The sequence below is a fragment of the Candidatus Legionella polyplacis genome (assembly GCF_037013735.1).
In the GTDB taxonomy this organism is placed as follows: Bacteria; Pseudomonadota; Gammaproteobacteria; order Legionellales; family Legionellaceae; genus Legionella_E; species Legionella_E polyplacis_A.
This window is the reverse complement of sequence record NZ_CP135136.1, coordinates 57,672-115,342: the sequence shown is the minus strand read 5'-3', so window position 1 is coordinate 115,342 and position 57,671 is coordinate 57,672. Positions and strand designations below refer to the sequence as shown.

Below are 57,671 nucleotides of genomic sequence, written 5' to 3'. Positions count from 1 at the left end.
AATCATTTCATAATACTATTTCTTTAAGAGAAAATTTAAATGATGTGAAAAAGAAGATATTTTCTATGCCAACTGATCCTAATCGTATAAAAAGATATATCCCTGGAAATCCAGGAAATTGTTCTGTATGGCAATTACATAGTATTTATTCAACAGATTCTTTAAAGGAATGGATAAAATCTGGGTGTTGTTCTGCTAAATTTGGATGTGTTGATTGTAAAAAAATGATTGTTGATTCTATTAAAAAGGAATTATTTATAATTCAAGAGAAGATTCAATTTTATCAATCAAAAATAAATTTAATTAAAAATATTGTAATAGAACATACTGAAATAGCAAAAAAAGAAGCTAGAAAAACATTGGATGAAATAAAAATAATAATGGGTTTAGATTATTGATTTTATTTAATAAGATATTGATATTGGATGTTTAACATTAAAATTTATTATTTTATATAAATATGTATGAATGGTTTTTGAAAATTTAAAAATGTTAATTAAAATAATGTTCTATTTTAATAGTAAAAAGTATTGGTAAATATGGTCAATAAATTTAGGAATGGTACTGATTTTTCTAATCAAGCTAGACAGTGGTGGGATAAAAATGGTCCTTGTCATATACTTCATTGTATTAATCCTGTGCGTATTGAGTTTATTTGTAAGTTTTGCTCTCTATTTAAGAAAGAGGTTTTAGATGTTGGTTGCGGTGGAGGTATTTTATCAGAATCTATGGCGATGTTAGGAGCAAATGTTACTGGATTGGATATTGAAAATTCCCTTATTAATATAGCAAAATGTCATGCTATTAAAGAAAGTCTTGTTATAGATTATTATTGTATGCCTATTGATCATTATGGTAATAAATTATTTGATGTTATTGTTTGTTTAGAATTATTAGAACATGTTAAAGATCCTTGTTCAATATTGTATCACTGCTATAGATTATTAAATTCTAGTGGTTACTTATTTATATCAACTATTAATTCTGGAATTATATCGTATATACAAATTGTTGTTATAGCTGAATATTTATTAGGTATAATACCAAAACAAACACACGATTTTCGAAATTTTATATCTCCAAGTAAACTTGCAAGTATTGCAAGATCTGTTGGATTTAAAGTTATTGATTTAAAGGGAATGTCGTACAATGTTTTTACTAGAAAAGCTAAAATTACTAATAAAATATGTGTAAATTATTTTATGGTTTTGCAGAAAAAATAGATTAATATATTTGTTGATATTTTATTTATGAATTCGATATATTTGATTGAGATTTTATATTTATTAATATTGAATCAATATTGGTTGTTTATTTAAATGATCAAAATTGAAATTTATTTCGCATATTTTTATTATTGTTAGTGATAATTTTGATTTTTTATATTTTTTGTTGTTTTATATATGTTTTAAAGTAGTCTATAATTTTAATAGATATTTTAGATAATCCAATTTGATTTAATTGATTTATTTTTAACCATTTTTTTATATTTGATTTTTTACTTGTATAAGATTGGTTTGATTTAATTTTTATTGCTATTGATTTTGCATTGAGTATAAAGTTACTTATTGAATATTTAAAATTAGTTAATAAGTATATATTTTCAATATTATTTATATTATATTTATTTTGAATAAAGTCTTTAATAGGAGTTTTATAATCAATATAAGGAATAGTCCATAATTTTGGCCAAAGTTTTTTGTAAGATTGTTTTGTAAAAAAAATTTCGTTATATGAATTATATATTAGTAAAAACTTTTTATATTTTATAATATTTTTTTTATTATATTTATGATAAGACAATGGAGATATTAATTTGTTTTTTTTTTGAGATACAATTTGTATGTAAAGGACAAGTTGTGCAATTAGGATGTTTTGATTTACAATGAAAATATCCTAGATCCATAATTGCTTGAGTATAATCTGCACTACGTTCTTTTGACATACATTTATTTGCAAAATTGATTAATTTAACATTTAAATGTTTTTGACTATTAATATAACTTAAATTGAAATATCTAAACAGTACACGTTTAGCATTAGTATCTAGTATTGCTTTTGGTAAATTAAAAGCTTGAGACATTATAGCGGCAGCTGTAGATGGTCCAATTCCAGGTAATTTAATTAAGAATTTTGTTTGTTTAGGGAAATTTCCGTTATATTTGTTCCAGATAATTTTGGCAGTTTTAATTAAATTGATAGCTCTATTATAGTATCCAAGTCCTGACCAATATAAAAGGATTTCATCTTCAGACGCTTTAATAAGATGTTGGATATTAGGAAATTTTTTTATAAAACGATTGAAATATGGGATAACTGTTTTTAATCGTGTTTGTTGTAACATGATTTCAGATATCCATATTTTATATGGATCTGGATTAATAGAATTTTTCCATGGTAAATTTTTTCTGCCATATTTATCAAACCATTTTAGTAATGGTTTAGTAAATGTTTCTGTAATGTTTTTCATATTTTGGCTAAAGTAAAATTTATTTTTTTGATATTTTTTATTATGTAATTTTATATGTTATTTTATATTTAATAAAATTTAATATTTTTAAGTAATTTTTTTAATAAAAATTAAAATTTTTAATTTTTATATTTTTTTAACTTTTTATAAAAAATATATTTATTGTTTAAAATATTAATTTTTATGTGATTTTAAAATTTATAGTATTATTCATTTTATGAAATCTAATATAAAGAAATTTATTAAAGAGTTAAGAAAAAGAATTAGACTTTATAATCATTATTATTATAATCTTAATAGATCTTTAGTTTCAGATTTTGTTTATGATAAATATTTTAAACGATTAAAAGAGTTGGAAATTAAATATCCAGAGTATATTAATTCTGATTCTCCAACGCAATTGGTTGGAGTAAATCCTAGTAATTGTTTTAAAAAAATTTTTCATAAGAAATCTATGTTGTCGTTATCAAATGTTTATTCTTTTAAAGAATTAAAAAAGTTTTTTCATTGTATTTATAAAAAGTATTCTAAAGATATTAATAGTATTTTTTTTACTTGTGAACCAAAATTTGATGGAATAGCAATTAATTTAATTTATGAAGATGGAAAATTAGTTCATGCTGTAACACGTGGAAATGGATTGATTGGAGAGGATGTAACTGTTAATGTAAAAAATATATCTGAAATTCCGTTGATATTGCCAAAAAATGTAAATTTCAATTTTATTGAAATTCGTGGAGAAATATATATTGCAAAAAAAGATTTTCTTCAAGCCAATAAAATAGCTAAATTTTCAAATAAATCAGTTTTTGCTACTGCTAGAAATGCAGCTTCGGGTGTTTTACGTAGATTAAATAATAATTTATATCAACATATACCATTATCTATATATTGTTATGGTATCGGTGCTTTTAATGGTTTTTTTTTACCAAATAGTCATTTTTTTCGGTTACAGTTTTTAAAAAATATAGGATTTAAAATAAGTTCTAAAACTAAATTGGTTAAGGGATTAGATTCTTGTTTTTTTTATTATGAACAACTTAGAAAAAGTCGTATGAATTTTCCATATGAAATTGATGGTATAGTATGTAAGGTTGATGATATTTGTTTACAAAATAAATTAGGATATTCAGCTCGTTTTCCAAAATATGCTTGTGCATATAAATTTTTATCAATGGAGAAAGAATCCAGAGTAATTTCAGTAGATTTTCAAGTTAGTAGATTTGGAATTTTAACTCCAGTAGCTAAATTAGATCCAATTTGTATCAATGGAGTAGTAATTAAAAGAGTGACTTTAAATAATTTTAATGATATTCGTCGAAAAGATATTCGTATTGGTGATTTTGTTAAGATATGTAGATCTGGAGATGTTATTCCTAAAATTTCATCTATTGTTTTGAAAAAAAGAAGTTTCTTAGTTAAAGAAATAAATTTTCCTAGAAATTGTCCTGTCTGTAATTCTCTTATTATCAGTAATGTTAAACGATCTATATTTTTTTGTACTGGAGGATTGTTTTGTTTTGCTCAATTAAAACAAGTATTAAAACATTTTTCTTCAAATGAGGCTATGAATATTAGAGGAATTGGTATATCTATAATTAACAAATTAGTTGAAATTAATTTGGTTAAGTCTATATCTGACTTATATTCTTTACAAGCAAATGATTTTTTAAAAATACCAGGAATAGGTTTGAAATCTTCTAAAAAACTTTTTAAATCTATTGAAAATAGTAAAAATACTACCTTTGCAAGATTTTTATATGCTTTAGGTATTAAAGGTATAGGTACAGTACATGCACATTTGTTATCTTCTAATTTTCAAACAGTTGAAGATTTAAAATTAGCTACATTAGATAATTTATTATCTATTAAAAATATTGGACTTACACGTGCAAAAAATATTTTATTATTTTTAAATGAAAAAAAAAATTTGGATGTGATTAATAAGTTATTAGATTTTGGAATTTCTTGGAAAATAAATATTAAATTATTGAATAATAAAAATTTTAATTTTTTTAGTGGGAAAATTATTGTTTTTACTGGAACATTAATTAAAATAAAACGAAAAGATATTAAGATGCATATGTTGAATATAGGGGCCATAGTTAATAATCATGTTTCTAAAAATACCAATTATCTTATTAAGGGTGTTAATCCTGGTTTAAAACTTAATAAAGCAATTAAACTTGGAATTGATATTTTAAATGAAGATAATTTTTTTAGGATGTTAAAAATGTATAGTAGTGATTTTGAAAATGAAAAGTGAAAGGAAATTTGTTCATTTACGATTACATACTGAATTTTCTATTGTGGATGGATTAATTAGAATTTCATCATTAATGAAAAGATTGCAAGATATGAATATGAATTCTGTTGCTGTTACTGAATTTTGTAATCTTTTTTCAGTCATTAAGGTATATAGGTCTGCTATTAGAAATAAGATTAAACCTATTTTTGGTAGTGATTTATTATATTGTTTTTCTGAAGATTTAGAACAAATATCATCTTTAGTTTTTCTATGTCAAAATGAAATAGGTTATAAAAATTTGATGGCTCTTATATCTAAATCATATCAAAATAAATTATTTGGAAGTAAAATTGATTTACCTCTGATATACAGTTCCTGGTTAAGTACTTATTCAGAAGGTTTAATTGTTTTATCTGGTGGAAGGTTAGGCTGCATTGGAAGAGCATTATTATTAAATAATGAAAAATTAGCTTTTAAAATGGCTAAATTTTTTTCAAAAATTTTTTATAATCGATTTTACTTAGAAATTCAAAGAACTGGAAGAGTAGGAGAATCTGAATATAATAAAAAAGTAGTTTATTTAGCTGATAAATTAGGTTTACCATTGGTTGCTACAAATGATGTTTGTTTTTTGTATAAAAATGATTTTGAAGCTCATGAAGTACGTGTTTGTATTAATAAAGGTTATACGTTATCTGATAATAATTGTTATAAAAAATATAGTTCTCAACAGTATTTACGTTCTGCAGAAGAGATGATTCTTTTATTTAAAGACTTACCTCAGGCAATAAAAAATACAGTTGAAATTTCTAAACGTTGTACAGTGATGTTTAATACTACTAATAAATATTTACCTAATTTTTTTACACCTAATGGTGAAAAGGTTGAAGATTATTTATCTGATTTATCTATAAAAGGGTTATTTAATCGTTTTAAGAATATTATTTATTTAAGAGAGTTAAATGTTAATAATAGGCTTTTTTTAAAGTATAAAAAAAGATTAGAAAATGAATTATATATTATTAATAATATGGGTTTTGCTAGTTATTTTCTTATTGTTGCTGATTTTATTTGTTGGGCTAAAGAAAATAAAATTCCTGTTGGACCTGGTAGAGGATCTGGAGCTGGTTCTCTTGTTGCATATTCTTTAAATATTACTGATATAGATCCGATACAGTATAAATTATTTTTTGAGCGTTTTTTAAATCCGGAAAGGGTTTTTATGCCTGATTTTGATATTGATTTTTGTATTCTAGGAAGAGATCGTGTTATTGAATATGTTTCAAAAAAATATGGAAAAGAAAATGTATCTAAAATCATCACATTTGGTACTTTATCTGCAAAAGCAGTTGTTAGAGATGTTGGTCGTGTTCTGGGTTATTCTTATAATTTTGTTGATAAAATAGCAAAATTAATTCCTTATACATTAGGTATTTCTTTACATGAAGCATTATATCAAAATAATATTTTAATGAGTCGTTATAATGAAGAAGAAGAAGTAAAGGAATTGATTGATTTATCAATAAAACTTGAAGGAATTGTTAGAAATGTTAGTAAACATGCTGGAGGGATAGTAATTTCACCTTCAAAATTAACTAATTTTACAGCTATTTATTGTGAAAAAGACTCTTTGCAATTTATGAGTCAATTAGATAAAAATGATCTTGAATACATTGGGTTAATAAAATTTGATTTTTTAGGTTTAAAAACTTTAACAATTATAGATTGGGCGGTTTCATTTATAAATAAAGAAAAGAAAAAGTCTAATAAAGATTATATTAATGTTAGTTTATTACCATTGAATGATGAAAAAACATTTTCTTTACTTCAATCTTGCAATACTATTGGTATTTTTCAATTAGAGTCATATGGTATGAGGAAATTGATAAAGAAAATAAAACCTAATTGTTTTGAAGATATTATCTCATTAATTGCATTATATAGGCCTGGTCCATTACAATCAAATATGGTAGAAAATTTTATTGATTGCAAAAGTAGAAAGAAAGAAGTTTCATATTTACATGTTAGTTTAAAAGAGATTTTAGAGGAAACTTATGGGGTTATTCTTTATCAAGAACAAGTAATGCAAGTTGCACAAGTTCTTGCAAATTATAGTTTAGGATCTGCTGATTTATTAAGAAGAGCTATGTGTAAAAAAAACAAAGATGATATGGATAAGCAAAGAAATATTTTTGTTAAAGGTGCAAAACAATCTAATATTTCGTCTAAATTAGCAATTAATATTTTTAATATAATGGAAAAGTTTGCAGGATATGGTTTTAATAAATCTCATTCGGCAGCTTATGCTTTACTTACTTATCGTACTGCATGGATTAAAGCTAATTATCCTGCATTTTTTATGACAGCTGTTATGTCTTATGATATGAGTAATACAGATAAAATAATTATGTTTATTAATGAATGTGGTAGATTGAATATTAAAATTCTTCCTCCATCAATTAATAAATCACAGTATAAATTTATGGTTGTTAATGATCATTCGGTTTTATATGGACTTGGTGCTATTAAAGGATTAGGAATATCAATAATTAAATTGATTGTAGAAGAGCGTATAAAAAACGGTGAATATATTAATTTATTTAATTTTTGTTATCGTATGGATTTAAAAAAAGTTAATCGTAGAGTTTTAGAAGTTTTAATAAAAAGTGGAAGTATGGATTGTTTTATGGAAAGTAGATCTATTTTATATGAGTCATTGGATAGTGTTTTAAAAAATGTTAATAGAATTCATAAAGACATTGAATATGGACAAATTAATTTGTTAAATTCTTTGGAAGATGATTATAAAGAAGATAATGGTTGTATTAAATTAAAGGATTCTTGGTCGGATTATAAAAGACTTTCTGGTGAAAAGGAGACATTAGGATTATATTTAACAGATCATCCCACAAAAAAATATGTTAAAGAATTTAAAAAATTTATTCTGACTATTTTTGATTTAACTTTTATTAAGAAAGGTTTATGTTATTCCTGTTGTGGATTGATAAATAACATTAAAAGTATTTTAACAAAGAATGAAAAAGAAATTATAATTATTAATATAGAAGATTATTCTGCTGTAGCAGAAATTGTTGTTAGTTCAGTTTTTTATCAGAAATATAAAAATTATTTAAAGTTGGGAGAGATATTATTGTTTAATGGAATTATAGTAGATAATTATTATAATAATTTTGTGAGAATGATTTTAAGAAAATTTTATTATGTTCATAAAACATAAATATTGTTATAAGATTTTTTATATAAATTTTAAATAACTATTTAAAAGTATAATTTTTATTATAGATAAATTTATGAAAAATAAAGTTTTATATAATAGATATTTTTTATAAAATAAAATTAATTAGATTTAAAAAAATAAATTTTTTGTATTAAATCATTTTATATAGTAGATTGCATATCTGTGGAGATTTTGTTATATAAAATAATGTTTTATATAATAATAATATATGCTTGAAGTTAAAGAATTAGATTTTGGTTATACGGATAAATTTCTTTTTGAGAATGTAAATTTTTGCATAGATAATGGTCAATTATTGCATTTAAAAGGAGATAATGGAGTTGGCAAAACGACTTTATTAAAAGTGATATCAGGTATTTTCCACCCTGAAAATGGATATATTTTATATAATGGTACAAATATCTTAGATAATTTATTTTTATATCAAAAAAATATTTGTTTTGTTGGGCATAAATTAGGGTTTTCTCCATTATTAACTGTAAAAGAAAATATTTTTTTTGATATACATTTATTTAATTTTACAGTAGATTATAAAAAAATATTGAAACAATTTAATTTGCAAGATTTTTATGATGATTTATGTTACTATTTGTCTATAGGGCAAAAGCGCCTTGTTTCCTTGTTAAAAATTTTAATTACGAATGCTAAATTTTGGCTATTAGATGAACCGTTTGTCTCTTTAGATAAGAAAATGATTATTTTCATAAAAAAAATTATACTTACTCATTTAAGTCGTGGTGGAATGATTATATTGGTATCTCATCAGGATATTGTTTTGAAAAAAGTTAATTATTTGGAATATTTTTTAAATAAAAGATATGATAAATGTAAGGATATTGTTTTTAAGACAAATAAATCGTGAATTATTATTATGTATGAGACAACCAAGTGTTATTTTATACTCTGTTTTGTTTTTTTTAATGGTTAATATATTTTTTCCTTTAACTTTATCTTCAGAATATGTATCGATTGTAAGTATTTCTCCTGGTTTATTTTGGATATCAATATTGTTAATGTGTTTATTATCTTCATCTGTATTATTTATGCAGGATTATGAATATGGTGTTATTGAACAATGGTTAGTATCTGGTTATCCATTGGTATTGATGGTAAGTGCAAAAATCTTTTCTTATTGTTTTTTAAATTTATTATCAATTTTAATATTTTGTCCATTTTTGGCACTATTGTTTAATTTCAATATTTATAACTTATTCATTATAATATTAAGTTTTGTATTTGGAAGTCCAACTATTTTTTTTCTTGCAGCATTTGCTTCTGCTTTGGTAAAAAAACATTCTCAGAAGGGAGCATTGATTTCTATAGTTTTTTTTCCACTAAGTGTTCCAGTAATTATTTTGGGAAGTACTATCATAAGTAGTAGTATGAATCATTCTCCTTTTGGAATTTATTTAATTTCTCTATTATTAATTTCTTTGTTATTTATGAGTTTTTTACCATTTGTTATCACAGAAGTTATTCGTATTAATTTTAATGATTAAATATTTTAAAAATAAATTAAGTTTTATATGTTAATATGTTATTAATTTTTTAGAAAATTTATAGTTTATGTTTAAGTTATTTTTTAAATCGCGTTTTTATACTGAAAGAACTTATTTATTTGCTGAAAGATGGTCTAAACGATTTAATATTATTTTTTGTATTTTTTTGATTTTAGGTTTTTTATGTGGATTATTTTTTTCTCCATCAGACTATTATCAAGGAGATGCTTTTAGAATTATGTATGTACATGTACCAATTGCTTTTTTATCTATAATGATTTATATTATTATGGCTTTTTTGGCATTGATTTTTCTTACTTTAGAAATTAGAATAATTATTATTTTATTGGATAGTTGTGTTGTTTTAGGTGTTTTAATGACATTTTTAACCCTTATAACTGGTAGTATATGGGGGAAACCAATTTGGGGAACTTGGTGGGTTTGGGATGCTCGTTTAACTTCAGAATTAATTTTATTTTTTATATATTTATCAATTTTTATTGTTGGTAATAGTAATTATGTAAATAGAGAAAAGAATTTTAAGATAGTATCTATTTTGATATTAGTTGGTTTAGTTGATTTACCGATTATTCATTATTCTGTTATTTGGTGGAGTACTTTGCATCAAGGGTCTACTTTTTCCCTTTTTTACGGTTCTAAAATTACCTTTAGCATGTATTATCCATTAATAATGACATTATTAGGATTTATTAGTTATTGTTTTTGGTTTGTATTTCAAAAAATTTGTTATGAAATTATTTTACACGAATATGATGTTAAATGGATTAAATCTCTTATTATATTAAAGAAATTATGAGAAAAATTTTTATTGTTTTTAAAATGGGAGATTATACATTTTATGTATGGATTTCTTATATTATAGTGGTTGTTACATTATTGATTAATTTTTTTATTTTAAAAATAAAATATTTAAAATTAAAAAGTAAAATTTATAAATTTTATTTAAAAAAAAATAAAAGATGAGTAGGATAAAAATAAATAAAATGTTATTAGTTTTTTTTACTTTTATTTTAATTACTTTATTAGTAAGTGTAACATTAATTTTATTAAAAAATAATGTTAATTTTTTTTATACTCCAACACAGATTTTACACAAAAAATTTCAAAAAAATTGTACTATTCGTTTAGGTGGAGTGGTTGTAAAAAATAGTATTTTTAGAGGATCTAGATTTTTTGTTAAGTTTCGATTAACTGATTATAGAAATACTTTTACAGTAATTTATAATGGAATTTTGCCAAATTTATTTAAGGAAGGGCAAGAAGTAGTAGTAAAGGGTAAAATTATTTATGGTAAAAAGATTTTTGTAGCAACAGAAGTTTTATCTAAACATAGTGCTAATTATATACCTTATAAAAAAAAGATTTTTAATTTTAATAAGTAATGTTATTTTATTTTATTTAATAATTATTAATACGAGTATATTTTATGATTGCTGAAATTGGTTTATTTTTTTTGTTTATTGCTTTAGTATTTTCTATACTAATTGTTGTGGTTCCTATTTTTAAAATTTGGAAAGAAAATAAGGTTTTTTTGGGAAAAATAATTTTTTTATATGCAAGAATGCAGTTTTTATTTGTTTTTTTTTCTTATTTTTGTCTTGTTTTATGTTTCGTAAAAAATGATTTTACTGTAACTTATGTATTAACTAATTCTAGTTTATATTTACCATGGTTTTATAAAGTGTGTGCTGTTTGGAGTGGTCATGAAGGATCTATATTATTTTGGATTTTAATACTTAGTTTTTGGATGTTAATAATTAGTTATTTTTCTATGGGATTTAAACTAATAAATAGACTTTATTCGTTAGTTGTATTGGGGGTTTTAAGTATTGGATTTTTTGTTTTTTTATTATTGGAATCTAATCCATTTGAACGTCAATTTTTTTTACATTTTTCCAATGGATTTGATCTAAATCCTATATTACAAGATGTAGGTTTTTTATTACATCCTCCTATTCTTTATATAGGATATGTTGGATTTTCTATAATTTTTTCTTTTGTTATGACAATCTTATTTTTTAAGGAAAATAGAAAAGAAATATTTTGGTGGGAATTAATAAGACCTTTAGTTTTATTTTCATGGTGTTTTTTGACTATAGGTATTATTTTAGGTAGTTGGTGGGCTTATAGGGAGCTTGGATGGGGTGGATGGTGGTTTTGGGATCCGGTGGAGAATATTTCTTTAATGCCTTGGTTGATTGGCACTGCTTTATTGCATTCTTTATTAATAGATGAGAAAAAAAAATATTTAAGTATTAGGAGTATTTTGTTGGTTGTTGTTTCTTTTTTTTTAAGTCTTATAGGTACTTTTTTAGTAAGATCAGGAATTTTAATATCAGTACATTCTTTTTCTATAGATCCTAAGAAAAGTTTTTATATTTTATGTTTTTTCTTTTTATTAGTAATTTGTTTTTTAATATTTTTTTCCTTAAAAATAAAAAATTTTTTCTTTGCAAGTAAAAGAAATGTTTTGTTTAGTTTTTATGAAAGAATTTTATTATTAAACAATATTTTGTTGATTACATGTACTATAACTATTTTTTTAGGAACAATATATCCAATTATAATTGATGTTTTAGGTTATGGAAAAATATCTGTTGGAGCTCCATATTTTAATGTTATGTTTAGTTTTTTGATATTACCTTTAATATTAATTATGGGTTTTGGAATTAATTTATATTTTGATAATGTTTTTTTGATCAAAAAGAAATGTAATTTTAAATATATTATTTGTATAAGTTTTTTTATATCTTTTATTTTTTTATATTTGTTTTTTAATGTAATTAAAATTTATGCTTTATTAGGGGTATCTTTATCATTTTATATTATTTTAAATTTATTACAATTAGTTTTGGTACGTATAAATAAATATTATTTAAATAAAGAAAAAATAAGATTTTCATTTTTTGGAATGATAATTTCACATTTTGGTATTGCAATTATGTTAATAGGTATTGTGCTTTCTTCAGCATATAAGAATCAAGAGATTGTTAGTATGAATTTAAAAGACATTGCTTATTTTTCAGGATACAAAATTTATTTTTTTGATGAGTTGCCTTTGTATGGACCAAATTATCATGGTATAAAAGCTCAATTTTTTGTATACAAGAATAATAATTATGTAAAAAATATTTATTCAGAAAAACGTATTTATAATGTAACTAACATGGTAAAAAGCATAGCAGGTATTGATAAAAATTTTTTTCGTGATATATATATAACTTTAGGAGATCCTATATCTAATACAGAATGGGTTATATATTTTTATTATGAACCATTTATTAGGTGGATATGGTGTGGTGGAATATTAATTTTTTGTGGTGGTTTATTTGGATTAATAGCACCATATTTATCAAAATTTAACAAAAAGAAATTATGTTTTTATATAAAAAAATTTTTAGGAAAATAAATATAGTTTTTTGGTTTAGTTTAAGTTTTATCTTAACTTTTTTGTTATTATATCTTTTTTTTAAAGCTTTATTTCTTAAAAAAGAACAGTTTTATTGTTCATATTTAGGAAAAAATTTATTTAAGTATCAATTTATTTCTAATAAAGGAAAAAAAATTAGTTTATTTAAAAATATGAAAGGACATTTATCATTATTAAATGTATGGACAAATTATTATGATTCTTCTATTGAGGAACGAAATTTATTGATGTTTTTATCTAAAAAGGGTTTTTATATATATGGTTTAAATTATAAAAATGATATTTATAGTATAAAAAAATGGTTATTTATTTGGGGAAATCCTTATAAGTTTATAATTACAGATTATAATGGAGAAATATCTATTGATTTGGGAATTTATAATTTTCCTACTACTTTTTTAGTAGATAAAAATGGAATTGTTAGGATTTGTTATGTTGGAGAATTAAGCAAGAAAGTATGGAAAACAATTTTTTTGCCGAAAATTAAAAGTTTATAATAATAAATTATAAAAGTGATTAGATTATTTTTAATATTTTCTTTTTTTTTGCTGGTTGGAATGACAAAAGTTTTTTATCCTTTTCATGTAATACAAGAAAAGGATCGTTTTATATATTTATTAAAAAACTTTAGGTGTCTTGTTTGTCAAAATCAGGATTTATTAAATTCTAATTCAGAATTTTCTAATAATTTAAAAAATAAAATTTATATGTTAATAATGAATGGTGAAAATGATGTTAGTATTATTAATTACATAGTTAGTAAATATGGTTCTTTTATATTATTAAATCCATTTATTACAGTTCAAACTATTATTTTATGGTTTGGTCCTGTATTTTTTTTGTTGTTGGGATTGTTTATATATATAATATATGTATATAATTCAAAATATGATAAATAAAATTGTTTTTATTTTTTTGATTGTTTATATTTATAGTTTATTATATTTGGATTAGTATAATTTTCTAATTTTTTTGTTAAAAAAATCAAATTTTTAGATTTTTTTCCTAATGGAAGGATAATATTTTTAGCTTTTTGAAAATATGTGTTTATAATATTATTTAGTTTATTTTTATCATATAGTGTTGCAAATGTCTTTTTTTGGTTTATAAAATCTGAAGATCGTTTTTTTCCTGAAAAATTTTTATTATAAAAATCTAAATAATCATTTTGAATTTGTAATGCTAAACTTAAATAATGTGCATATTTATTTACTATTTTTATAATTAGGGATGATGGATTTGTAGGGATTTTATAAACCATTTTGAAACATGCAGAAATTAATTTTTCTGTTTTTAACATGTATATTTTATATAATGTTTTTTTATTTAAGTGATGATTTTTTGTTATATGTAAATCTAAACTTTGCCCACTGATTATTCCTTGTAATCCAGAACTTAATAAAAGTATATGTACAATTGATATTATTTTGTTAGGTTTTAATAATTTAGATAATTTTTTTAATAGAAAATCAGTAGCAAACGCTTGCATAGCATTTCCAGTTAAAATAGCAGTTGCTTCATCAAAGAATTTGTGGCAACTTAGCTTGCCTCTTCGATAATCATCATTATCCATTGATGGTAAATCATCATGTATTAATGAATAGCAATGTATTAATTCAATTGACACAGCGATAATATCTAATATAGATTTTTTTTTAATTCCAAATAATTCTCCACATAAATAAACTAACATTGGTCTTATTCTTTTTCCACCAGGGAAAAGTGTATATAGAATTGCTTTTTTAATACGTTTAGATGGAATATCAATATCATGAAAAATATTTTTCAAAAAAAATTCGTGTCGTTTTGAATAATATTCTAGAGTTTTATTGTTCATTTATTTATTTTTTCTATAGACAAAATAATTGCTAATATTTATTTTTATAAACAATTATGATCTTACTATATTTTTTATTTAAGGATCAATTAAATTTAAAAATGATTTTTTATCAAAAATATTAATGGATATTAATGTTATATTAAGTGTGATTAATGATTTTGTATATAAAAAAAATTATTTTTGTTATAAATATAAATTTTTTTAAAATTGTTGTTAGTAATATATTATTTTTTTATATATAGGAATTTTAATGTATATGAATATATAGTATTTTATATATATAATTTTGGAGATTTTATAAATGTTTGCATTGACTGGGAGTTATATTGATCATTATCAGTTAACAACTGCGCAGGTATATTTTTTAAGAAAAAAAAGTAAAGATAGAGCTATTTTTGACTATTTTTTTCGTAAAATTCCCTTTAATGGTGGATATGCAGTTTTTGCTGGTTTAGATAATTTACTTAATGCGATCGAAAAGTTTCATTTTGATGAAATTGATGAAAAATATTTTAAAGAACTTAAGTATCATTCCAATTTTATTAATTATTTAAAAAATTTTCGATTTAATGGTACTGTTTATTCAGTATTAGAAGGAGAGATAGTTTTTCCATTTTGCCCATTAGTTATTATTGAAGCCAATTTAATTGAAGCTCAATTAATTGAGACTATATTGCTTAATATTTTAAACTTTCAAACTTTAATTGCTACAAAGGCTAGCAGAATACGAAGAATTGCTGGAAATTGTCAATTATTTGATTGTGGATTAAGAAGATCTCAAGGTTTAGGTGGATATCATGCAAGTAGAGCATCTATTATTGGTGGTTTTAATAGTACAAGTAATGTTAGTATTGGTCGTGATTATCAAGTACCTGTATTTGGCACTATGACACATTCTTTTGTACAAAGTTATAAAAAAGAGTCTGATGCTTTTCGTGATTTTTTTTCTATTTGGCCTAAATCATGTCTTTTTTTGTTAGATACATATAATACTTTGTATAGTGGAATTCCCAATGCAATTAAAGTTGCTAAAGAAATAGAAAAAACTGGTAAAAAATTAATGGGTGTAAGATTAGATAGTGGAGATTTATTTTATTTAGGAAAGAAAGTAAGATATGCTCTTAATATTGCTGGTTTGGACTATATTAAAATTGCTGTTTCTAATCAGTTAAATGAATATGTTATTAAAGATTTACTGGATAAAAAAATTCCTATTGATATTTTTGGAGTAGGAACTGATTTAGTTATTGGTTATCCTGATGCAGCATTAGATGGTGTTTATAAACTTTCTTTTTTAAATTGTAATCCAAGTATTAAATACTCTGATGATATTTACAAAAAAAATTTTCCTTATAAAAAACAAGTATATAGAGTTTTAGATAAAAATGGATATTTTTTAGGAGCAGATGTAATTTCTTTAAGTGAAGAACATAAAGTTTCTGTTATGCATCATCCTTTTAATAATAAAAAATCTTTATTTATTGATAAATATGATCAGAAACCTTTATTACATAAAGTTATGGAGAAAGGCAGGCGTTTATTTTCTTCGAAAGAATTAGTAGATATTAGCAAATATAGTAGTAAACGTTTAGAATTTTTGCCTAATAAATATAAATGTTTATTTCGTCCTTCAGTTTATAAGGTTGGTTTAAGTGATATTTTAAAAAAAAAGTTTAATAAAATTTTAAGTCTAATTTAAATAAGATTGATTGGTATCAAAGTGATAATTTTATTTTTTTTGTAAAAAAAATCTTTTTTAAAAATATTGATCTATCTATATTTATGAATAATTTTTTTGATTATGTAGTGATAAAATATTATTTATATAGTTATTAATTATAATGTAATAATTTATGATTAATTTTGTAACGGTAGAAAAAGTATTTTTTTTAGAAAAATTTGTTTTTTCATGTTTTATTTGTTTTTCGTTCCTCCAACAGTAATAGTATCTATTTTTATGGTAGGTTGACCAACTCCGACTGGAATAGATTGATTATCTTTTATACACGTTCCAATTCCATAGTCTAAATTTAGATCATTTCCGATCATGCTTATTCTATTCATTATTTCTGTTCCATTTCCTATTAAAGTTGCTCCTTTTATTGGATTACTAATTTTTCCATTTTTTATAAGATAAGCTTTATTGCTAGAGAAAACAAATTGCCCAGATGTAATATCTACTTGACCTCCATCAAAGTTGGTTGCATATATTCCGTATTTTACTGATTCAATTATTTCTTTAGGATTGAATTTTCCAGGTAACATGTATGTGTTTGTCATTCTCGGAATAGGAGGATACTCATAAGATTCACGTCGGCAATTTCCAGTTGATTTAGTTTTCATTAATTTAGCATTGAAGTTGTCTTGCATATAGTTTTTTAGTATTCCATTTTCAATTAATGTAGTACATTGCGATGGTGTTCCTTCATCATCTATATTTATAGATCCTCGTTTATTTTTTAATGTTCCGTTGTCCACAATTGTTACTTCTTTAGAAGCTATTTGTTCTCCAATTTTCCCAGAAAATGCTGATAATTTTTTTCTATTGAAATCACCTTCTAATCCGTGTCCTATAGCTTCATGTAATAAAATTCCAGGCCATCCAGGTCCCAATACAACTGGCATGCTTCCTGCTGGAGCATCTAATGATTCAAGATTAGTTATTGCTTCTTTTACTGCTTCTTTAGCGTATGTTATTGCTTTTTTATTTTGAAAAAAATATGAGTAAGAAGTCCTTCCTCCTCCACCAATTTGTGCTGTTTCTTTTTTCCCATTTTTTCCTTCTACAACTATTTTAATTTTTATACTAACTAATGGTCTAATATCTGCTATTAATTTGTTTTGTAGATTTGAATTTGCAATAATAATTGCTTCAAAACATCCGTTTAATGAAGCGGATACTTGAATAACTCTTGGATCTAATTTTCTAGCTTCTTTATCTATCATTTGAAGTATAGATATTTTTTTTTCTTGACTTATATTATCAATTGGATTTATCGAAGAATAATATTGTTTCATTTCATGATATATTTTTTCTATATATGTTTTCTTCTTTTTTAAATTTTTAGATATGTTTATTTTTTTATTTGCATGAATTGATTGTATTATTTTCATTGCTTCTTTAATAGAAGATAGAGATATATCATCGCAATATGTATAATTAATTTTTTCATCTATAATAGATCGCATTCCAAATCCATGTTTGATGGAAAAATGTCCATTTTTAATTTTTGAATCTTCAATGTACCAGGATTCATATATTTTGTTTTGAAAATATAGATCTGTACTGGAATCATTATGTATCAAGGTCGATGTGATTATTTTATTTATAATTTGTTCATCTATGTCTGTTGAATTTAGTAATATATTTTTAGCTGTGTCTAATATATTATCGTTATTTTCCATATAATATGCCTTATTTGTTATGCACTTGTTTTTTGTGAGATTATTTATTATAAGTATAATAGCAATATTTTATCAAGAAATAAAAAATACTTTTATTAAGTATAAATAAGTGTTGTGTTAAGAATTATTGTATTTTTGTTATAAGATATTATTTTAAGTTTAAAAATGGAGTATTACTTTTTAATATGCTAAACTAATTAGAAAAATAATAAATTCGGAGTTTATATATGAATAGAAATGTAAGTTTTGCTAGTAGACATCGCAATGTATTAATTGAAACTAATAAAGTTTTGAGAAATACTTATTTGTTATTAGGTATGACGTTTATGTTTAGTTCTTTAATAGCTTATTTAGCATTTATTTTTAATGTACAACCTTTAAATCCATTATTAATGATTTTTGGAGTATATGGATTAATGTTTTTAACTAATTCGTTAAGACATAGTTCATTAGGATTATTAAGTGTATTTGCATTTACTGGTTTCTTAGGATATTCTTTAGGTCCAACTATTAATTATTATGTAATGAATTTTGCAAATGGATATCATTTGGTTAATGTTGCATTAGGAGGAACTGGAGTAATTTTTTTTGCATTATCCGGTTATGTATTAGTGACACGTAAGGATTTTAATTTTTTATCTGGATTTTTATTTGTTTCTACAATGGTATCTTTTTTGTTTATGATTGTTGGTGTTGTTTTTCATATACAAATTATAGAATTAATAATATCCTCATTGTTTATTTTACTTTCTTCTGGATTAATTTTATTTCAGACCAGCGAGATTGTTTATGGTGGAGAAACTAATTATATTATGGCTACATTGTCATTATATGTATCTATATATAATTTATTTATAAGCATTTTAAGTGTTTTAGGATTTTTTACTTCTTCGTCAAATAAGGAATAGTAGTATTTCTGTTGTATTATTGTTTATTTTTATTTTTAGGATTTAGTTTTAAAATATTTTAAAGAAGAAGTTATGTTTATATGTTTTATAGAGAAGTATTATCTTTTAGAAATTTATTTTTTTATTAGATAAAATAGTATTTTTATATCGTTAAGCCCTGTCTGAAGTATTTTAATAGATTTAAAATATTGAATGATGGGGTTGATATGATATTTTTATTATATAAGGTATTATATTTTTGATAGGATTATTCTCAGCATTAAATTTTGTGGTGAAAAATTTTATTATGTTTTTTATGTTGTGGAATTTCTAATATTTTTAGTCTTTTTATCAAGATTCCAGTATAATTTATGTATTTAAGTGATAAATATGTTGTGAAAATAAAGTAATTACTCATTGAGTTTTATTCATCTTGAGAATTAAAAAAATACTTAAAGGTATATATTTTTTATTTAAAGCATTAATTTGCGAATTAATTTTATGTTACTTAATTGTGTTATATATATTTTGCAAATAAAATTTATTATTAAATCTTAAATTATTTTTTTTTAAGATTGCTCTTGAATTTATTTTTGTAAGCCCCATATAACGTATAGGGTAAGTTTAAGTTACTAAACTTTTAGAATTCGTTATTACAAGTAAAAGTAAGATAAACTAGGAGAAATTAAGAAATGATAAGTGGTATAAAAATTCGTCCTTTGCATGATCGAGTTGTTGTAAAACGTATGGAGGAAGAACGTAAAACAGCTGCTGGTATCTTAATACCAGATACAGCAACTGAAAAACCAATGCAAGGAGAAGTTATTGCTGTTGGAGATGGTAAGTTGTTAGATAATGGTGATATTAGAACTTTATCCGTTAAAATTGGTGATAGAATTTTGTTCGGTAAATATTCTGGAACCGAAGTAAAGTTATCGGGTGAAGAATTTATAGTAATGCGTGAAGATGATATTATGGGTATAATAATTGAAGATAAATAATAATAATAAGTTTTTATATAATAAAAATACGTAGAGGAGAGATTGTAAATGACTACAGCTAAAGAATTACGATTTGGTGATAAAGCTCGTCAAAAAATGCTTATAGGAGTCAATGCATTAGCTGATGCGGTTAAAGCTACAATGGGACCTAGTGGTCGTAATGTAGTCTTAGAAAAATCGTTTGGCGCTCCTACAGTTACCAAAGATGGTGTTACTGTTGCTAAAGAAATTGAATTTGAAGATCGTTTTGAAAACATGGGAGCTCAGATGGTTAAGGAAGTTGCTTCTAAAACATCAGATACAGCTGGTGATGGAACAACAACAGCAACAGTTTTGGCTCGTGCTATAATTGTCGAAGGTCATAAAGCGGTTGCTGCGGGAATGAATCCTATGGATTTAAAAAGAGGTATAGATAAAGCGGTTACTGTCATTACTAAAGATTTAAAGTTTATGTCGAAACCATGTAAAGATAGTAAGGCAATAGCTCAGGTAGGTACAATTTCTGCAAATGCTGATTTAGCAATAGGTTCTATAATTGCTGAGGCAATGGAGAAGGTAGGTAAAGAGGGAGTGATCACTGTTGAAGATGGAAATGGTTTAGAAAATGAACTTTTAGTAGTTGAAGGAATGCAATTTGATAGAGGATATATTTCCCCTTATTTTATAAATAATCAGCAAAATATGAGTGCTGAGTTGGAAAATCCATATATCTTATTGGTAGATAAAAAAATTTCTAACATTCGTGATATGTTATCTATACTTGAAGCAGTTGCTAAATCAGGACGTCCATTGTTAATAGTGGCAGAAGATGTAGAGGGAGAAGCATTGGCTACATTAGTAGTTAATACTATGCGAGGTATTGTAAAGGTTTGTGCTGTAAAGGCACCTGGATTTGGTGATCGAAGAAAAGCAATGCAACAGGATATAGCTATATTAACAAATGGTCAGGTTATATCTGAAGAAGTAGGAAAAAGTTTGGAATCTACTGTTATTGATGATCTAGGTTCAGCAAAGCGTGTGGTAGTAACAAAAGAAAATACTACTATTATTGATGGATCTGGAAAGAAATCAGATATTGAATCTAGAATTGAACAAATTAGAATTCAAATGAAAGATACTACTTCGGATTATGATCGTGAAAAATTACAAGAACGTGTTGCTAAACTAGCAGGTGGTGTTGCAGTTATAAAAGTTGGTGCAGCTACAGAAATCGAGATGAAAGAAAAGAAAGCTAGAGTGGAAGATGCTTTGCATGCTACTCGAGCTGCTGTTGAAGAAGGTATAGTAGCTGGAGGTGGTATTGCTTTAATTAGGGCACAGAAAGCTTTAGATGGATTTAAAGGAGACAATGAAGATCAAAATGTTGGAATAGATATTTTGAGAAGAGCTATTGAAGCTCCTTTACGTCAAATAGTTGCTAATGCTGGTTATGAAGCTTCTGTGATTGTTAATAAGGTATCTGAATATAAGGATAGAGGAAATTATGGTTTTAATGCTGCTACAGGAGAATATGGAGATTTAGTAGAAATGGGTATATTAGATCCAACAAAAGTTACTAGAACAGCGTTACAAAATGCTGCTTCTGTTGCAAGTTTAATGTTAACTACAGAATGTATGATTGCAGAATTACCTAAGAAGGATGAGCCAATAAATCCTTCAGCAGGTGGAATGAATAATATGGGTGACATGGGTATGATGTAGAATCATTATTCATTAGTAGTAACTTAATATGTAAATAAAGTAATTTTTGTGTTGGTTTTTTATGAAAATAAACCCGCTACAAATTTATAAAAAAAAGTAGCGGGTTTATTTTTTATATAATTGTTATTTTTAGTTTTTAAAGAAAAATGCGTTTATTGAGAGATAATAAAAATAGTTGTTTATTTTTTTTAAATGGTAGTGCAGTTACAATTGGTAATTTTGATGGAGTACATTTAGGGCATCAAGCTTTATTAAAAAAATTTTGTATAGAATCTGAAAAAATGAAATTACCTACAGTGGTATTGATATTTGAGCCACAATCTAATGAATATTTTAAAAATAGTAACAAAGAGTTTTATAGATTAACAAATTTGAGAGAAAAGTTATGTTTATTAAAAAACTTTAATATTAATTATGTGCTTTGTTTAAGGTTTAATAAATATCTTGCCTGTATGTCGGCTATTCAATTTTTAAGAATTTATTTTTTTTCATTTTTAAATGTAAAGTACTTACTTGTTGGTAAAGATTTTAAATTTGGTTATAAAAGAATTGGTGATATTAATTTATTAAAGAATAATAGCAAAAATGGTAAAATTATAATTCAGATTTTTCCAGAATTTTTAAAATTTAATAAAAGGATTAGTTCTACTTATATTAGAAGATTATTGTACAATGGTAAGTTTAAAGAGGCTTCTAAATTTTTAGGAAGATATTATAGTATTTTAGGAAAAGTTGTTAAAGGTAGTGGTGACGTAAAAATTACTGGAATACCTACTGCTAATTTAAGTGTTAAAGGATTAAATTTAATTCCTATTAGAGGTGTATTTATTGTAAGAGCTGAAAGAGAAAAGGGAAATTGGCTAATTGGTGTAGCAAATTTTGGAAAGAATCCTACGTTTAATAGAAAGCAAATTAAATTGGAAATATATTTTTTAAATTTTAATGATAATTTGTATAATGAAAAATTAAGAATTTTTTTTATTAAAAAAATTCGTGATGAAGTAAGATTTTTATCGATTAGAGATTTAACAATACAAATTTATCATGATATAAAGAATATAAAATTTAATTTTGGAGTTGATTATATATATGACAAAAAAATATAAAGATACTTTAAATTTACCATATACTTTATTTCCTATGAAAGCAAATTTGATAAAACGTGAATATGAAATATTACTTAAGTGGAATTCAGAAAATATCTATAAAAAAATTAAGCAACACAGAATGAAATGTGAAAATTTTGTATTGCATGATGGTCCTCCTTATGCGAATGGAGATTTGCATTGTGGTCATGCATTAAATAAAATCTTGAAAGATATAGTTCTAAAAACTAAAATTTTTAGTAATTTTAATATAAATTATATACCAGGATGGGATTGTCATGGTTTACCAATTGAATTAAATATTGAAAAAAAATTTGGGAAATGTGGAAAAAATATTGATTTTTTAGAATTTAGGAAAGAATGTTATAAATATGCAAAAAATCAAATTAGTTTTCAAAAAAAAGAATTTAAACGTTTGGGTATATTTTCTGATTGGGATAGTTGCTATTTAACAATGAATCAACATTATGTTGCAAATGTTATTCGTGTGTTAAGAAAAGTTATTCAAGAAGGATATTTAGAATACGGATTCAAACCTATTTATTGGTGTATTGACTGTAATTCTTCTTTAGCAGAAGCAGAAATCGAGTATGATAAAAAACAATCGTTTTCTATTGATGTTGCATTTTTTTTAGTTAATGTAAAAAAATTTTTTTCTAAGTTTTGTTTAGATATATCCAATAAACCTATTATTGTTCCAATTTGGACTACAACTCCATGGACATTACCTTCTAATGAAGCTGTTTGTTTAAATTCAAATGCTAAGTATAGCTTAATAGAAACGTATCAAAATTATTTTTTAATATCTTGTTTATTAATAGATGATGTAATGAAACGTTATTCTATTGTAGAATATAAAGTTATATTAAATGTAAATGCTAAAGAATTGGAGTATTTTTTGCTTTTTCATCCATTTTATTCACGTAAAGTACCTATTATTTTAGATAATCATATTAGTGTTAGTTCTGGAACTGGTTGTGTTCATATAGCTTCAGCTCATGGCCCTGAAGATTATTTAATAGGAAAAAAATATAATTTAAATATTATCAATACAGTTTCAAAAAAAGGTTATTATTTTAAAGACATCAATTTATTAGGCGGAATAAGTGCGTTAAAAGCTGACAAAAAAATTATTGAAATTTTGGAAAAAAAAAATAATTTGTTATATCAAACTTTTATAACTCATAATTATCCTCATTGTTGGAGGCACAAAACACCTGTAATTTATTTAGCAACCCCTCAATGGTTTATATCTATGGATAAAAATAAGTTACGTGAAAAAATTATTGAAAATATCAATAAAGTTCAATGGATTCCAAGTTGGGGAAAAAATCATATGATAGATATGATTAACAAAAAACCAGATTGGTGTATCTCTCGTCAGAGAGTTTGGGGTACTCCTATTCCTTTATTTATTCATAAAACAACTAAAACATTGCATCCTGATACTGATAAATTTTTAAAGAAAATTTCAAATTTAATAGAAGAAAATGGAATAGACAGTTGGTTGAACCTAGATCTTAAATTATTTTTAGGTTCTGAATATAAAGAATATATCAAGATTAATGATGTTTTAGATGTATGGTTTGATTCTGGAACATCTTATAGTTTTTTGTCTAAAAAAATAAAAAATTTTATTGTTCCTGTAAATTTATATTTAGAAGGATACGATCAATATAGAGGATGGTTTAATTCTTCATTAACTATTTCTACAATAATTGATAATTGTAGCCCTTATCAGTCTGTTTTGACTCATGGATATATATTGGATTCTAAAGGAGAAAAATTTTCTAAATCTGCTAAAAACTATGTAAATTTGAAAGATTTAATTAATCAATATGGGTCTGATATATTACGGTTGTTAATAACTTCTATTGATTATAGAAATGAAATAAATATTTCAGATGAAAATATTAGACGTATTCAAGAAGCATATAGACGTATTAGAAATACAATAAGATATATATTAGCTAATTTATTTGATTTTGAGCCTGAAAAACATTTAGTTTTTAATAATGCTTTACTTGTAGAAATAGATAGATGGATTATTTTTCGCTGTATGAGGTTGCAAAAAGAAGTTATCAAAGCTTATGATCAATACAATTTTCATATTGTATATCAAAAAATATATAATTTTTGTTTATTAGATATGAGTGGTTTTTATTTAGATATTATAAAAGATAGACAATATACTAACGCAAAAGAAAGCAAAGCAAGACGTTCATGCCAAACTGCAATGTTTCATATTGTTCATTCTTTGACTAGAATGTTAGCCCCTATTTTGTCTTTTACTTCTGAAGAAATTTGGAAGAATATACCTGGCAGTAATAATGATTCAATATTTATTCAATCTTGGTATGATAAATGGCCAAATATTTCTAATGTTAAAATGTATTTTTGGGATGAAATACAAAAACTTCGTAATCAAGTAAATAAAGAATTAGAAAAACAACGTGTTTTAGGAATTATTAAATCATCTTTAGAAACTGAAGTTATGTTATATGTAAATAGAGAATTTTTTTTATCTCTTCAGAGAATAGAGAATGAATTAAAATTTATTTTATTAGTTTCAAGTGTTAAAATTTTCCGAATAGATAATGAGATTTTAGATCAGTTTGATACAAATATAAAAATTTTAATTAAGAAGAGTAAATATAAAAAATGTGAAAGATGTTGGCATAGAAGTAAAGATATTGGAAATAATTTAAAATATCTAGATCTTTGCAATCGTTGTATAGGAAACATGACAGGAAATGAAGAACAAAGAATATTTGCGTAAAATTAAATATATTTTTCTGATAAAAAATTTGTAGAAATTTTTTTTTATGTAAAAAATAGTTTTTAAAAAAATAAATATTTAATAATAAAAAATTATGTTTAGATATTATTTAATAATATTTATTATTTTTTTGATTGATCAATCAATAAAATTATTTTTTATATGTTTTTATATTAGTTTTATATATCAATTTAATTTTTTTATTATAAATAATATTCCTATTTATAATAATGGGACAATATTTGGTATATTAAATTTTTTAAATTGTTGGTTCTTTATTTTTATAGATAGTATAATATTATTATTTTTCATGAAATGTTTATTTTTTTTTAAAAAAAAACATTCTGTTATCCGTTCTTTATCTATAAGTTTGATAATAGGTGGAGGATTAAGTAATTTATTCGATCGTATAAGATTAGGATACATTATAGATTATATATATGTTAATTATAATAAAAATTATAATTTAGTTTTAAATATAGCTGATATTTGTATTGTTATTGGTGTAATAATAATTTTTATTATACCTATAATTAATAGGAATTAATTTTTATTATTTTTTAGGATTCTTTATTTACTTAAAAAATAGTTTTTAAAGTGAGGAGCAATTTCTAAGAGAGGTTTTATTACAAAACTACGTATATGTATTCTTGGATGGGGTATGGTTAATGTTTTTTCTTTAATTTTAAGAGATTTAAAAAATAAAATATCAATGTCAATTGTTCTACTCTGCCATTTTATATTTCTTTTTCTTTTTTGTTTTAATTCAATAATTTGACAATAAAATAATAGTTTTCTAGGTCCAATTATGGTTTGTAATGCTACAACTGCATTGTAAAAATTAGGTTGAATTTTTCTTCCAATAGCTTTGTTAAAATAAAAACTTGATATATTTACTATAGTAGTAAAGGGTATTTTTTTTAAATTATCAATAGCAATTTTTAATTGTCTATAAGGTGAGTTTAGATTACTTCCTAAACCAATATAGGATAAATTGTCCATGTTTTTTTTTAATTATGTTCATACTTTTTATATTTTTATATCTTTTCAAAATCTTCTTTGGTAACTCCACATTCCGGGCATAACCAATTCTCTGGAATATCTTCCCATAATGTACCAGGACTTATATTTTCTTCAGGAAAACCTTTTTCTTCGTCATAAATAAAACCACAAATAACACAAATATATTTTTTATACTTTTTCATATTATTTTATATTTAATTATTTTATACCTTTATTAATAAATGTATAATTACAATAATTTAATCATTATATCACATATAAATGTTTAATATTCAATATTTTTATATATAATAGTACTATATGTTAGATATCAAAAAAAATTTTGAATTTAAGAACTTGATTTTTTTTTTTTCATCTATATATAAAGGATAGTCTATATAGTTTTTTTTGAGGTTTAAATTTTTAATATGAATTCGGATAACAATAGTAACAAAAAAACATTAGGTTTTCATGCTGATATAAAACGTGTTTTACGATTAGTAATAGATTCTTTATATTCTAAAAAAGACATTTTTTTAAGAGAGTTAATTTCTAATGCTTCAGATGCTTTAGATAAGTTACGTTTTTTGGCTATATCAAATCCATCACTTTATGAAAATGATAGTGAATTAAGGATAAAAGTTGATTTTGATTTAAATAAAACTATTATTATAAGTGATAATGGAATAGGATTGAATTGGAATGAAGCAATAGAAAATTTAGGTATGATAGCAAAGTCTGGTACAAAAGAATTTGTAGATAAATTACTTGATAATAAAGAAAAAAATATAGATCTTATTGGTCAGTTTGGAGTTGGGTTTTATTCAGCGTTTATTGTTTCTAAAAAAGTAATAGTAGAAAGTAGAAAAGCTGGTTTGTCAAGTGATAATGGTATTGTTTGGGAATCTGATGGTTACGGAGAATTTACTATTAGTAAAAAAAATATAAAACGTAGAGGAACTAAGGTAATTCTTTATTTAAAGGACAATAGTAATGAGTATTTAAATGATTGGAGTGTTAGAAGTATAATTAACAAATATTCTAATCATATATGTTGGCCAATTATGATGAGAAAATATGAGAAAAATAATAATAATCATTCTTTAAATGAAGAAAATAATATTAGGTATGAAATAATAAATCAAAGTAATGCATTATGGACTTTATCAAAATACCAGATTAGTAATGATGAATATAAAAAATTTTATAAAAATTCTTTTAATGATTCAAAGGATCCTTTCCTGTGGATTCATAGCAAAATAGAAGGAAAAAAAGATTATATTGTTCTAATTTATATACCGAAGTATGTCCCTTTTGATATTCATCAAAAAGATCATAAATATGGTTTAAAACTATATGTAAAACGTGTATTCATTATGGACAATGCTAGTCAGTTTATTCCTCGTTATTTACGTTTTGTCAAAGGAATAGTTGATACTTTTGGATTACCCTTAAACATTTCTAGAGAAATGTTACAAGATAATAAACAAGTTAGTTCTATAAAATCTTATTGTACAAAACGTATTTTATCTGCATTAGAAAAAATTAGTATTAAATCTCCAGATATTTATGAAGAATTTTGGGATTCTTTTGGTTTATTTTTAAAGGAAGGTCCTATTGAAGATTATGAGAATCGTGAAAATATTTTAAAGTTATTGCGGTTTTTTAGTACAAATAGTATTTTAGACAAAAAGAAAGTGTCTATTTCTGATTATATATCTAGAATGCAAAAAGATCAGAATAAAATTTTTTATCTTATAGCATCTAATTATCTGTCTGCTATAAATAATCCATTATTAGAGATATTTAAGAAAAAGAATATAGAGGTGTTATTACTTGTTGATAAAATTGATGAATGGTTGATTAGTTATATAGGTGAATATAAAGGAAATAAATTTCAATCTATTAGTAAAGGTAAAATTGATTCTATTGTTGATAGGAATATTTATTCTATTTCAGAGGATAAAGAGAAAAAATCTTTAACTGTTGTGATAAATAAAATAAAAAATGTTTTAGAAAAATATGTTAAAGATGTTAGAAGTACTAATCGTTTGGAAAATTTTCCAGTTTGTATTGTAGCAGATGACAATGATATTGGATTAGAGATGAAAAGACTTTTAAAAGAAGTTGGTCAAAAAGTTCCTGAATCTAGTCCAATTTTTGAGATAAATCCTAATCATTCGTTAATAAAAAGTTTATGTTATATTGATGATAATGAGTTATTTTCTGATTATGTTTTTATGTTATATTATCAAGCTTTATTGATTGAAAGTGGAAAACTAGAAACTCCTTTAGATTTTATTAATTTAGTTAATAAATTTTTAAGTAATTATGTTGATAAAAATGTGAAATTAATAAAATTATCCTGATTAATATCTAATAAAAATTAGTTTGATTCTTTATAAAAAGATATAAATATTGTTTTTATGTTTTTAGTGGTTTTTAATAAAATTTAATAGTTTAATTTTTCATGCCCAGAGAGATTTGAACTCCCGTCCTCTTGGTTCGTAGCCAAGTGCTCTATCCAAACTGAGCTATGGGCACATAGATTCTGTTTATTTTCGGAGAGAGAGGGATTCGAACCCTCGATGAAACTTATTTTTTTCATATTCCCTTAGCAGGGGAACGCCTTAATCCTCTCGGCCATCTCTCCCTATATTATAGGATTAATATATATATGAATTTTAATAGGATTTTTTTATTAATTTTAATTAATTTTTAATATTATTTGAAATAATATAAATTTATAGTAATATTACTATATTAAATAACGTATAAAGATTTAGTACTTTATATTTTCTTTAAATTAAATGTTCTTTAATATAACTATTTAAAATAGTATGAATGATTTCATGCCCAATAAAGGTATTAAAAAACAAAATTCATTTACTAACAAATATAATAATTTTTTATTATATCAGAAATATGAGTATATTTGGATATGGATCAAAAGAATTTTTTTAGTGTTATTTGTATTTTTTGTAATGTTTCAATTTTTAAATATAGGAAATGATAATTATAATATTGAGCATGTTGGTTTAATTGATATTAATGGTCCTATTTTAAGTTCATATTATGCAAATGCAGAAAATTTTTCTCAATCAATGAATTTAGCATATAAAAGTAAAGGATTAAAAGCTATTGTATTACGTATCAATAGTCCTGGAGGTAGTCCCGTTCAAGCTGATTATATATATAACATAGTTCAATATTATAGAAAACATTTTCCAAAAATTAAAATATATTCTGTGTGTGTCGATATATGTACATCTGCAGCTTATTATATAGCTTCTGGAACTGAATACATTTATGCAAATCCATCAAGTATTATTGGATCAATTGGTGTATTATATAACAGTTTTGGTTTTGTGGAAGCTATAAAAAAATTAGGTATTTCTAGAAGAATATATACTTCAGGAGAAAATAAAAATTTTTTAGACTCTTTTTTACCAATTAAGTCTCATCAATTAAAAATATTACATAAAATATTATTAGATATTCATAAACGATTTATAAAACAAGTAGTTAAAGGAAGAGGAAATCGATTAAAAATTAGTAAATATAAAAATATATTTTCTGGGATTTTTTGGACCGGTATTGATGCAAAAATAATAGGATTAATAGATGGATTTGCTAGCAGTGATCAAGTTGCTTTTGATGTATTTAAAATTAATAAAGTAATAAATTATAGTTACAAATATAATATTATTGAAAAGTTTTTTAAGATTATGATTATGTCTGTTATAAATCAATTATCTATGATTTTTAAGTTTAATAATGAAATTAGATATTAATAATTAACTATTATTTATTTTAATTTGTAAATTAAAATACATTTTTTGATTGAGAGAAAGATTCTGTTATTTGAAGTAATATTTTAAAAATTTTTGGATTTCCTGCTATAATATAGCATTCATTTGTGAAATAATTTATTTTTATAGATTTTGTTTTTTTTATATTAATAATGAGTCCTCCTGATTCTTTAATTAATAGAGATCCAGAGATTATATTTTTTATATTATCATTGAATATTAATGTTCCATCAAGTTTTCCACATGCTACATAAGCTAAAGTTAATGCAATTGAACCTATTTTTCTGATATTTGCATTTTGTTTTAATAAAGTATTTAAACTAAATAAATATTGATTTTTTAAAGATATATTTTTAGAAGAAAATTCTATTCCTATTAATGCGGAATTAAGATTATAAGTCTGAGAAACTCGAATTCGATAATTATTTAATTGTGACCCATTTCCTTTATTAGTTATAAAATATTCTTTTTGGGCCGGATTATATATAATTGCATGTTTTATTTTATTATTTTTTTGATAAGCAATAGAAATACAGTAAAAAGGAAAGCCTTTTATATAGTTATTTATTCCATCTATTAAATCAATAATCCATATTGATGATTCGTTAATATAGTTATAATTATTAATTAGAATTTTATGTTTTGGATATTTTTTATTAATATTTAAAATTATGAATTGTTTTATCTTATTGATAATAAGTTCATAATATTCTTTTTTTTTTGTATTTATTTTAATATTTCTTAAAGTTATTAAATTTTTTGTTAAAATATTACCTGCTATACATATAATTTTTGTAGCAATGTTTAATAGAGAATTCTGTATCATAAAATTATATTTTTATTTTTATTAGAATTTTATAAAAATTTTTTGTGTTTTATTAATATAGATAGTTAATATTATTATAATGTTAATTTAAATAAAATATTTTTTTATTAGTGAACAAATAAATAATTAAATATATTTAATTTAGATTAAAACAATTATTATAAAATAATAAAATATTTAATAATAGTTATATTATTTTTAATAGCTAACAAATTTTATGAAGTGATGAAACAATTACCTATTTATTTAGATTATATGGCAACAACTCCTGTTGATCCTAGAGTTATAGAAAAAATGATATATTATTTAGGTCCATCGGGCATATATGGAAATGCAGGATCAACAACTCATATATATGGAAAAATGGCTTTAGAAGGAATAGAAGAATCTAGAATTAAAATTGCTAATGCAATTAATGCTTTTCCTAGTGAGATTATTTTTACATCAGGAGCAACAGAATCAAATAATTTGGCAATTTTAGGATCAGTTGATTTTTATAAAAGAAAAGGTAATCATATTATTACTTTACAAACTGAACATAAATCAGTATTAAATAGCTGTAAAGAATTAGAAAAAAGAGGATTTAAAGTAACTTATATTAAACCACAACAAAATGGATTATTAGATTTGGATGTTCTTAAAAGTTCTATAACTAATAAAACAATTTTAGTTTCTATTATGCATGTTAATAATGAAATAGGAGTTATACAGGATATTTGTTCAATAAGTGATTTTTTATATAATAAAGGTATTATATTTCATGTAGATGCAACCCAAAGTATGGGAAAATTAAAAATAAATTTAAATAAGATTAGTTTAGATTTAATGAGTTTTTCTGGGCATAAAATATATGGACCAAAAGGAATTGGTGTTTTATATGTAAGAAATTATCCTAAACGTATTCATTTAGTTCCTCAATCATTCGGTGGAAAACAGGAAAATGGATTAAGATCCGGAACATTAGCTACTCATCAGATAGTTGGTATAGGAGAAGCTTTTTATTTAAGTGAACTTTTAAGAAAAAAAGAACAAGAATATTTTTTATATTTACGCAAAATATTATGGGAAAAAATTAAAAATCTTCCTGGAATTCAATTAAATAGTAACGAAAAGAATTGTGTTAATAATATTTTGAATATTTCGTTTAGAGATATTGATGGAGATATTCTTTTGTCTGCTTTAAATCAATTGGCTATATCTAAAATGTCAACTTGTTTGTCTGAAACAAAAGAATCTTCTTATGTTTTACGAGCTTTAGGTATTGATGACATTTTAGCTTCAAATTCGATTAGAATATCTTTTGGAAGGTTTACTACAGAGAAAGATATTAAATTAGCTTCTGATATTATCTATGATCAAATAAATAAATTATTTAATCATATTTAATATTATTTATATTAAGTGTTAGTAATAATAATTTTATTGTTAATTATAAAATGTTATTGCTACAATAGTTAATATTTGATATATTAATACATATACTGGTTTAATTGAATAAAATGATTAAGTTAAGTAATACTGCTAAAAAACATTTTGTTTATTTTCTAAAAAAAGTGCCTAATGTATTAGGATTTCGTATAGGAGTGAAAAAAAAAGGTTGTTTAGGATTATCTTATAATATAGATTATGTTTTTTCACCAAAAGATGAAGATTATGTTCAAGATTTTATAAAAAATTATAAAATTTATATTGATAATTTTAGTTTTTTTTATATAAAAGGATTGTATATTGATTACATACAAGACGGATTAAATCATAAATTTCTTTTTAAAAATCCTAATCAAAAGAAACAATGTGGTTGTGGAGAAAGTTTTTTTATATAAATTAATTTAATATAAGAACATTAAATTTTTGATTTCAACCAAAATTATTGTTAATCATTTTTTTTTTAAATTAAATATTTTTTAAAAAAAGTAATGCTGTATATATTATTTAAATTGATTTTGGATTAGTTAAAAATTATTTTTTTTAAGTGATTTTTAAAGATTTATATAATTTAATTGATAAAGTTGATTGGACAATCGCTTTTTTATAAAAGAGGAAAGTCCGGACTCCATAAAAGGGCAGAATGCCAGGTAATACCTGGGAGATAAGAATCTACGGAAAGTGCCACAGAAAAAATACCGCCTTTAAACAATAAAAGATTTAAATTTTTTAGGTAAGGGTGAAATGGTATGGTAAGAGCATACCGCAAATTTGGAAACAAATTTGGCCTAGGCAAACCCCATTCGGAGCAAGATCAAAATAAAATTTATTATTTAATTTTAAATTTAAAATTAAATTTGTATTGCCCTATGCAAAAAAAAAATTGGTAGATCGCTTGAAATATATGGTGACATATATTCTAGATAAATGATTGTCTTATACAGAATCCGGCTTACAAATCAACTTTATCAAAATTTTGTTTTTTATATTATATTAAAAATATAAAATCTATGATCTTGAAAATGAGATATAAATTTATTTTGTAATAGGTATTTTATTTTTTTATTAATTTAATATTCTAATAATATTAGATTATTTTAATATAATAATTTTATATATTAGTAAATACTTTATGAATCTATATAAAATGTGTGAAAATGCTATTCATAAACCTGTTTTGTTAAAAGAAGTAATAGACGGATTATCCATTAAATGTGATGGAATTTATTTGGATGGAACTTTTGGATATGGTGGACATAGTATTAATATTTTAAAAAAATTGTCAAATTTAGGAAAGCTCTTTGTTATAGATAAAGATATAAATTCTATAAAATTTGCAAAAACTCATTTTTCAAATGATAAAAGAATTTTTATACATCATGGTTCTTTTTCAGATATTTATCAATTTGCTAAAAAAAACAATATTTGTGGAAAAATTGACGGTATTTTGTTAGATTTAGGTATATCTTCAGCACAATTAAATGATCCATCTAGAGGTTTCAGTTTTTTAAAATCTGGACCATTAGATATGAGAATAGATTTACAACAAGATTTTACTGCCAAAAAATTTATTTATGAAACAGATATAAATCAAATGGCATTAATATTCAAAAAATATGGAGAAGAACGTTATGCCTTAAAAATTGCTAAAGAAATTTATAAAGAAAGAATTAAATTTAATATAAATAACACTTTTGATCTTGTTAAAGTTATAAAAAAAGTAGTACCAATATGGAAAAATCATAAACATCCAGCTACTCGTGTATTTCAAGCTATAAGAATACATGTAAACAAAGAATTAGATAATTTATTTTTTGCTTTAAAAGCAACTTTAAAAGTTTTATCTATTAAAGGTCGTTTGGTTGTTATTAGTTTTCATTCTTTAGAAGATAGGATAGTTAAAAGATTTATGTTAAATAAAAATTACAATATATTTTATTTATCTAAAATACCTATTTATACTATCGAAAATAATATAAAATTTAGACAAATTGGTAAGTTTATCAGGCCATCTGATGAAGAAATTAAAAATAATATTAGATCTAGAAGTGCTATACTGAGAATAGGGGAAAAAATTAATAATGATTAGGTGAGAAACTTCATTTTGTTGTTAACAATAACAAAATTTATTTTTATTAATTTTATAAAATAATATTTAGATCATTATTAAATAAGTAATAATTTTTCAAATGAAATTAAGTTATTTAATGCATCCTTGGACTAATAGTATTTCGTATGATTTAGATTGTGAAATTTATGGTTTACAAAATAATAGTAAACAAGTAAAACCTGGATTTTTATTTTTTGCATATCCTGGAGATCTTTTAGATGGAAGACTATTTATTATGGAAGCCTTACAATTTGGTGCTAGTGCTATAGTTTATGAATCGTGTAATATACCTATTAATTGTAAATTGCCAACAAATATACCTTGTATACCATTCTTTAAATTAAAAAAAAATTTATCAAAAATAGTTAAAAGATATTACTATTTCATTTCTTCTAACAAAAATATAATCATCACTGGAGTTACTGGTACTAATGGTAAAACCACTATAACATATCAACTTACTCAAGCATGTACTATATTGAATAGTTTATCTTTTTATATAGGTACTTTAGGAGCAGGATTTATAGGAAATTTAAAATTTTTTGAAAATACTACTCCTGATTCTTTAGTATTTTTTCGTTTTCTTAAAGATTGTCAAGAAAAATATGTGAAAAATATATTTATGGAAGTTTCTTCTCATGCCATATCTCAATATAGGATAAATGACATTGAATTTCAAAATGTAATATATACTAATATTAGTCATGATCATTTAGATTGTCATTTGACGATGAAAAATTATATTAAAATTAAATCTTCTTTTTTTTCTTCTCCCCATATTAAATGGGCAGTGATTAACTATGATGATTTATATAAACAATTTATCACGAAATCTATCTCAAAAAAAGCGCATATTATAAGTTATGGTATAAATGTTAATGCTGATGTATATATATTAAAATGGAAAACTATTTTTTTAAATACTTGGTGTATGATTATGTCTCCATGGGGTAAATTTGAATTTACTGTTAATACTTTAGGGTTATTTAATATATACAATATGCTTGCTGTTTTTATTATTTTAATGATTTTAGGGTTTTCTTTAAACGAAGTTATTTTAGTTTTTAATAAATTAAAATCTGTTCCTGGTCGCATGCAAATAGTATCTTATGATCCTTGTATTATAATTGATTATGCACATAATCCTGATGCATTTAAGAAGATATTAGCATTTTTTCATAAAATAAAAAAAAAACATGTTATAGTAGTTTTTGGATGTGGAGGAAATCGTGATCAAACAAAAAGACCATTGATGGGGTATATAGCTAGTTATTATTCCGATATTTTAATTATTACAAGTGATAATCCTAGATATGAAAGTTCAAAAAATATTATTGAAGAAATTTATTTGGGAGCTAGTATTAATAAATCTTGTATTTATAAAATACCTAATAGAGAGTATGCTATAAAGAAAGCTATTGATATAGCAGAATCTCAAGATATAATCTTAATTTTAGGTAAAGGACATGAAAAATTTCAAGAGATTATGGGAAAATATCTTTATTTTTCTGATGAAAATGTAGTTAAAAAATATTTAGATAAAAATTTTTTGAAATGAAATAGTTATCATTAAATTAATATGTAAATGTTAAAAGAATAAATATTATTATTTATTTTATATGAGTGAAAAAATAATTTAGAAAATTAATTTTTACAATTTTTTGTTATAAAAATATTATTATGATTGTTAAAGTTTACACTGATGGTGCTTGCAAAGGAAATCCTGGTCCAGGAGGTTGGGGATTTTTATTGAGATATTGTAATTATACAAAATTTTTTTATGGATTTGATCCTTTAACTACTAATAATCGTATGGAACTTACAGCTGCAATTAAAGCTTTAGAATCTTTAAATCGTTCGTGTAATGTTCATCTTTTTACTGATTCGAAATATTTAAGTCAAGGTATGAATAATTGGATATTTAGATGGAAAAAGAATTTTTGGGTTAATACTAAAAAGAAACCGATAAAAAATATTGACTTATGGAAAAAATTAGATTTAATTTCTAATTTTCATGTTGTTAATTGGTATTGGATAAAAGGTCATTCTGGTTATCCAGAAAATGAACAAGTTGATGCATTAGCTAAAAAAGCAATTTTAGAATCATTATGTTAAGAATTTAATAAATAGTTAATTTTGTTTTCATTTATTTTTCTTTGATTAAGGTGTTTAAAATGAAAAGACAAATCGTGTTAGATACAGAAACCACAGGTCTTGATATAAAATCAGGACATAGAATTATTGAAATTGGATGTATAGAATTAAAAGAAAGGAAATTTACCGGAAAATATTTTCATACATATTTAAATCCTCAACGTAATATTGATAAAGAATCTTTTAGCATTCATGGAATTACTCAGAATTTTTTAAAAGAAAAACCTTTTTTTAAAGATATTGCAATAGGTTTTTTAGAATTTATTAAATATTCTGAGTTAATAATACATAATGCGGAATTTGATATAAATTTTTTAGAATATGAATTTAAATTAATTGATAATCCAATTTTTTTAAGAAATTATTGTTCTATTTTTGATACTTTAGTTTTTGCAAGAAAAAAATATCCAGGAAGAAGAAATACTTTAAATGCTCTTTGTAAACGTTATAAAATAGATATTTCTGATAGAAATTTTCATGGTGCTTTGTTAGATGCTAAAATTCTAGCAGTTCTTTATTTGGAAATGACTAGTGGACAAACTTCTTTATTTAAAGAAGAAAAGATAGAACAAAATTTTAGTAATTATAAAAATGATGATATAAATCAAGATGATATATTAATTAGTCATTCCCCCATTATTTATGCTGATTCAGAAGAATTAAAAATACATAATAAATTTATTAATTTTTTAGAAAAAAATTTTAAATAGTAAAGTGTTAATGATTTTATTTTAAACTAATTAGAATTACTCGGAGAGAGAGGGATTCGAACCCTCGATACAATTAAATTATCTGTATACATGTTTTCCAAACATGCGCTTTAATCCACTCAGCCACCTCTCCAAATATAAATTTATCTAATTGGATACTTATATATTGAATTAAAAAATAAAGAAACTTATTCTAACAAAAAAAATAGATATTTTTCAATAAAATTGATACTAATTTTATTAGATATAATTTAATTATTATAATATGATTCCAATGGATACATATCGATTTTCACATAATAATATATTAAATACTTTGCAAGCTGAACTTATAGACATACATTCTATTGCAGTTTTTTTTGTAAAGAATTTTTTAAGTTTATTTAAATAAGATATTTGTATATTATTTGAGCCAATTAAAATAATATTTGCTTTATGTAGGATTAGTGGTTTTATATTATTTTTGTTTATATCATAAATACTTTTAACTTTCCAATTAGAAATAATTGTATTATTATTTACAATAAGACTTTTTTTATAAATTACTGAATTTATTTTTATAAAATTACTTCCATAAGATTGAATACTATGTTTTTGGCAATATTCTAAATTAATATGCATTTAAGTAATAAATACTTTTTTTTAAAGATACATTTATAAATTTAATTAATATTATTATAGATTTTTGTTAAAGTATAAGTTTATATTATATAATTTTTTATATGATTAATATTGTTATAAACAACAATAAAAAAATGTTGTCTGAAAAAGTAGAATATAATTTAATTCATAAAAATTATTATTTTAATATGTTAATATCTTTAGGATATTCTTTTACATATCCTCCTTTAGCAAATTTAATAAGTATATATTGTAATATTTCTATAAAAGAGCAGTGGTTAGTAGTTTCTTTGGTTCATTGGAAAATTTATTATAATCAAGTAATGATTGTAGCATCAGATTCTTCTTTACAATTAAATGAATTAGAATCTCGTTTATGGTTTTATGAAATTTCTCAATTTTTTAAATCAGATGATATAAATTTAATTTATTACAGTCCATATATTTGGTTAATTAATGTTAAAAAAAAGCCATTAATTTGTAATCCCTCTGTATATACATTACTAAATAAACCAATATATCCTTCTTTATTTTATTTAGATAAAACTTTTTTTTGGCAAAAAAAAATTACAGAGTTGCAAATGTATTTATATTCTCATCCACTTAATAAATGGAGACATTCTGATTTGACTGTTAATAGTTTATGGATCTGGGGGCATGGGAAATTTATATTTCCAAAATTAACTAAAATCATTACAAATGATTTGATTTTGTTAAAGTATTTTTCGGAATTTAATAATATAATGGATTATTCTTGCAAATTAAAATTCGATCAGAATTGTTGTATATTTATTAAATATCCTGAAAAAAAAATATTTAGTTATTTAAAAAAAAAATTGAGAAAATATTCGACTTGTTGGCATTGGAATAATATATCTTTATATTATCAAGCAAAAAAATTTTGGTTTTTTTAAAACATTAACTTTTTAATAAAAAAAATTATGTTTTATATATTTATTTATTAAATTAATTTGTGAAATTTTGCTAAAATAAATAAGCAATATTCGATATTGAAAATATTAATTTTTAATCCATCATTAATATTGAAAAACAATTATAAATATATTTTTATGAAAATTAGTGAAATAAAGACATTTATAAAGATTTTTGTATATAGGGTTAATTACTTTATTTTGTACTAGATAATTTTTATTGTAAAGTTAATATTTTAAATATAGATAATAAAATTTTAATATTATATTGTATTAGTGAAATAAATTATGTTAAATGTTTTAATTAAAAAAATTTTTAAAAGTAGAAATGAACGAGTTTTAAATAAAATTAAAAAGAGAATTTTATCTATTAACTCTTATGAGGAAAAATTAAAAAAACTTTCTAATAAGAAATTATTTAATAAAACAAAAGAATTTAAATCTAGATTACTTGAAGGAGAAAATTTAAACGATATTTTGACAGAAGCTTTTGCTGTAGTAAGAGAAGTTTCATTTAGAATTTTAAATTTAAGGCATTTTGATGTCCAATTAATTGGAGGTATTGTTTTACATGAAGGAAAAGTTGCTGAAATGCGTACAGGAGAAGGTAAAACTTTAGTAGCTACTTTACCATCTTATTTAAATGCTTTAACTGGGAAAGGAGTTCATATCGTGACAGTTAATGATTATCTTTCTAAACGAGATAGCCAATGGATGAAACCTATATATGAATCTTTGGGATTAACTGTGGGTGTTATTTATTCAGATATGCCATATAAAGAAAAAAAAATTGCTTATCAATCAGATATTATTTATGGAACAAATAATGAATTTGGATTTGACTATTTAAAAGATAATATGATCTTTAATATAGAAGATAAAGTTCAAAAAGAATTAAATTTTGCTATTATTGATGAAGTTGATTCTATTTTAATAGATGAGGCTAGAACTCCATTAATTATTTCTGGAGAGTCTCATGTAAGTTCTGATTTATATGTAATAATTAATAAAATTATTTTACAACTTAATGAAAATGCTAATTTTAATCACCTAACAAATTATGTTATTGATGAAAAACAAAAGCAAGTATATCTAACAGAAAAAGGACATGATCATATTGAAAAACTTCTTTTAGAAGCTAAATTATTAAATTCTAAAAAAGATCTTTATCATTCTACTAATATTAATCTTATGTATCATATAAATGCTGCTCTCAGAGCTCATGTTATGTTTCATCGTAATATTGATTATATTATTAAAAATAAAAAAATTATTATTGTGGATGAGCATACAGGTCGTGCCATATATGGAAGAAGATGGTCAGAAGGTTTACATCAAGCTATAGAAGCTAAAGAGTGTGTTCCAATTCAAAATGAAAATCAAACTCTTGCTTCTATTACGTTTCAAAATTATTTTAGGTTGTATGATAAATTATCTGGAATGACTGGAACTGCTGATACAGAAGCTTATGAATTTCAACAAATTTATGATTTAGAAGTTATAGTTATACCTACTAATAAGCCTATGTGTCGTTTAGATCAAAGTGATTTAGTTTATCTTACTCAGAAAGATAAACACAATGCTATTATTAATGATGTAAAAAATTGTGTTAAAAAAAAACAACCTGTGCTTATAGGAACAACATCGATTGAATCTTCAGAAATATTAAGCAATTTAATGGATAAATTTAAGATTAAACATCAAGTTTTAAATGCTAAATTTCATAAAAAAGAAGCAAAAATAATTGCGGATGCAGGAAGACCTGGTTCTGTAACAATTGCTACTAATATGGCTGGAAGAGGAACCGATATTGTTTTAGGAGGAAATATATTTTATAAGTTTGGTCATTCATTATTAAAAATGAATAAAGAGAAAATAAAAATTTTAAAAGAGGATTGGAAAAAACGTCATGAACAAGTAATAAAATCCGGAGGATTAAGAGTTATTGGTTCAGAAAGGCATGAATCTAGACGTATTGACAATCAATTAAGAGGAAGATCTGGAAGACAAGGAGATATAGGAAGTAGTAGATTTTATTTATCTATGGAAGATAATTTAATGAGAATTTTTGCTTCTAAACGTGTTTCACATATAATGCAGAAATTAGGGATGAAATCAGGAGAACCCATTGAACATTCTTTGATATCAAGAGCAATAGAAAATGCTCAAAAAAAATTAGAAGGATATCATTTTGATATAAGAAAACAATTATTGGAATATGATGATGTCATAAATGAACAAAGAAAAGTTTTTTATACGCAAAGATTAAACCTCATAAAGATGATTAGTTTTCAAGAATTTATTATAGAAATTATGAAAGATGTAATATCTAATTTAATAGAGAATTTAAATTTTTCTAAAAATAGAAATGATTTTAAACAAGATATAAAATTAAATAAATTATTTTTAATAATTATGAAGGATTTTAATATTTTTATGGAAAATAAAAGTATTTTTATAAAAAAAAAATCATCTTTTAATTTTAAAAATTATATTAAAGAAAAAGTTTTTAATAAGTTTTTAAATATTTATAAAGAAAAAAAAAAAGAACTTAATGAAAATATCTTATATTTTTTTGAAAAATTTATTATTTTACAAACTCTAGATTATTATTGGTGTGAGCATTTATCTATAATAGAATGTTTACGTCAAGGAATTCATTTGCGAGGATATGCACAAAAAGATCCAAAACAGGAATATAAAAGAGAAGCATTTATTTTATTTTTTAATATGATTTCTTCATTAAAGTATGAAATAATAAGATTATTATTTTCTATAGATATAGATAGAAAAACAGAAATAGCAAAAGAAGCTATCAAATTAAGTAAACAAGAATATAGAGAATGTTTTCAAGAAAAAATATTTATTTATAATAAAAAAATAAAATATTTTGATAATAAAAATTTAGCTATATTTAAAATATATGAAAAAAAAGTAGGTAGAAATGACTTATGTCCATGTGGATCTAGAAAAAAATTTAAATTTTGTCATGGACAATTATCATGAAAAACAATAAATTAATTTTTAGTAATATATACATATATTTATATATATTCTATTATTTTAATTAAATTTAATGCATTTAATGCTATATAATAAATTATGCTAAAAATATTTTTTTATTATTAAAATTTTTATAAAATATATTATCTAATTAAAATAGGTCAGATAGCTCAGTTGGTAGAGCAGAGGACTGAAAATCCTTGTGTCGGCAGTTCAATTCTGCCTCTGACCAAAATATATATAATATTATATTATTGTCAGGGGTTTTAATAAATAAAATTAATTTTGTATACTAATAAAATTAATATTTTTTAATTATAAACATGAATTCTATTGATATAGTAAAAAAAAGATTTTTTTTGTTGGGAAACAAATCATATTTCTTTATTATTTTATATATATTAGAAACTAATCAAAAATTAGTGACAAAACAATTAAATCAATTTATTTCAAATAAATTATTTGAATTTAAAAATATTCCTATTATTATTGATTTTAGTAAGATTAAAAATGAAACTATTGATCTATTATTTTTATATAATTTTTTAAAAAATAACTTTTTATATCCTTTTGCAATCCAAGGTGTAAAAAAAAATAAAAAATTAATTGATATCGCTAAAATATTAAATTTAGCTATTTTAAACGACTCATTTACCAATAATGATAAATTAATTGTTCAAAATAATAAATATGAATATGAAAAACACTTTTTTTTTAAAGAAGAATTACAACAAAATAAATTGTATACATTTACAATTAGATCAGGACAACAAATTATTAATAAAAAGGGAGATTTAATTATCGTATCTTCAGTTAATCATGGAGCAGAATTATTTGCTAGTGGAAATATTCATATATATGGTACTCTAAGAGGAAAATCATTAGCTGGAATTAATGGAAATTCTGAAGCAAGAATTTTTTGTCAATCATTAGATGCAGAACTTTTATCTATTGCTGGTATTTATCGTTCAGATAATGCAATAAAATCTTATTTTGAACCATGCCAAATATATTTAAAAAATAATAAAATTGAAATTCAACCATTATGTTAATTTTATTCTAAATAAATTTTTATTAAAAATGAAATATTTTGTTATAATAAAATATTAATATTAATTTAATTTAAATATAATTTATTTTATATTTATTAAATATAAAAACTTTATTTTTAGTATTCCAAATACTATAATGGAAGAATTAACTTTATCAATAATTAAGCCAGATGGAGTAAAAAAATCAATTATTGGAAATATTTATAATAGATTTGAAAGATCAGGACTAAAAATTATTGCTATAAAAACTGTTAAACTTTCTTTAGAAAGAGCTATACAATTTTATTATATTCATAAGGAAAAAAATTTTTTTAATGATTTAATAAATTTTATGATTTCTGGACCTATAGTAGTTCAAATTTTACAAGGGAATAATGCTATTAAAAAAAATCGTGTATTAATGGGAAATACTAATCCAAAAAATGCATTACCAGGAACTATTCGTTATGACTTCGCAGAAAATATTAATTTTAATATTGTACATGGATCAGATAGTATAGATACAGCTTATCAAGAAATTTCCTTTTTTTTTAAATCGTATGAAATATTTGTAAAATAAATATAATTTTAAATAAATTCTTAATATTTTAAATTGATTAAAAAATGAATAATTTTTACTTATTATTTTTTTAGTAACATTTATTTTATGAAAAACAAAATAAATATATTAAATTTAAATAAAGAACAAATATTTAAAATATTTGATAACATAAATGAAAAATCTTATAGAACACAACAAATTATGCAATGGATTCATAAATTTGGTATTAAAGATTTCTTAAATATGACTAATATAAATAAAAAATTTCGTAATTATTTAAATAATACTTTTAAAATAGACTTACCTATAATTGCAGGTTTTAAAAAATCTAAAGATGGTACATGCAAATGGTTATTAAAATTAAAATGTAAGAATTATATTGAAACTGTATTTATTCCAGAAAAAAAAAGGAGAACTTTATGTATATCATCTCAAATTGGGTGCATTGCTAATTGTAGTTTTTGTTATACTGGAAAAATGGGATTTAGTAGAAATTTAAATCTATCCGAGTTATTAGGACAAATTTGGTTAGTTAATAAAAATTTAAATAAAAAAAAAAATATATATAATTATAAAAATATAACAAATATAGTAATTATGGGAATGGGAGAGCCATTATTTAATTTTAAAAATATTATCAATGCAATAAATATTATTACAGATAAATTTACATATAATATACCTCAAAAAAAAATTACATTAAGTACAGTTGGTATAGTACCAATTTTAAAAAAACTATATTATACAACTTCTATTGGAATTGCTATATCACTTCATGCTCCTAATGAAAAATTAAGAAATATTCTTGTTCCAATAAATAAAAAATATCCATTATTTAATTTGATAAAATTATGTAAAGAAATTTTTAATAAAAATCAAAAGCGCAAAGTTACTTTCGAATATGTTATGTTAAAAAATATTAATGATCAATTTATTCATGCTGATCAATTGATAAAATTATTAAACAATATTTTAGCAAAAGTTAATTTAATTCCATTTAATATGTTTCCATATTCTAAATATCAATCTTCTTCAATGGAAGTAATTAGACAATTTAATAAGAGATTATTAAATAATGGAATATATAGTTCTATTCGTAAAATAAGAGGTTTGGATATTAATGCTTCATGCGGGCAGTTATATAGTAAAATTAAAATATAGAATGATGATTTATAATAAAACTCATAATAAATTTTTATTATTAAATTATGCGTATTTATTTTTAAAAAAAATTAAAATTAAATTATTTATTAATTACAATATTTTAATTGATCCCATTTTTTATTTTGAGAATTTAAGATTAATTCACATACTTCACGTACTGCTCCATATCCTCCGGCTTTTTTTGTTTGCCAAATAGAATTCTTTTTTGCTTGTTTAGTAGCATTAGATACTGATATACTTAGTCCTACTTGTTTCATAACTGGAATATCAGGTATATCATCGCCTATATAAGCAAATTCTTCATTTTTTAAGTTTAAAATTGTTTTTAATTTATGAAATGCAAGATTTTTATCAGTTTGTCCTTTAAAAAAATATTTAATTCCTAATTGTTGTACTCTAAAATCAATTATTTTACTATTAGAGATTGTTATGATAGCTACTTCTATTCCTGCTGTAATTAATAGTTTTATTCCAATTCCATCATGTACATAAAAAGATTTAAATTCATTTCCATAATTATCTATATAAAAACAACCATTTGTTAATACTCCATCTACATCACAGATTAAACATTTTATTTTTTTTGCCTTGTCTAGTATTATTTTTTTCATTTTCTATATTGTAAAAAATTATATTTGATAAAATTAAATATTTATATTATTATAAATTATTTTTACAATAAAATTATTTTTTTAGATATTAATTATCAATAAATATCTTTTGTATTTATACATTTATATAATTAGATGAATTAAAAATTGAAAAAAATCAAAATAAAATGATTATGATTGTTGATGAATTAAAAAACATATTTTTAAACATAAAAGATATAGATTTTGTTGATGTAACATCTCATATGTCTCATTGTGATTTAACTATTGTTTCTGATTTATTTGTAAATAAATCAGAACTAGAAAGACAGCAATTTGTGTATTTAAAATTAAAAAAATATTTTTTGAACAATGATATACATTCTATAAAAATGAATCTTTTTACAAAAAAAGAATGGAACAAAAAAATATAAGTCAATTCATTATTAATGGAGGAAATTCTTTAAATGGAACAGTTAGTATTTCAGGATCTAAAAATGCAGCATTACCTATAATAGCAGCATCATTACTTACTAATGATGATGTTTATATTTCAAATATACCAGATATTAAAGATGTAAAAATTATGTTGGAAATGCTAAAATTAATAGGTTCAAAAGTAACTTTTTATACTAAAGATAGTATTAAGATCAATTCATCTAATATTAATAACTTTTATGTACCATTTAATTTTACCAAAAAAATTAGAGCTTCTATTTTACTTTTGGGTCCATTATTGTCAAGGTTCATGAAAGTCAGAATTGGCTTTCCAGGAGGATGTAATATTGGTTTTCGTCCCTTTAATTTGCATGTAGATATTTTAAAAAAAATGGGAATTGATATTTATATAGAAAATAAATGTATTAATGCTTTTATAAAAAAAAAGATAAAATCTGGAACTTTTATGTTTGATATGGTTACTGTTACCGGAACAGAAAATATATTAATGACATCAATTTTTGTAGATGGGGAAATAATTATTAAAAATGCTGCTTGTGAACCAGAAATTGTGGATTTATCTAATTTTTTAGTTGAGTTAGGAGCAAAAATTTATGGTATAGGTACAAATACCGTAATGATAAAAGGAGTAAAACGTTTACATGGAAATTATAAATATTATTCAATAATGTCAGATAGAATTGAAGCCGGTACATACTTAATAGCTGGAATTATAACGAGAGGAGAGTTATTGATTGATAATATTGATTCAAATATTTTATCATCAATTCTATTTGCTATTAAAAAAACAGGAGTTAATTTAAATGTTGGAAAAAATTATATTGAAGTGAATATGAATAAAATAATGTATTTAAACTCAGTAAATATTATAACAGCTCCTTATCCGTTTTTTCCAACAGATATGCAACCACAATTTGTTGTTTTAAATGTTATTGCAAATGGAATTTCTTTAATTATTGAAACTGTTTTTAAAAATAGATTTACACATATAAAAGAATTAATATCTATGGGTGCTAAAATTGTTTCAAATAAAAATAAAATTCTAATAACAGGAAATAAAAAATTACTGGGAACATTTGTAAAAGCTAGTGATTTACGATCTTCTGCGAGTTTAATTTTAGCTGGATTAATTGCAGTTGGAAAAACTATTATAGAATATATTGACCATATTGATAGAGGATACGATAATATTGAAAATAAATTAACTTTGTTAGGGGCAGATATTAAAAGGAGAAATATTATTATTTAATGATTTTACGTAATTTTTTAGATTCTTATTTGAATGATTTGTTAGAATGCAATATATTTAATGATTCAGTTTATAATGGTTTACAAATTGAAGGTTCTGAAGAAATTAATTCTTTATGCACTGCTGTTTCGATTTCTAGTGAAGTAATTGACAAAGTAACATTATTAAAATCTGATGCAGTAATAGTTCATCATGGATATTTTTGGAAAAAAGATTCACCTGCAATTATTGGGATCAAAAAAAAACAAATAGAGAAATTAATAAAAAACAATATTTCATTATTTGCATATCATTTACCATTAGATTGTCATAAAGAAATTGGAAATAATATTTGTTTAGGAAAACTTTTTGAACTTGATAAAATTAATTCTTATAAAGTACTTAATATACAGAATTTACTTTGGTACGGATCTTTTAAAGAACATAAAACTTATAAAGAATTTATAGACTTAATTATTTTAAAAATTGGTAGAATACCTTTGCATATACCATCTTCAAATAAATATATAAAAAATATTGCTTGGTGCACAGGAGCTGCACAAGATTTAATTTTAAAAGCATATGACTTAGGAATAGATGCCTATATAAGTGGGGAAATTTCTGAAAGAACTTATTATCAGGCTCAAGATTTAAATATTCATTATTTTTCCTGCGGTCATCATGCTACAGAGCGATTTGGAATACAAGCTTTAGGAAATTACTTAAAAGATCAATTTTCTATTGAACACTATTTCATAGAAACATTTAATCCTGTGTAATAAAGAAATAGATAACAATAATATTAATCCAATAATATTGATATTGATCGTACTCTGTTTTTAAAAAAATAAAGATGATTTAATTTAAAAAAAATTAATCCTATAATTATAGATTAATAAATATTTGTTTTGTATAATAATCAGATTAATTAAAACTTATATTTACATAAATTAAATTAATATCTTTTATATAATTTATTCTCATTAAATAATTTGTTATGAAAAAAGAATTTGTTTGTAAAAACTGATTTGTAGTTAAATTATTTTAATGTTTTTAAAAAATTAACAATTTAAAAAAAATTTTTATTTAATTAACTAACTTTAACAATAAAAAAACATATTATGCGATCTCATTATTGTAGTAGTATAAATAAAAAATTACTTAATAAAGTAGTAAGTATATGTGGATGGATAGATAATTATAGACAACATAAAAAAGTAATATTTTTTGATGTTAGAGATCATTCTGGAATTTTACAAATTGTTTGTACATATAAAAATGAAAAAGTTTTTTCTATTGCTAAAAAAATACATTATGAAGATGTAATTTGGGCTAAAGGTTTAGTATGTAATCATTCAAATATATTAAAACATCATAATTCTAAAATAAATTATATTGAAATATTAGTACATAAGTTAAAAATCTTAAATCAAGCTATTTTTCTTCCATTTACTCCAAATGAATGTAAAAATCTGGATATAAGTAAAACTATGAGATATAAATTTAGATACTTAGATTTAAGACGAGATAAAATGCAAAAAAAATTAGTATTTCGTCATAATTTAATTCAATATATTAGAAATTATTTAAATAAAAAAAATTTTATTGATATTGAAACTCCATTTTTAACTAGATCTACACCAGAAGGCGCAAAAGATTATTTTGTTCAATCAAGATCAAATCTTAAAAAATTTTATGCTTTACCTCAATCTCCACAATTATTTAAACAATTAATTATGATGTCGGGATTTAATAAATATTATCAAATTGTTCGTTGTTTTAGAGATGAAGATTTACGATCCGATAGACAACCAGAGTTTACACAACTTGATATAGAAATGTCATTTATAAAAGAAAGGCATGTTCAAAAAATAATTGAAGATATGTTAATAAAAATATTTAAAAAGTTTCTTAATGTTACTTTATCTAAAAAATTTACTAGTATAAAATATTCAGATGCTATTAATAAATTTGGAACTGATAAACCTGATTTGCGTATTCCTATCGAATTAATTAATATAACTAAAATAGTTAAAAAGTATAATTTTAGTACTTTTTTTACATTTAAAAAAGATTCTGATAATCAAGTAATTGCTTTTAAAGTTCCTAATTATTGCATTATTTCCAATAAAGAAATAATGCAATATATAACGTTCATGAAAAAATATAAAATTAAAAAATTTTTCTATTTAAAATTAAATGATGATATGCCAACTTATATAAGTTCAGAATTTTCTATTTTAAATTTTTTATCCGAAAATTGCATTAATGAAATTCTACACTTCATGTCAGTTATGTCTAATGAAATTGTTTTTATTTGTGTTGGTTTTGAAAATATTATTTATGAATCTATGGGAAATTTACGTATAGAAATAGGAAATAATAAAAATCTGATTTCTACTTCTACATGGTCTATTTTATGGATTACAGATTATCCTATGTTTTTATTAGATGAAAAAACTAAAAAATTACAATCTGTTCATCATCCATTTGTAGCTCCAAAAAAAAATAATCTTGAATTTTTAAAAAAAAATCCTTTAAAAGTTTTGTCTAAATCATATGATCTTATTATTAATGGACATGAAATTGGAGGTGGTTCTATTCGAATTCATGATTTTAATTTGCAAAATACTATATTTTCTATATTAAATATTGATATAAAAAGAATAAAATATGATTTTGGATTTTTTTTAAATGCATTAAAACATGGATGCCCACCTCATGGTGGGATTGCGTTAGGTATTGATCGGTTAATAATGCTATTAACTAATTCTAAATCTATTCGTGATGTTATAGCATTTCCTAAAACTAATTCAGCAACGTGTATGCTAACAAATTCTCCAGCAGAAATAACAGATTACATTTAAAACAAAATATTCTTTTTTAAATACATTCATTATTTTTATATAAGACTTTTATCTTCATCAGAAAACATATTTATGTTCTATTAAATTAGTAAAATAGTTGACATATAAAATTTTATTTTAACAATAAGTAAATAATAATTAAAATAATAAAAATAAAACTATTTAAAAATAAATTATAAAAAATTAGTTATTGAATTATTATTTTATAATTAAATTTATTTGTAATTTACTAAAATAAATATTTTAAATAAAATTTATAATTTTATTATTTTATATATTTAAAATATATTAAATGATTCTCCACAACTACAAGTGGATAGAGCTATAGGATTATAAATAATAAATCTCTCTCCTTTAATATCTTGTAAATAATCAATTTTTATTTTTTCTAAATATGGGAAACTAATTGCATCAATAATTAATTTTATATTTGATTTCCCGTCTGAACATTTTTTTGTAAAAATATAATCATTTTTAAATATTTCTTGATCTAGAAATATTTTATATTGTAATCCATTACAACCACCACTGATAATTCTAATTCTTAGATTAGAATTCATATTTTTTTCAGATATTAAAGAATAAATTTTATCTATAGCTTTAATAGAAATATTAATTTTAGATGATAATTTTGATGAATCATTTTTTATATTTTTCATAATTTATTTTATTTTAAATACATATTTAAGTATTAATTTTAATTAATGAATGATATATTTTATTTTTGCTCCTCCAAGGCATTGGTTATTTTTATAAAAAACAATATATTGTCCAGGATTTATAGCACGTTGTAAATAAAAAAATTCAATGTAATAATCTGAACTATTATTACATTTAAATACTGTACATAATTCTTGACGGTATCCATGTCTTATTTTTGCAAAACAATTAAATGGAAACTTAAATGGTTTTAATAACCAATGAATAGGTTCACAATAAATATTTTTTGAATATAATAAATAGTTATTAGTTCCTTGAACTACAATTAATGTATTTGTTTTTATATCTTTATGCTGTACATACCAGGGTAATTGATTAGTATTTTTTTTACCCCCTATACCTAATCCTTTTCTTTGTCCTATTGTATAAAAATATACTCCGTCATGTTTTCCCAATATTTTTCTATTAATATCTTTGATAAATCCAGGTTTTAATAGAAAAAATTCTTGTAAAAAATTTCTAAAATTTTTTTTTCCTATAAAACATAGTCCTGTTGAACTCTTTTTATTATAATTAATAAATCCTATTTTTTTTGCTAATCTTCTGACATCTACTTTATAGTAATCTCCTAATGGAAATAATAAATATTTAAAAACTTTTGGATCAATTGCATGTAAGAAATATGTTTGATCTTTTTTTTTATCTTTCGCCTGTAATAAAGGACTACTGCTATATAATTGTTTTTGACAGAATGTTTTTGCGTAATGCCCTGTAGCTAAAAAATCAGCACCTAGTTGTGACATAGAATATTTTAAAATAATTTTAAATTTAATTTCTTTATTGCAGATAATATCTGGATTTGGAGTTTTACCATGTTCATACTCATTAATAAATAATTTAAATACTTTTTCCCAATATTCTTCAGAAAAATTAGCGTAATGAATAGGAATTTTAAGTTGTTTACATATTAATTTTGCGTCGTTCCAATCATTTTTGAATGCACATTTTCCTAAAATATCATTTTTTTCCCAATTTTTAACAAATAATCCTTCAACCAAATATTTTTGTTTTTTTAATATCCAAGCAGCAACAGAAGAATCTACTCCTCCTGACATAGCAACAATTACTTTTGCTTTCATTAAAATAGTTTAATTTCATAAATTAGTTTTATTAAATTATTTTAAACTATAAAATTAAAAATAGAAATTAATTTTTGTTTATATTAAAAATATAAGAAAAATATTTTTTTGAATGTAAATTTCTTTATAAATTTATTAAAATTTTTATATTAATAATTTTAATAAATACTAAATTCAATTAAAATACAGTATAATTATTATATTTGTATTTTAATAAATTATTATTATGAGGATATAAATTATATGGCAGTACAACAAAATAAAAAATCTCGTTCAAAAAGAAATATGAGAAGATCTCATGATAAATTATATATTCCTGCATTATCTATTGATAATTTTACTAAAGAAGTACATTTAAGACATCATATAACAAAAGATGGTTATTACAAAGGAAAAAAATTTTTATATTTAAAAAAAACAAAAAAAATAAAAGAGTAAAAATTGAAGAAAATAATTATTGCAATTGACACAATGGGTGGAGATTACGGAGTTAAAGCATCAATACCAGCTTGTGTACGTTTAATAAAAAAAAATTCAAATTTAAAGTTATTATTAGTTGGTAATCAAGAACAAATTTATACGCAACTTAAAAAGTTTAATATAACTAAACATGAACAATTTTCAGTTATTCATACACATGAAGAAATTTCTATGGAACAATCTCCAATAAATGCCATTAGAAATAAAAAAAATTCCTCTATGCACGTAGCAATAAAATTAATTAAAGAAAAAAGAGCTCATGCATGTGTAAGTTCTGGCAATACAGGAGCATTAGTGGCAATATCTAATTTTTTTTTAAAAACTTTACCTGGAATTGAAAGACCTGGAATTATGGCAGTTTTCCCAACTATAATTGGAAAAACTCGTGTTTTAGATTTAGGGGCTAGTATTACCTTGAATGCTAGACATTTATTCCAATTTTCAATTATGGGAAGTGCTTTGATCGAGATTTTAGAAAAAAAAATGAATCCTAAAGTGGGCCTTTTAAATGTTGGTATAGAAGATATAAAAGGTAATGATCAAATTAAATTGGCTTCTTATAAATTAAAACAATCTAAAATAATAAATTATATAGGATATGTTGAAGGAAATTGTGTATATACTGGAAGAGTAGATTTAATAATTTGTGATGGATTTACAGGTAATATTGTACTCAAAACTAGTGAAGGATTAGCAAAGTTAATATTAATTAAAATTAAAGAATCGTTTTATAAAAACTTTTTTACTAAATTATTAGGAATAATTTCAATGCCTGTATGGTTAAATATAAAAAAAAAAATGAATCCCATTTATTATAATGGTGCTGTTTTATTAGGATTAAATGGTATTGTTATTAAAAGTCATGGAAATGCATGTGAAAAGGCTTTTGAATTTGCAATTAAAGAAGCAATAAAAGAAGTTGAAAATAATGTTATTGATTTACTAAGAGATAGAATGATAAATTATGTAAAACAAGGTATATTATCATGAAAAGTGTTATAATTAATGGAACTGGGTGTTATTTACCAAATTATATATTAAGTAATGAAGAATTAGAATCTAAATTAAATACTTCTAATAAATGGATATATACAAGAACTGGAATAAAACAAAGACATATAGCTTCAAATTATGAAACAACTTCTTTTATGGCATGTAAAGCAGCTTTAAATGCATTAAAAAATTCTAGTATTAATGCAATTGATATTGATTTAATTTTAGTAGCTACATGTACTCCAAATTATTTTTTTCCTAATATAGCATCTCATATTCAAAAAGCACTTAATGTTACTCATTCTATACCTTCGTTTGATATTAATGCAGCGTGCAGTGGATTTATTTACGCAATGGATATAGCTAAACAATATATTTCTTCTGGAAATGCAAAGCATATTTTAATTGTAGGTAGTGAAGTAATGTCAAAAGCTTTAAATTGGGTAGATAGATCTACTTGTGTTTTATTTGGAGATGGTGCTGGAGCTATTATTTTAAGTGAAAGTAATAAACCTGGAATTTTATCGAGTATTTTATATACAAAATATGATATAAACTCACTTTTAATGTATCGAAATTATTCTAATAAGAAAAAAAAATCTTTTATAAAAATGCAAGGTAACAAAATTTTTAAGCTTTCCGTAAAAATTATAGAAAATATTATTAACAAAGTACTAAATTCTTGTCAATTAAATAAAACAGATATTAGTTGGTTAATTCCTCATCAATCTAATATCAGAATTATCCAAGCAGTAGCTAAAAAATTAAATTTTCCTATGTCTCAAGTAATTATAACAATTAAAAAGCAAGGAAATACTTCTGCAGCTTCTATACCTTTAGCACTAGATTATGCTATACGCCAAAAAAAAAAAATTAAACAAAATGATATATTATTATTAGAATCCTTTGGTGGAGGATTAACATGTGGAGCTATGTTAATACGATATTAAATTTAAAAGTCTTAATTAATTTCACACAGAGTATATTTATTAAATAAATATTGTTATCATGTTTATTAAGTATATTTAAAATCGATAATTAATATATGGTCAAACGTAAAATAGCATTTGTTTTTCCAGGACAAGGATCTCAATCTATAAAATTATTACATAAATTAGAAAGTTCTTTTCCTATGGTAAAAGATTTATTATATCAAATTTCTGAATGTATCCATTACAATATTTGGGATTTGATTACAAATCAATCTAATGGTCATAAAAATAAAATACAACATACACAATTAATTGTATTAATATCAAATATAGCTTTATTTAAATTATTAGAACATTTAAATTTATTAAATTCTATTTCTTATATGGCTGGACATAGTGTTGGAGAATATTCTGCATTATTTTGTTCTAATGCAATTAGCTTAAATGATGTAATTCATTTAGTAATAAAAAGAGAAAAATTAATGTACAATAATATTATGTTTAATAAACATAAAGGAAGTATGGCAGTAATTGTAGGATTAAATAGCAAAAAAATCATTAATATTTGTAAAAATGTTAGTAAATTTACTGCAAAAGTGTATTTATCAGGATTTAATTCTAAAAATCAAATTACTATATCTGGTTATTCTACTGCTGTAAAAAAAGTATTAGATATAGCCATTAAAAAAGGAGCAATGTTTACTAAATTAATTGATGTTAGCAGTCCTTCTCATTGTCCTTTGTTAAAGGATATTGCTAATATATTTTTTCAATATTTAAATACTGTTAACTTTAAAATTCCTAAAATACCTATTATTTCTAATGTAAATGCAGTTCCTTATAATTCAATAAATAATATACGTACCTTATTAAAAGCACAATTATATTGTCCAGTTCAATGGGTAAAAACTATTAAATTTATAAAAAATAATGGTGTTAATTTAATAATTGAATGTGGATTTGGAAATATATTAACTAATCTTATTAAAAATATTGATAAAAAAATAGTAACATGGAATATTAATAATCAATTAAATTTGGAAAAATTAGTAAAATTTATTAGTAAAATTGAAAATTTTTAATCATGAAATTAAATAATAAATTTGTTTTAATTACAGGAGCTAATAGAGGAATTGGTAAATCTATTGCATTAACATTAGCTAAAAGAAAGTTTTTTATAATTGGTACAGCTTCTACAGAAGAAGGAGTTAAAAATATCAATAATAATTTTATTAAACATAATTTATTGGGTGAAGGTTTTCTTTTAAATCTTAAAAATAAGAAAGAAATTACTAATCTAATTAATATACTTTATGAACAAAAAAAAATTCCTTCCATATTAATAAATAATGCAGGAATTTGTAATGATAATTTACTTATAAGAATGAAAGACAAAGAGTGGATTGATGTTATAGATATTAATTTAAATTCTATATTTTATCTAACTAAATTATGTGTAAAATTTATGTTAAAATTTAAATGGGGTAGAATTGTAAATATAAGTTCTGTTATTGGATTAATAGGAAATCCTGGACAAACCAATTATGCAGCAACAAAATCTGCTATCATTGGATTTAGTAAATCTTTAGCTAAAGAATTAGCAATAAAAAGAATTACAGTAAATGTTGTTGCTCCTGGATTTATAGATACTGATATGACTAAAAAAATACCTGATTTTATAAAAGAAAAAATATTAAAATATATCCCTATGAAAAAAATAGGAAAACCTCAACATGTAGCAGATGCTGTATTATTTTTAATTTCTGATCGTGCAGAATATATTACTGGAGAAACTATTCATGTTAATGGAGGAATGTATATGTGTTAATTTTTAATATGAAATAAAAAATTAAAAAAATTATGTTTATAATTTAACGATATTTTGTCACTAAAATTAAAAGAGGAAATAATGGATACAATTGAAAAAAGAGTAAAAAAAATTGTTGCTGAACAACTGAACTTAAATGAAGATGAATTAAAAAATTCAGCATCTTTTATTCAAGATTTAGGAGCAGATTCATTAGACACTGTTGAATTAGTAATGGCATTAGAAGAGGAATTTAATACAGAAATATCTGATGATCAAGCTGAAAAAATTGGAACAATACAAGAAGCTATAGATTATATTAAATTAAATATAAAAAAAGAAAAAAATAATCAACTTTAATAGGATTAATTTATTTTGAATAAAAGACGTGTTGTTGTAACTGGAATAGGAATGGTAACACCCATTGGTTTAAACGTTTATCAAACATGGAATAATATTTTATTAGGAAAAAGTGGTGTATCATTGGTTAATGAATTTGATACATCTAAATACACAACTAAAATTTGGGCTAAAGTTAAAAATTTTAATATTGGAAATTATATTCCACTAAGTGAATCAAAAAAAATGGATTTATTTACACAATTTGGTATGGTTGCTGCCATTGAAGCTATAAAAGATTCTAAATTAGTTATTGATGATTCTATTAGTTATCGTACAGGAGTTTCAGTTGGAGCAGGAATTGGTGGTATAGAAACTATTATAAAAAACCAAGAAAAATTAATTAAATATGGTCCAAGAAAAATATCTCCTTTTTTTATTCCTTCTGGAATAATAAATATTTTATCTGGACAGATATCAATAAAATATAAATTAAAAGGACCAAATATTGCAATATCTACTGCTTGTACAACAGGAACACATAATATAGGAATTGCTTTTCGTATGATTTCTTATGGAGATGCAGATCTTATGATTTGTGGAGGATCTGAAATGACTACAAATCCATTATGTTTAGCTGGTTTTTCTGCAACTCGTTCTTTATCAAAACGTAATAATGAACCTGAAAAAGCATCTAGACCTTGGGATAAAGATAGAGATGGTTTTGTTATTGGAGAAGGATCTGGTATTCTTATACTAGAGGAACTTAACCATGCAATAAATAGAGGTGCATCCATTTATGCAGAAATAATTGGCTTTGGAATGTCAGGAGATGCTTATCATATTACAGCTCCGGATAAAAAAGCAGAAGGATTTTTAAGATCAATGTTACATGCTATTAAAGATGCAAAAATAGATATAGAACAAATTGATTATATCAATGCTCATGGAACTTCTACTTATTTAAATGATTTATATGAAACAAAAGCTATAAAAAAATTATTTAAAAATCATGCTTATAACTTAGCTGTTAGTTCTACAAAATCTATGACCGGTCATTTATTAGGAGCTACAGGAGCTGTAGAAGCTATTTTTACTATTCTTGCAATTAAAAATCAAATTGCTCCTCCCACTATAAATTTAGATTATCCTGATAAAGATTGTGATTTAAATTATGTG

The 57,671-nt window shown here is 22.7% G+C and carries 54 protein-coding genes, 4 tRNA genes and 1 other RNA gene (2 of these 59 cut by a window edge); 45 read left to right on the top strand and 14 right to left on the bottom strand.

The window, feature by feature from the left end; genetic code table 11:
- Together RQL38_RS00560 and ubiG are read left to right on the top strand one after the other, a co-directional pair.
- A protein-coding gene (locus tag RQL38_RS00560) for a tryptophan--tRNA ligase (RefSeq protein ID WP_338521754.1) crosses the window boundary here: on the top strand, positions 1-398 show its final stretch. The gene continues 808 nt to the left of window position 1, outside the view; the window shows 398 of its 1,206 coding nt (coding positions 809-1,206); its start codon lies beyond the left edge, outside the window; it ends in the stop codon at positions 396-398.
- 141 nt (positions 399-539) lie between these two features.
- Entirely contained in the window at positions 540-1,223 is a 684-nt protein-coding gene (ubiG, locus tag RQL38_RS00555; protein WP_338521753.1) for a bifunctional 2-polyprenyl-6-hydroxyphenol methylase/3-demethylubiquinol 3-O-methyltransferase UbiG, read from the top strand.
- A 157-nt stretch (positions 1,224-1,380) separates the two neighbouring features.
- On the opposite strand, the gene RQL38_RS00550 is transcribed toward ubiG, so the two are convergent.
- Both RQL38_RS00550 and RQL38_RS00545 read right to left on the bottom strand, forming a co-directional pair.
- Positions 1,381-1,803, bottom strand: a complete 423-nt coding sequence (locus RQL38_RS00550) for a hypothetical protein (RefSeq protein ID WP_338521751.1) — start codon at positions 1,801-1,803, stop codon at positions 1,381-1,383.
- Positions 1,790-2,470, bottom strand: coding sequence for an adenine glycosylase (locus tag RQL38_RS00545; RefSeq protein ID WP_338521749.1), 681 nt, complete (start codon positions 2,468-2,470; stop codon positions 1,790-1,792). The genes RQL38_RS00550 and RQL38_RS00545 overlap by 14 nt, the downstream gene beginning before the upstream one ends.
- 217 nt (positions 2,471-2,687) lie before the next feature.
- On the opposite strand from RQL38_RS00545, the gene ligA reads away from it, so the two are divergent.
- The 10 genes from ligA (at position 2,688) to RQL38_RS00500 (ending at position 13,826) form a co-directional block, all read left to right on the top strand.
- A complete protein-coding gene (ligA, locus tag RQL38_RS00540) occupies positions 2,688-4,736 on the top strand; it encodes an NAD-dependent DNA ligase LigA (RefSeq protein WP_338521747.1) in 2,049 nt (682 codons plus the stop codon).
- Positions 4,726-7,956, top strand: a complete 3,231-nt coding sequence (gene dnaE, locus RQL38_RS00535; RefSeq protein WP_338521746.1) for a DNA polymerase III subunit alpha — start codon at positions 4,726-4,728, stop codon at positions 7,954-7,956. The genes ligA and dnaE overlap by 11 nt, the downstream gene beginning before the upstream one ends.
- A gap of 229 nt (positions 7,957-8,185) precedes the next feature.
- Positions 8,186-8,839 carry a heme ABC exporter ATP-binding protein CcmA gene (gene ccmA, locus RQL38_RS00530; RefSeq protein WP_338521745.1) on the top strand — a complete coding sequence of 218 codons (654 nt, stop codon included), beginning with the start codon at positions 8,186-8,188 and terminating at the stop codon, positions 8,837-8,839.
- A gap of 13 nt (positions 8,840-8,852) precedes the next feature.
- Entirely contained in the window at positions 8,853-9,476 is a 624-nt protein-coding gene (locus RQL38_RS00525) for a heme exporter protein CcmB (protein ID WP_338521743.1), read from the top strand.
- Positions 9,477-9,543: 67 nt separating this feature from the next.
- Positions 9,544-10,293 carry a heme ABC transporter permease CcmC gene (ccmC, locus tag RQL38_RS00520; protein WP_338521742.1) on the top strand — a complete coding sequence of 250 codons (750 nt, stop codon included), beginning with the start codon at positions 9,544-9,546 and terminating at the stop codon, positions 10,291-10,293.
- Positions 10,290-10,460, top strand: coding sequence for a heme exporter protein CcmD (gene ccmD, locus RQL38_RS02605; RefSeq protein ID WP_422388205.1), 171 nt, complete (start codon positions 10,290-10,292; stop codon positions 10,458-10,460). Before ccmC ends, ccmD begins: the two co-directional genes overlap by 4 nt.
- On the top strand, positions 10,457-10,879 hold the full coding sequence (locus RQL38_RS00515) for a cytochrome c maturation protein CcmE (protein WP_338521741.1): 423 nt from the start codon (positions 10,457-10,459) through the stop codon (positions 10,877-10,879). The genes ccmD and RQL38_RS00515 overlap by 4 nt, the downstream gene beginning before the upstream one ends.
- Before the next feature lie 44 nt (positions 10,880-10,923).
- Positions 10,924-12,906: a heme lyase CcmF/NrfE family subunit gene (locus tag RQL38_RS00510; RefSeq protein ID WP_338521740.1), complete on the top strand. Its 1,983-nt coding sequence runs from the start codon at positions 10,924-10,926 to the stop codon at positions 12,904-12,906.
- Positions 12,873-13,424, top strand: a complete 552-nt coding sequence (locus RQL38_RS00505) for a redoxin family protein (RefSeq protein WP_338521738.1) — start codon at positions 12,873-12,875, stop codon at positions 13,422-13,424. The genes RQL38_RS00510 and RQL38_RS00505 overlap by 34 nt, the downstream gene beginning before the upstream one ends.
- 15 nt (positions 13,425-13,439) lie before the next feature.
- Positions 13,440-13,826, top strand: coding sequence for a cytochrome c-type biogenesis protein (locus tag RQL38_RS00500; RefSeq protein ID WP_338521736.1), 387 nt, complete (start codon positions 13,440-13,442; stop codon positions 13,824-13,826).
- Between the two features lie 8 nt (positions 13,827-13,834).
- Here RQL38_RS00500 and RQL38_RS00495 read toward each other — a convergent pair whose 3' ends face one another.
- The gene (locus RQL38_RS00495) at positions 13,835-14,764 is read right to left on the bottom strand and encodes a polyprenyl synthetase family protein (RefSeq protein WP_338521735.1); all 930 of its coding nucleotides are present in this window, start codon (positions 14,762-14,764) and stop codon (positions 13,835-13,837) included.
- 304 nt (positions 14,765-15,068) lie between these two features.
- Between RQL38_RS00495 and RQL38_RS00490 the strand changes: the two genes are divergently transcribed.
- Positions 15,069-16,466, top strand: coding sequence for a nicotinate phosphoribosyltransferase (locus RQL38_RS00490; protein ID WP_338521733.1), 1,398 nt, complete (start codon positions 15,069-15,071; stop codon positions 16,464-16,466).
- 215 nt (positions 16,467-16,681) lie between these two features.
- On the opposite strand, the gene tldD is transcribed toward RQL38_RS00490, so the two are convergent.
- On the bottom strand, positions 16,682-18,172 hold the full coding sequence (gene tldD / locus RQL38_RS00485; RefSeq protein ID WP_338521731.1) for a metalloprotease TldD: 1,491 nt from the start codon (positions 18,170-18,172) through the stop codon (positions 16,682-16,684).
- Between the two features lie 227 nt (positions 18,173-18,399).
- Here tldD and RQL38_RS00480 point away from each other — a divergent pair, with 227 nt between their 5' ends.
- From RQL38_RS00480 to RQL38_RS00455, 6 genes are all read left to right on the top strand, one after another.
- Positions 18,400-19,080 carry a Bax inhibitor-1/YccA family protein gene (locus RQL38_RS00480; RefSeq protein WP_338521729.1) on the top strand — a complete coding sequence of 227 codons (681 nt, stop codon included), beginning with the start codon at positions 18,400-18,402 and terminating at the stop codon, positions 19,078-19,080.
- 683 nt (positions 19,081-19,763) lie between these two features.
- Complete coding sequence (groES, locus tag RQL38_RS00475; RefSeq protein ID WP_100115020.1) at positions 19,764-20,060, top strand: co-chaperone GroES; 297 nt, start codon at positions 19,764-19,766, stop codon at positions 20,058-20,060.
- A 48-nt stretch (positions 20,061-20,108) separates the two neighbouring features.
- Positions 20,109-21,761: a chaperonin GroEL gene (groL, locus tag RQL38_RS00470; RefSeq protein ID WP_338521728.1), complete on the top strand. Its 1,653-nt coding sequence runs from the start codon at positions 20,109-20,111 to the stop codon at positions 21,759-21,761.
- Positions 21,762-21,907: 146 nt separating this feature from the next.
- Positions 21,908-22,867: a riboflavin biosynthesis protein RibF gene (gene ribF, locus RQL38_RS00465; protein ID WP_338521726.1), complete on the top strand. Its 960-nt coding sequence runs from the start codon at positions 21,908-21,910 to the stop codon at positions 22,865-22,867.
- Positions 22,851-25,646, top strand: a complete 2,796-nt coding sequence (gene ileS, locus RQL38_RS00460) for an isoleucine--tRNA ligase (RefSeq protein ID WP_338521724.1) — start codon at positions 22,851-22,853, stop codon at positions 25,644-25,646. The genes ribF and ileS overlap by 17 nt, the downstream gene beginning before the upstream one ends.
- 94 nt (positions 25,647-25,740) lie before the next feature.
- On the top strand, positions 25,741-26,193 hold the full coding sequence (locus RQL38_RS00455) for a signal peptidase II (protein ID WP_338521722.1): 453 nt from the start codon (positions 25,741-25,743) through the stop codon (positions 26,191-26,193).
- 23 nt (positions 26,194-26,216) lie between these two features.
- Here the strand turns inward: RQL38_RS00455 and folK are convergent, their stop codons facing one another.
- Positions 26,217-26,648 carry a 2-amino-4-hydroxy-6-hydroxymethyldihydropteridine diphosphokinase gene (gene folK / locus RQL38_RS00450; RefSeq protein WP_338521720.1) on the bottom strand — a complete coding sequence of 144 codons (432 nt, stop codon included), beginning with the start codon at positions 26,646-26,648 and terminating at the stop codon, positions 26,217-26,219.
- Positions 26,649-26,683: 35 nt separating this feature from the next.
- Positions 26,684-26,851 (bottom strand): rubredoxin, encoded by a 168-nt coding sequence (locus RQL38_RS00445; RefSeq protein WP_338521718.1) that lies wholly within the window; start codon positions 26,849-26,851, stop codon positions 26,684-26,686.
- Between the two features lie 225 nt (positions 26,852-27,076).
- Here RQL38_RS00445 and htpG point away from each other — a divergent pair, with 225 nt between their 5' ends.
- Positions 27,077-29,017: a molecular chaperone HtpG gene (gene htpG / locus RQL38_RS00440; RefSeq protein WP_338521716.1), complete on the top strand. Its 1,941-nt coding sequence runs from the start codon at positions 27,077-27,079 to the stop codon at positions 29,015-29,017.
- Between the two features lie 100 nt (positions 29,018-29,117).
- On the opposite strand, the gene RQL38_RS00435 is transcribed toward htpG, so the two are convergent.
- Positions 29,118-29,192 (bottom strand) — tRNA-Arg (locus RQL38_RS00435).
- Positions 29,193-29,210: 18 nt separating this feature from the next.
- Positions 29,211-29,301, bottom strand: a tRNA-Ser gene (locus tag RQL38_RS00430).
- A gap of 199 nt (positions 29,302-29,500) precedes the next feature.
- On the opposite strand from RQL38_RS00430, the gene RQL38_RS00425 reads away from it, so the two are divergent.
- A complete protein-coding gene (locus tag RQL38_RS00425; RefSeq protein ID WP_338521714.1) occupies positions 29,501-30,442 on the top strand; it encodes a S49 family peptidase in 942 nt (313 codons plus the stop codon).
- Between the two features lie 31 nt (positions 30,443-30,473).
- Here RQL38_RS00425 and RQL38_RS00420 read toward each other — a convergent pair whose 3' ends face one another.
- Positions 30,474-31,286 carry an inositol monophosphatase family protein gene (locus RQL38_RS00420; protein ID WP_338521712.1) on the bottom strand — a complete coding sequence of 271 codons (813 nt, stop codon included), beginning with the start codon at positions 31,284-31,286 and terminating at the stop codon, positions 30,474-30,476.
- A gap of 225 nt (positions 31,287-31,511) precedes the next feature.
- On the opposite strand from RQL38_RS00420, the gene RQL38_RS00415 reads away from it, so the two are divergent.
- From RQL38_RS00415 to dnaQ, 7 genes are all read left to right on the top strand, one after another.
- Positions 31,512-32,672 carry an aminotransferase class V-fold PLP-dependent enzyme gene (locus RQL38_RS00415; protein ID WP_338521710.1) on the top strand — a complete coding sequence of 387 codons (1,161 nt, stop codon included), beginning with the start codon at positions 31,512-31,514 and terminating at the stop codon, positions 32,670-32,672.
- A 113-nt stretch (positions 32,673-32,785) separates the two neighbouring features.
- Positions 32,786-33,109 (top strand): iron-sulfur cluster assembly accessory protein, encoded by a 324-nt coding sequence (locus tag RQL38_RS00410; RefSeq protein WP_338521708.1) that lies wholly within the window; start codon positions 32,786-32,788, stop codon positions 33,107-33,109.
- Positions 33,110-33,291: 182 nt separating this feature from the next.
- Positions 33,292-33,682, top strand: an RNA gene (gene rnpB / locus RQL38_RS00405) — RNase P RNA component class A.
- 161 nt (positions 33,683-33,843) lie between these two features.
- Positions 33,844-34,800, top strand: a complete 957-nt coding sequence (gene rsmH / locus RQL38_RS00400; protein ID WP_338521706.1) for a 16S rRNA (cytosine(1402)-N(4))-methyltransferase RsmH — start codon at positions 33,844-33,846, stop codon at positions 34,798-34,800.
- 100 nt (positions 34,801-34,900) lie between these two features.
- Positions 34,901-36,379 (top strand): UDP-N-acetylmuramoyl-L-alanyl-D-glutamate--2,6-diaminopimelate ligase, encoded by a 1,479-nt coding sequence (locus tag RQL38_RS00395; RefSeq protein ID WP_338521704.1) that lies wholly within the window; start codon positions 34,901-34,903, stop codon positions 36,377-36,379.
- A gap of 122 nt (positions 36,380-36,501) precedes the next feature.
- Positions 36,502-36,936: a ribonuclease HI gene (gene rnhA / locus RQL38_RS00390; protein WP_338521703.1), complete on the top strand. Its 435-nt coding sequence runs from the start codon at positions 36,502-36,504 to the stop codon at positions 36,934-36,936.
- Positions 36,937-36,995: 59 nt separating this feature from the next.
- The gene (dnaQ, locus tag RQL38_RS00385; protein WP_338521701.1) at positions 36,996-37,685 is read left to right on the top strand and encodes a DNA polymerase III subunit epsilon; all 690 of its coding nucleotides are present in this window, start codon (positions 36,996-36,998) and stop codon (positions 37,683-37,685) included.
- Between the two features lie 41 nt (positions 37,686-37,726).
- On the opposite strand, the gene RQL38_RS00380 is transcribed toward dnaQ, so the two are convergent.
- Positions 37,727-37,818, bottom strand: a tRNA-Ser gene (locus RQL38_RS00380).
- A 125-nt stretch (positions 37,819-37,943) separates the two neighbouring features.
- Complete coding sequence (locus RQL38_RS00375) at positions 37,944-38,306, bottom strand: MTH938/NDUFAF3 family protein (protein ID WP_338521700.1); 363 nt, start codon at positions 38,304-38,306, stop codon at positions 37,944-37,946.
- 101 nt (positions 38,307-38,407) lie between these two features.
- On the opposite strand from RQL38_RS00375, the gene RQL38_RS00370 reads away from it, so the two are divergent.
- From RQL38_RS00370 to rlmN, 6 genes are all read left to right on the top strand, one after another.
- Positions 38,408-39,220, top strand: a complete 813-nt coding sequence (locus RQL38_RS00370; protein ID WP_338521699.1) for a hypothetical protein — start codon at positions 38,408-38,410, stop codon at positions 39,218-39,220.
- A gap of 306 nt (positions 39,221-39,526) precedes the next feature.
- Complete coding sequence (gene secA / locus RQL38_RS00365; protein ID WP_338521697.1) at positions 39,527-42,244, top strand: preprotein translocase subunit SecA; 2,718 nt, start codon at positions 39,527-39,529, stop codon at positions 42,242-42,244.
- Between the two features lie 156 nt (positions 42,245-42,400).
- Positions 42,401-42,473: transfer RNA gene (locus RQL38_RS00360), tRNA-Phe, on the top strand.
- A gap of 91 nt (positions 42,474-42,564) precedes the next feature.
- On the top strand, positions 42,565-43,293 hold the full coding sequence (gene minC, locus RQL38_RS00355) for a septum site-determining protein MinC (protein ID WP_338521695.1): 729 nt from the start codon (positions 42,565-42,567) through the stop codon (positions 43,291-43,293).
- A 136-nt stretch (positions 43,294-43,429) separates the two neighbouring features.
- Positions 43,430-43,852 (top strand): nucleoside-diphosphate kinase, encoded by a 423-nt coding sequence (gene ndk / locus RQL38_RS00350; protein WP_422388204.1) that lies wholly within the window; start codon positions 43,430-43,432, stop codon positions 43,850-43,852.
- Positions 43,853-43,939: 87 nt separating this feature from the next.
- On the top strand, positions 43,940-44,995 hold the full coding sequence (gene rlmN, locus RQL38_RS00345) for a 23S rRNA (adenine(2503)-C(2))-methyltransferase RlmN (protein WP_338521693.1): 1,056 nt from the start codon (positions 43,940-43,942) through the stop codon (positions 44,993-44,995).
- 89 nt (positions 44,996-45,084) lie between these two features.
- On the opposite strand, the gene RQL38_RS00340 is transcribed toward rlmN, so the two are convergent.
- On the bottom strand, positions 45,085-45,609 hold the full coding sequence (locus tag RQL38_RS00340; protein WP_338521691.1) for an HAD-IIIA family hydrolase: 525 nt from the start codon (positions 45,607-45,609) through the stop codon (positions 45,085-45,087).
- Between the two features lie 173 nt (positions 45,610-45,782).
- Here RQL38_RS00340 and RQL38_RS00335 point away from each other — a divergent pair, with 173 nt between their 5' ends.
- From RQL38_RS00335 to aspS, 4 genes are all read left to right on the top strand, one after another.
- Positions 45,783-46,022, top strand: coding sequence for a BolA/IbaG family iron-sulfur metabolism protein (locus RQL38_RS00335; RefSeq protein ID WP_338521689.1), 240 nt, complete (start codon positions 45,783-45,785; stop codon positions 46,020-46,022).
- Positions 46,004-47,296, top strand: coding sequence for a UDP-N-acetylglucosamine 1-carboxyvinyltransferase (murA, locus tag RQL38_RS00330; protein ID WP_338521687.1), 1,293 nt, complete (start codon positions 46,004-46,006; stop codon positions 47,294-47,296). Before RQL38_RS00335 ends, murA begins: the two co-directional genes overlap by 19 nt.
- Positions 47,296-48,054: a Nif3-like dinuclear metal center hexameric protein gene (locus RQL38_RS00325; RefSeq protein WP_338521686.1), complete on the top strand. Its 759-nt coding sequence runs from the start codon at positions 47,296-47,298 to the stop codon at positions 48,052-48,054. Before murA ends, RQL38_RS00325 begins: the two co-directional genes overlap by 1 nt.
- A gap of 342 nt (positions 48,055-48,396) precedes the next feature.
- Positions 48,397-50,142 (top strand): aspartate--tRNA ligase, encoded by a 1,746-nt coding sequence (gene aspS / locus RQL38_RS00320; protein ID WP_338521685.1) that lies wholly within the window; start codon positions 48,397-48,399, stop codon positions 50,140-50,142.
- Positions 50,143-50,420: 278 nt separating this feature from the next.
- On the opposite strand, the gene RQL38_RS00315 is transcribed toward aspS, so the two are convergent.
- Together RQL38_RS00315 and mnmA are read right to left on the bottom strand one after the other, a co-directional pair.
- Positions 50,421-50,801 (bottom strand): HesB/IscA family protein, encoded by a 381-nt coding sequence (locus RQL38_RS00315; protein ID WP_338521683.1) that lies wholly within the window; start codon positions 50,799-50,801, stop codon positions 50,421-50,423.
- Positions 50,802-50,843: 42 nt separating this feature from the next.
- A complete protein-coding gene (gene mnmA, locus RQL38_RS00310; protein WP_338521680.1) occupies positions 50,844-51,941 on the bottom strand; it encodes a tRNA 2-thiouridine(34) synthase MnmA in 1,098 nt (365 codons plus the stop codon).
- A 243-nt stretch (positions 51,942-52,184) separates the two neighbouring features.
- Between mnmA and rpmF the strand changes: the two genes are divergently transcribed.
- The 7 genes from rpmF to fabF all read left to right on the top strand — a co-directional run.
- Positions 52,185-52,379 carry a 50S ribosomal protein L32 gene (rpmF, locus tag RQL38_RS00305; protein WP_338521679.1) on the top strand — a complete coding sequence of 65 codons (195 nt, stop codon included), beginning with the start codon at positions 52,185-52,187 and terminating at the stop codon, positions 52,377-52,379.
- A 3-nt stretch (positions 52,380-52,382) separates the two neighbouring features.
- Positions 52,383-53,411, top strand: coding sequence for a phosphate acyltransferase PlsX (gene plsX / locus RQL38_RS00300; RefSeq protein WP_338521677.1), 1,029 nt, complete (start codon positions 52,383-52,385; stop codon positions 53,409-53,411).
- Positions 53,408-54,364 carry a beta-ketoacyl-ACP synthase III gene (locus tag RQL38_RS00295; RefSeq protein WP_338521675.1) on the top strand — a complete coding sequence of 319 codons (957 nt, stop codon included), beginning with the start codon at positions 53,408-53,410 and terminating at the stop codon, positions 54,362-54,364. Before plsX ends, RQL38_RS00295 begins: the two co-directional genes overlap by 4 nt.
- A 95-nt stretch (positions 54,365-54,459) precedes the next feature.
- On the top strand, positions 54,460-55,428 hold the full coding sequence (locus tag RQL38_RS00290; protein WP_338521673.1) for an ACP S-malonyltransferase: 969 nt from the start codon (positions 54,460-54,462) through the stop codon (positions 55,426-55,428).
- A gap of 2 nt (positions 55,429-55,430) precedes the next feature.
- Positions 55,431-56,174: a 3-oxoacyl-[acyl-carrier-protein] reductase gene (gene fabG, locus RQL38_RS00285; protein ID WP_338521671.1), complete on the top strand. Its 744-nt coding sequence runs from the start codon at positions 55,431-55,433 to the stop codon at positions 56,172-56,174.
- An 81-nt stretch (positions 56,175-56,255) separates the two neighbouring features.
- A complete protein-coding gene (gene acpP / locus RQL38_RS00280) occupies positions 56,256-56,513 on the top strand; it encodes an acyl carrier protein (protein ID WP_338521670.1) in 258 nt (85 codons plus the stop codon).
- 15 nt (positions 56,514-56,528) lie between these two features.
- A protein-coding gene (gene fabF, locus RQL38_RS00275; protein WP_338521668.1) for a beta-ketoacyl-ACP synthase II crosses the window boundary here: on the top strand, positions 56,529-57,671 show its 5' portion. The gene runs 96 nt beyond the window's last position; the window shows 1,143 of its 1,239 coding nt (coding positions 1-1,143); the start codon lies at positions 56,529-56,531; its stop codon lies beyond the right edge, outside the window.

What these genes read in the sequence shown, in the direction of transcription:
- folK (WP_338521720.1), bottom strand. Translation starts at nt 26,648, where the DNA reads ATGGACAATTTATCCTATATTGGTTTAGGAAGTAATCTAAACTCACCT.
- aspS (WP_338521685.1), top strand. Translation starts at nt 48,397, where the DNA reads ATGCGATCTCATTATTGTAGTAGTATAAATAAAAAATTACTTAATAAA.
- RQL38_RS00295 (WP_338521675.1), top strand. Translation starts at nt 53,408, where the DNA reads ATGAAAAGTGTTATAATTAATGGAACTGGGTGTTATTTACCAAATTAT.
- RQL38_RS00490 (WP_338521733.1), top strand. Translation starts at nt 15,069, where the DNA reads ATGTTTGCATTGACTGGGAGTTATATTGATCATTATCAGTTAACAACT.
- minC (WP_338521695.1), top strand. Translation starts at nt 42,565, where the DNA reads ATGAATTCTATTGATATAGTAAAAAAAAGATTTTTTTTGTTGGGAAAC.
- RQL38_RS00545 (WP_338521749.1), bottom strand. Translation starts at nt 2,470, where the DNA reads ATGAAAAACATTACAGAAACATTTACTAAACCATTACTAAAATGGTTT.
- ribF (WP_338521726.1), top strand. Translation starts at nt 21,908, where the DNA reads ATGCGTTTATTGAGAGATAATAAAAATAGTTGTTTATTTTTTTTAAAT.
- dnaQ (WP_338521701.1), top strand. Translation starts at nt 36,996, where the DNA reads ATGAAAAGACAAATCGTGTTAGATACAGAAACCACAGGTCTTGATATA.
- ccmA (WP_338521745.1), top strand. Translation starts at nt 8,186, where the DNA reads ATGCTTGAAGTTAAAGAATTAGATTTTGGTTATACGGATAAATTTCTT.
- RQL38_RS00335 (WP_338521689.1), top strand. Translation starts at nt 45,783, where the DNA reads ATGATTGTTGATGAATTAAAAAACATATTTTTAAACATAAAAGATATA.
- RQL38_RS00395 (WP_338521704.1), top strand. Translation starts at nt 34,901, where the DNA reads ATGAAATTAAGTTATTTAATGCATCCTTGGACTAATAGTATTTCGTAT.
- RQL38_RS00480 (WP_338521729.1), top strand. Translation starts at nt 18,400, where the DNA reads ATGAATAGAAATGTAAGTTTTGCTAGTAGACATCGCAATGTATTAATT.
- RQL38_RS00525 (WP_338521743.1), top strand. Translation starts at nt 8,853, where the DNA reads ATGAGACAACCAAGTGTTATTTTATACTCTGTTTTGTTTTTTTTAATG.
- RQL38_RS00415 (WP_338521710.1), top strand. Translation starts at nt 31,512, where the DNA reads ATGAAACAATTACCTATTTATTTAGATTATATGGCAACAACTCCTGTT.
- RQL38_RS00315 (WP_338521683.1), bottom strand. Translation starts at nt 50,801, where the DNA reads ATGAAAAATATAAAAAATGATTCATCAAAATTATCATCTAAAATTAAT.
- RQL38_RS00290 (WP_338521673.1), top strand. Translation starts at nt 54,460, where the DNA reads ATGGTCAAACGTAAAATAGCATTTGTTTTTCCAGGACAAGGATCTCAA.
- ndk (WP_422388204.1), top strand. Translation starts at nt 43,430, where the DNA reads ATGGAAGAATTAACTTTATCAATAATTAAGCCAGATGGAGTAAAAAAA.
- rlmN (WP_338521693.1), top strand. Translation starts at nt 43,940, where the DNA reads ATGAAAAACAAAATAAATATATTAAATTTAAATAAAGAACAAATATTT.
- ileS (WP_338521724.1), top strand. Translation starts at nt 22,851, where the DNA reads ATGACAAAAAAATATAAAGATACTTTAAATTTACCATATACTTTATTT.
- RQL38_RS00515 (WP_338521741.1), top strand. Translation starts at nt 10,457, where the DNA reads ATGAGTAGGATAAAAATAAATAAAATGTTATTAGTTTTTTTTACTTTT.
- RQL38_RS00455 (WP_338521722.1), top strand. Translation starts at nt 25,741, where the DNA reads ATGTTTAGATATTATTTAATAATATTTATTATTTTTTTGATTGATCAA.
- htpG (WP_338521716.1), top strand. Translation starts at nt 27,077, where the DNA reads ATGAATTCGGATAACAATAGTAACAAAAAAACATTAGGTTTTCATGCT.
- RQL38_RS00420 (WP_338521712.1), bottom strand. Translation starts at nt 31,286, where the DNA reads ATGATACAGAATTCTCTATTAAACATTGCTACAAAAATTATATGTATA.
- RQL38_RS00410 (WP_338521708.1), top strand. Translation starts at nt 32,786, where the DNA reads ATGATTAAGTTAAGTAATACTGCTAAAAAACATTTTGTTTATTTTCTA.
- ccmD (WP_422388205.1), top strand. Translation starts at nt 10,290, where the DNA reads ATGAGAAAAATTTTTATTGTTTTTAAAATGGGAGATTATACATTTTAT.
- ubiG (WP_338521753.1), top strand. Translation starts at nt 540, where the DNA reads ATGGTCAATAAATTTAGGAATGGTACTGATTTTTCTAATCAAGCTAGA.
- ligA (WP_338521747.1), top strand. Translation starts at nt 2,688, where the DNA reads ATGAAATCTAATATAAAGAAATTTATTAAAGAGTTAAGAAAAAGAATT.
- RQL38_RS00495 (WP_338521735.1), bottom strand. Translation starts at nt 14,764, where the DNA reads ATGAACAATAAAACTCTAGAATATTATTCAAAACGACACGAATTTTTT.
- ccmC (WP_338521742.1), top strand. Translation starts at nt 9,544, where the DNA reads ATGTTTAAGTTATTTTTTAAATCGCGTTTTTATACTGAAAGAACTTAT.
- rnhA (WP_338521703.1), top strand. Translation starts at nt 36,502, where the DNA reads ATGATTGTTAAAGTTTACACTGATGGTGCTTGCAAAGGAAATCCTGGT.
- RQL38_RS00445 (WP_338521718.1), bottom strand. Translation starts at nt 26,851, where the DNA reads ATGAAAAAGTATAAAAAATATATTTGTGTTATTTGTGGTTTTATTTAT.
- dnaE (WP_338521746.1), top strand. Translation starts at nt 4,726, where the DNA reads ATGAAAAGTGAAAGGAAATTTGTTCATTTACGATTACATACTGAATTT.
- fabG (WP_338521671.1), top strand. Translation starts at nt 55,431, where the DNA reads ATGAAATTAAATAATAAATTTGTTTTAATTACAGGAGCTAATAGAGGA.
- rsmH (WP_338521706.1), top strand. Translation starts at nt 33,844, where the DNA reads ATGAATCTATATAAAATGTGTGAAAATGCTATTCATAAACCTGTTTTG.
- tldD (WP_338521731.1), bottom strand. Translation starts at nt 18,172, where the DNA reads ATGGAAAATAACGATAATATATTAGACACAGCTAAAAATATATTACTA.
- acpP (WP_338521670.1), top strand. Translation starts at nt 56,256, where the DNA reads ATGGATACAATTGAAAAAAGAGTAAAAAAAATTGTTGCTGAACAACTG.
- groL (WP_338521728.1), top strand. Translation starts at nt 20,109, where the DNA reads ATGACTACAGCTAAAGAATTACGATTTGGTGATAAAGCTCGTCAAAAA.
- RQL38_RS00340 (WP_338521691.1), bottom strand. Translation starts at nt 45,609, where the DNA reads ATGAAAAAAATAATACTAGACAAGGCAAAAAAAATAAAATGTTTAATC.
- RQL38_RS00370 (WP_338521699.1), top strand. Translation starts at nt 38,408, where the DNA reads ATGATTAATATTGTTATAAACAACAATAAAAAAATGTTGTCTGAAAAA.
- RQL38_RS00375 (WP_338521700.1), bottom strand. Translation starts at nt 38,306, where the DNA reads ATGCATATTAATTTAGAATATTGCCAAAAACATAGTATTCAATCTTAT.
- rpmF (WP_338521679.1), top strand. Translation starts at nt 52,185, where the DNA reads ATGGCAGTACAACAAAATAAAAAATCTCGTTCAAAAAGAAATATGAGA.
- secA (WP_338521697.1), top strand. Translation starts at nt 39,527, where the DNA reads ATGTTAAATGTTTTAATTAAAAAAATTTTTAAAAGTAGAAATGAACGA.
- RQL38_RS00425 (WP_338521714.1), top strand. Translation starts at nt 29,501, where the DNA reads ATGCCCAATAAAGGTATTAAAAAACAAAATTCATTTACTAACAAATAT.
- RQL38_RS00510 (WP_338521740.1), top strand. Translation starts at nt 10,924, where the DNA reads ATGATTGCTGAAATTGGTTTATTTTTTTTGTTTATTGCTTTAGTATTT.
- mnmA (WP_338521680.1), bottom strand. Translation starts at nt 51,941, where the DNA reads ATGAAAGCAAAAGTAATTGTTGCTATGTCAGGAGGAGTAGATTCTTCT.
- RQL38_RS00325 (WP_338521686.1), top strand. Translation starts at nt 47,296, where the DNA reads ATGATTTTACGTAATTTTTTAGATTCTTATTTGAATGATTTGTTAGAA.
- murA (WP_338521687.1), top strand. Translation starts at nt 46,004, where the DNA reads ATGGAACAAAAAAATATAAGTCAATTCATTATTAATGGAGGAAATTCT.
- RQL38_RS00505 (WP_338521738.1), top strand. Translation starts at nt 12,873, where the DNA reads ATGTTTTTATATAAAAAAATTTTTAGGAAAATAAATATAGTTTTTTGG.